This window comes from Leucobacter sp. PH1c, assembly GCF_000633415.1.
Lineage (GTDB): Bacteria > Actinomycetota > Actinomycetes > Actinomycetales > Microbacteriaceae > Leucobacter.
Genome location: NZ_AYMV01000026.1, coordinates 1 through 49,583, shown reverse-complemented (window position 1 = coordinate 49,583; position 49,583 = coordinate 1). Strand labels below are relative to the sequence as shown.

General features: G+C 72.4%; 42 protein-coding genes. 22 read left to right on the top strand and 20 right to left on the bottom strand.

All coding sequences use genetic code 11. From position 1 onward, the window contains the following. Positions 1-28: 28 nt before the first annotated feature. Positions 29-865, bottom strand: a complete 837-nt coding sequence (locus U874_RS0109340) for an SDR family NAD(P)-dependent oxidoreductase (protein WP_115651512.1) — start codon at positions 863-865, stop codon at positions 29-31. A gap of 230 nt (positions 866-1,095) precedes the next feature. On the opposite strand from U874_RS0109340, the gene U874_RS0109335 reads away from it, so the two are divergent. Beyond that, the gene (locus U874_RS0109335; RefSeq protein ID WP_025134280.1) at positions 1,096-2,757 is read left to right on the top strand and encodes an amidohydrolase; all 1,662 of its coding nucleotides are present in this window, start codon (positions 1,096-1,098) and stop codon (positions 2,755-2,757) included. A gap of 2 nt (positions 2,758-2,759) precedes the next feature. After that, positions 2,760-3,092 (top strand): EthD family reductase, encoded by a 333-nt coding sequence (locus U874_RS0109330; protein ID WP_025134279.1) that lies wholly within the window; start codon positions 2,760-2,762, stop codon positions 3,090-3,092. Here U874_RS0109330 and U874_RS0109325 read toward each other — a convergent pair. The 6 genes from U874_RS0109325 to U874_RS0109300 are packed head-to-tail and all read right to left on the bottom strand — an operon-like array spanning position 3,011 to position 9,552. Next, on the bottom strand, positions 3,011-3,757 hold the full coding sequence (locus tag U874_RS0109325) for a hypothetical protein (protein WP_025134278.1): 747 nt from the start codon (positions 3,755-3,757) through the stop codon (positions 3,011-3,013). The two genes, U874_RS0109330 and U874_RS0109325, sit on opposite strands and share 82 nt — an antisense overlap. Positions 3,758-3,780: 23 nt before the next feature. Next, positions 3,781-6,102 (bottom strand): arylsulfatase, encoded by a 2,322-nt coding sequence (locus tag U874_RS0109320; protein WP_025134277.1) that lies wholly within the window; start codon positions 6,100-6,102, stop codon positions 3,781-3,783. Between the two features lie 2 nt (positions 6,103-6,104). Continuing rightward, positions 6,105-6,899 carry an ABC transporter ATP-binding protein gene (locus U874_RS0109315; protein WP_025134276.1) on the bottom strand — a complete coding sequence of 265 codons (795 nt, stop codon included), beginning with the start codon at positions 6,897-6,899 and terminating at the stop codon, positions 6,105-6,107. Then, positions 6,896-7,732 carry an ABC transporter permease gene (locus tag U874_RS0109310; RefSeq protein WP_025134275.1) on the bottom strand — a complete coding sequence of 279 codons (837 nt, stop codon included), beginning with the start codon at positions 7,730-7,732 and terminating at the stop codon, positions 6,896-6,898. The genes U874_RS0109315 and U874_RS0109310 overlap by 4 nt, the downstream gene beginning before the upstream one ends. Then, positions 7,732-8,511: an ABC transporter permease gene (locus U874_RS0109305; RefSeq protein ID WP_025134274.1), complete on the bottom strand. Its 780-nt coding sequence runs from the start codon at positions 8,509-8,511 to the stop codon at positions 7,732-7,734. Before U874_RS0109305 ends, U874_RS0109310 begins: the two co-directional genes overlap by 1 nt. A gap of 21 nt (positions 8,512-8,532) precedes the next feature. Beyond that, entirely contained in the window at positions 8,533-9,552 is a 1,020-nt protein-coding gene (locus U874_RS0109300; protein ID WP_025134273.1) for an ABC transporter substrate-binding protein, read from the bottom strand. 206 nt (positions 9,553-9,758) lie between these two features. Between U874_RS0109300 and U874_RS0109295 the strand changes: the two genes are divergently transcribed. After that, positions 9,759-10,364 (top strand): TetR/AcrR family transcriptional regulator, encoded by a 606-nt coding sequence (locus U874_RS0109295; RefSeq protein ID WP_025134272.1) that lies wholly within the window; start codon positions 9,759-9,761, stop codon positions 10,362-10,364. 224 nt (positions 10,365-10,588) lie between these two features. Then, positions 10,589-11,476 (top strand): formylglycine-generating enzyme family protein, encoded by an 888-nt coding sequence (locus tag U874_RS0109290; protein ID WP_025134271.1) that lies wholly within the window; start codon positions 10,589-10,591, stop codon positions 11,474-11,476. A gap of 21 nt (positions 11,477-11,497) precedes the next feature. On the opposite strand, the gene U874_RS0109285 is transcribed toward U874_RS0109290, so the two are convergent. Beyond that, complete coding sequence (locus tag U874_RS0109285) at positions 11,498-13,075, bottom strand: GMC family oxidoreductase (protein ID WP_025134270.1); 1,578 nt, start codon at positions 13,073-13,075, stop codon at positions 11,498-11,500. A 202-nt stretch (positions 13,076-13,277) separates the two neighbouring features. Between U874_RS0109285 and U874_RS0109280 the strand changes: the two genes are divergently transcribed. Beyond that, positions 13,278-13,874: a TetR/AcrR family transcriptional regulator gene (locus tag U874_RS0109280; RefSeq protein WP_025134269.1), complete on the top strand. Its 597-nt coding sequence runs from the start codon at positions 13,278-13,280 to the stop codon at positions 13,872-13,874. A 34-nt stretch (positions 13,875-13,908) separates the two neighbouring features. Here the strand turns inward: U874_RS0109280 and U874_RS0109275 are convergent, their stop codons facing one another. Genes U874_RS0109275 through U874_RS0109265 form a run of 3 tightly spaced genes read right to left on the bottom strand, consistent with a single transcriptional unit; the run spans position 13,909 to position 17,037 of the window. Continuing rightward, on the bottom strand, positions 13,909-15,015 hold the full coding sequence (locus U874_RS0109275; RefSeq protein ID WP_025134268.1) for a phosphotriesterase: 1,107 nt from the start codon (positions 15,013-15,015) through the stop codon (positions 13,909-13,911). Next, complete coding sequence (locus U874_RS0109270; protein WP_025134267.1) at positions 15,012-16,058, bottom strand: hypothetical protein; 1,047 nt, start codon at positions 16,056-16,058, stop codon at positions 15,012-15,014. Before U874_RS0109270 ends, U874_RS0109275 begins: the two co-directional genes overlap by 4 nt. A 4-nt stretch (positions 16,059-16,062) precedes the next feature. Further along, the gene (locus U874_RS0109265; protein ID WP_025134266.1) at positions 16,063-17,037 is read right to left on the bottom strand and encodes a methyltransferase dimerization domain-containing protein; all 975 of its coding nucleotides are present in this window, start codon (positions 17,035-17,037) and stop codon (positions 16,063-16,065) included. A 173-nt stretch (positions 17,038-17,210) separates the two neighbouring features. On the opposite strand from U874_RS0109265, the gene U874_RS0109260 reads away from it, so the two are divergent. Further along, positions 17,211-17,954 carry an alpha/beta fold hydrolase gene (locus tag U874_RS0109260; protein WP_025134265.1) on the top strand — a complete coding sequence of 248 codons (744 nt, stop codon included), beginning with the start codon at positions 17,211-17,213 and terminating at the stop codon, positions 17,952-17,954. Between the two features lie 79 nt (positions 17,955-18,033). Here U874_RS0109260 and U874_RS0109255 read toward each other — a convergent pair whose 3' ends face one another. Then, positions 18,034-19,065, bottom strand: coding sequence for an aldo/keto reductase (locus tag U874_RS0109255; protein WP_232755903.1), 1,032 nt, complete (start codon positions 19,063-19,065; stop codon positions 18,034-18,036). A 131-nt stretch (positions 19,066-19,196) separates the two neighbouring features. Here U874_RS0109255 and U874_RS0109250 point away from each other — a divergent pair, with 131 nt between their 5' ends. Then, a complete protein-coding gene (locus U874_RS0109250) occupies positions 19,197-19,955 on the top strand; it encodes an SDR family NAD(P)-dependent oxidoreductase (RefSeq protein WP_025134263.1) in 759 nt (252 codons plus the stop codon). On the opposite strand, the gene U874_RS0109245 is transcribed toward U874_RS0109250, so the two are convergent. Next, positions 19,948-21,444, bottom strand: coding sequence for an amidohydrolase (locus tag U874_RS0109245; RefSeq protein WP_025134262.1), 1,497 nt, complete (start codon positions 21,442-21,444; stop codon positions 19,948-19,950). The genes U874_RS0109250 and U874_RS0109245 overlap by 8 nt on opposite strands. A 137-nt stretch (positions 21,445-21,581) precedes the next feature. Between U874_RS0109245 and U874_RS0109240 the strand changes: the two genes are divergently transcribed. The 7 genes from U874_RS0109240 to U874_RS15135 all read left to right on the top strand — a co-directional run bounded on the left by U874_RS0109240 (position 21,582) and on the right by U874_RS15135 (position 28,998). Then, on the top strand, positions 21,582-22,700 hold the full coding sequence (locus U874_RS0109240; protein ID WP_025134261.1) for a zinc-binding dehydrogenase: 1,119 nt from the start codon (positions 21,582-21,584) through the stop codon (positions 22,698-22,700). A gap of 73 nt (positions 22,701-22,773) precedes the next feature. After that, positions 22,774-23,739: an aldo/keto reductase gene (locus U874_RS0109235; RefSeq protein ID WP_025134260.1), complete on the top strand. Its 966-nt coding sequence runs from the start codon at positions 22,774-22,776 to the stop codon at positions 23,737-23,739. Between the two features lie 2 nt (positions 23,740-23,741). After that, a complete protein-coding gene (locus U874_RS0109230; protein ID WP_025134259.1) occupies positions 23,742-24,773 on the top strand; it encodes an alpha/beta hydrolase in 1,032 nt (343 codons plus the stop codon). Continuing rightward, a complete protein-coding gene (locus U874_RS0109225) occupies positions 24,766-25,770 on the top strand; it encodes an alpha/beta hydrolase (RefSeq protein WP_025134258.1) in 1,005 nt (334 codons plus the stop codon). The genes U874_RS0109230 and U874_RS0109225 overlap by 8 nt, the downstream gene beginning before the upstream one ends. After that, positions 25,767-26,987, top strand: coding sequence for a multidrug effflux MFS transporter (locus U874_RS0109220; RefSeq protein ID WP_232755902.1), 1,221 nt, complete (start codon positions 25,767-25,769; stop codon positions 26,985-26,987). The genes U874_RS0109225 and U874_RS0109220 overlap by 4 nt, the downstream gene beginning before the upstream one ends. A gap of 87 nt (positions 26,988-27,074) precedes the next feature. Further along, positions 27,075-28,487, top strand: coding sequence for an aldehyde dehydrogenase family protein (locus tag U874_RS0109215; protein ID WP_025134256.1), 1,413 nt, complete (start codon positions 27,075-27,077; stop codon positions 28,485-28,487). 118 nt (positions 28,488-28,605) lie between these two features. Continuing rightward, positions 28,606-28,998 (top strand): nuclear transport factor 2 family protein, encoded by a 393-nt coding sequence (locus tag U874_RS15135; RefSeq protein ID WP_081809956.1) that lies wholly within the window; start codon positions 28,606-28,608, stop codon positions 28,996-28,998. Positions 28,999-29,824: 826 nt separating this feature from the next. On the opposite strand, the gene U874_RS0109205 is transcribed toward U874_RS15135, so the two are convergent. From U874_RS0109205 to U874_RS0109185, 5 genes are all read right to left on the bottom strand, one after another. Further along, positions 29,825-32,026, bottom strand: coding sequence for a DEAD/DEAH box helicase (locus tag U874_RS0109205; RefSeq protein ID WP_025134253.1), 2,202 nt, complete (start codon positions 32,024-32,026; stop codon positions 29,825-29,827). A gap of 78 nt (positions 32,027-32,104) precedes the next feature. Then, the gene (locus U874_RS0109200; RefSeq protein WP_025134252.1) at positions 32,105-32,929 is read right to left on the bottom strand and encodes an ABC transporter ATP-binding protein; all 825 of its coding nucleotides are present in this window, start codon (positions 32,927-32,929) and stop codon (positions 32,105-32,107) included. Beyond that, positions 32,926-34,800 carry a dipeptide/oligopeptide/nickel ABC transporter permease/ATP-binding protein gene (locus tag U874_RS0109195; protein WP_025134251.1) on the bottom strand — a complete coding sequence of 625 codons (1,875 nt, stop codon included), beginning with the start codon at positions 34,798-34,800 and terminating at the stop codon, positions 32,926-32,928. Before U874_RS0109195 ends, U874_RS0109200 begins: the two co-directional genes overlap by 4 nt. Then, positions 34,797-35,738 (bottom strand): ABC transporter permease, encoded by a 942-nt coding sequence (locus U874_RS0109190; RefSeq protein ID WP_025134250.1) that lies wholly within the window; start codon positions 35,736-35,738, stop codon positions 34,797-34,799. Before U874_RS0109190 ends, U874_RS0109195 begins: the two co-directional genes overlap by 4 nt. 73 nt (positions 35,739-35,811) lie before the next feature. Further along, positions 35,812-37,350, bottom strand: coding sequence for an ABC transporter substrate-binding protein (locus U874_RS0109185; RefSeq protein WP_025134249.1), 1,539 nt, complete (start codon positions 37,348-37,350; stop codon positions 35,812-35,814). Positions 37,351-37,646: 296 nt separating this feature from the next. Between U874_RS0109185 and U874_RS0109180 the strand changes: the two genes are divergently transcribed. From U874_RS0109180 to hpaD, 6 genes are all read left to right on the top strand, one after another. Beyond that, complete coding sequence (locus tag U874_RS0109180; protein ID WP_025134248.1) at positions 37,647-38,432, top strand: fumarylacetoacetate hydrolase family protein; 786 nt, start codon at positions 37,647-37,649, stop codon at positions 38,430-38,432. Beyond that, complete coding sequence (locus U874_RS0109175) at positions 38,417-39,241, top strand: HpcH/HpaI aldolase/citrate lyase family protein (RefSeq protein WP_025134247.1); 825 nt, start codon at positions 38,417-38,419, stop codon at positions 39,239-39,241. Before U874_RS0109180 ends, U874_RS0109175 begins: the two co-directional genes overlap by 16 nt. Before the next feature lie 146 nt (positions 39,242-39,387). Continuing rightward, the gene (locus tag U874_RS0109170) at positions 39,388-40,872 is read left to right on the top strand and encodes a fumarylacetoacetate hydrolase family protein (RefSeq protein WP_025134246.1); all 1,485 of its coding nucleotides are present in this window, start codon (positions 39,388-39,390) and stop codon (positions 40,870-40,872) included. Positions 40,873-40,875: 3 nt separating this feature from the next. Beyond that, complete coding sequence (locus U874_RS0109165; RefSeq protein WP_025134245.1) at positions 40,876-41,610, top strand: GntR family transcriptional regulator; 735 nt, start codon at positions 40,876-40,878, stop codon at positions 41,608-41,610. Further along, positions 41,607-43,103, top strand: a complete 1,497-nt coding sequence (hpaE, locus tag U874_RS0109160) for a 5-carboxymethyl-2-hydroxymuconate semialdehyde dehydrogenase (protein ID WP_025134244.1) — start codon at positions 41,607-41,609, stop codon at positions 43,101-43,103. Before U874_RS0109165 ends, hpaE begins: the two co-directional genes overlap by 4 nt. Before the next feature lie 87 nt (positions 43,104-43,190). Next, on the top strand, positions 43,191-44,333 hold the full coding sequence (hpaD, locus tag U874_RS0109155) for a 3,4-dihydroxyphenylacetate 2,3-dioxygenase (protein WP_025134243.1): 1,143 nt from the start codon (positions 43,191-43,193) through the stop codon (positions 44,331-44,333). Positions 44,334-44,416: 83 nt separating this feature from the next. On the opposite strand, the gene U874_RS0109150 is transcribed toward hpaD, so the two are convergent. Both U874_RS0109150 and U874_RS0109145 read right to left on the bottom strand, forming a co-directional pair. Further along, positions 44,417-45,052: a hypothetical protein gene (locus U874_RS0109150; RefSeq protein ID WP_025134242.1), complete on the bottom strand. Its 636-nt coding sequence runs from the start codon at positions 45,050-45,052 to the stop codon at positions 44,417-44,419. Between the two features lie 4 nt (positions 45,053-45,056). After that, positions 45,057-46,574 carry an APC family permease gene (locus tag U874_RS0109145; protein ID WP_025134241.1) on the bottom strand — a complete coding sequence of 506 codons (1,518 nt, stop codon included), beginning with the start codon at positions 46,572-46,574 and terminating at the stop codon, positions 45,057-45,059. 112 nt (positions 46,575-46,686) lie between these two features. Here U874_RS0109145 and U874_RS0109140 point away from each other — a divergent pair, with 112 nt between their 5' ends. After that, entirely contained in the window at positions 46,687-47,847 is a 1,161-nt protein-coding gene (locus U874_RS0109140) for a P1 family peptidase (RefSeq protein WP_025134240.1), read from the top strand. Between the two features lie 170 nt (positions 47,848-48,017). Next, a complete protein-coding gene (locus U874_RS0109135; protein ID WP_025134239.1) occupies positions 48,018-49,556 on the top strand; it encodes an APC family permease in 1,539 nt (512 codons plus the stop codon). Positions 49,557-49,583 lie beyond the last annotated feature (27 nt).

Here is a 49,583-nt window from a genome sequence, read left to right as displayed (position 1 = left end):
CGCCGGCGTGGGCCGGCGCACCGCCGTCTCACATGCCCGCGTGCTCGAACGCGACGGTCGGGAGGTCGACGATGTGCGCGCCGCCGTCGGCGACGAGCACCGAGCCGGTCATGTACGACGACTCGGCGGAGCCGAGGAAGCGCACGATCGACGCGATCTCCGCGGCTTCGGCGGCGCGGCCGAGCGGCACGTCGCGGGTGACCGCCGCGTAGCCCGCCGCGCGATCCGCGATCTCGGGGGCGTGCGCCGCGAACTCGTCCATCTCGGCGTCGGCCATCGGCGTGCGCACCCAGCCCGGGCACACGGCGTTCACGCGGACGCCGCGCCGACTGTAGTCGCGCGCGAGGCTGCGGGTGAGGCCGATCAGAGCGTGCTTCCCCACCGTGTATCCCGCGACAGACGGGCCGGCGAAGAGACCGGCGAGCGAGGAGACCACGACGATCTCGCTCCCCCGGCTCCCGTCCTCGGCCGCCCCGGCGAGGAGCGCGGGAAGCGCTTCCCGCGCCATGACGAACGCGGTCGAGAGGTTCGCGCTGATCGCCGCCGCCCAGTCCGCGTCGCTCGTCTCGCCCACGGGGGCGAAGCCGTGCCCGCCCGCGTTCGCGACGAGCACGTCGATGCGCCCGAAGCGGGCGACGATCTCGGCGACCGCGGCGCGCGCCGAGGCGCCATCGGCCGCGTCCGCGACGACCGCGAGCGCGCCGGTGGCCTCGGCGACGGCGTCGAGCGGTTCACGCCGCCGCCCCACGACCGCGACGCGGGCGCCCTCGGCCGCGTACCGCTCGGCAATCGCTGCTCCGATCCCCGTCCCGCCTCCCGTGATGACGACGACGCGCCCCTCAACCGATCCGTGTTCCGCCACGATGATTCCTTTCGTCCACGCTGACGTGTTGCTCTGCTCGCGCGCGTGCGCACGGGCGTGCGCGGGTGCGTGCGTGGCACCATCCTCGCGCCGATTCCGCGTTCGCCGGGCGATCGCTCCCGCTCCGACAAGCACGCAGCGCGCTGAGTCAACGAGCGTGGAGCTTCCACCGCGATACTGGGACCGGAGTGTCCTCGCGCACCGCGCACCGCACGAACCGAATGGAGTCACCGATGACCCACGCCGCACCCGAGCTCGTCCTCACGGGAGGCCGCATCTACACCGTCGACCCCGCGCGGCCCTGGGCCGAGGCGCTCGCGGTCACCGCCGGGAGGATCTCGGCGATCGGCGCGAACGCCGAGATCGCCGCGCTCGCCGGGCCGAGCACCGAGGTGCGGGAGCTCGGCGGAGCGTTCGTCATGCCGGGACTCGTCGACGTGCACAACCATCACTTCCTCGCGGGGAAGGAGGAGCTCTTCGAGCTCCGCGTGCCGATCGGAGCCTCCCTCGACGGCATCATCGACGCCGTCGCCGAGTACGCCGCAGGGCTCCCCGCCGACGCCTGGATCGTCGGCGGCCCCTGGGCGAGCGACCGGCTCACCGAGGTCAACACGGCGGCGGCCCTCGACCGCCTCGACGCTGCCGCGGGCGGGCGACCCGTGATGCTCTCCGATGACTCGCATCACAACCGCTGGGCGAACTCGCGCGCCATGGAGATCGCGGGCGTCTCCGCCGGACAGCACGGCGTGCTCACCGATGCGAGCGCGAGCGGGCGAGCGACGGGCGTCCTGCTCGAGGCCGCCGGGCTGCCCGTGGCCCGCGCGCAGCAGGCAGCGGGCGGGCTCACCCCGGAGCAGGAGCGCGCCGCGGCGAAGCGCGGCGTCGAGATCCTGAGTTCCTTCGGGGTGACCGCGTTCCAGGACGCCGGCGTCTCCACGCACATCCTCGAGGCGCTCCGCGCCCTCGATACCGCGGGCGAGCTCGACGCCTGGGTCGTCACCTCGCTGCTCATCAACGACGAGATCTTCGGGTTCTCCGCGATCGGCGACGCGCTCGTGTTCGACGGCGAGCGCTTCCGCACGCCCCACCACCGGCCCGATTTCGTGAAGATCTTCCTCGACGGCGTTCCCCCGACCCGCACGGGGGCGTTCCTCGAACCGTACCTCCCCGACGACGCGCACGGCGCGCACTTCCACGGCGAGACGCTGCTCGACCCCGCGGAGCTCGAGGGCTGGCTGCGCCGCGTCGCCGACGCCGGCCTGTCGGCCAAGATCCACTGCACGGGCGACGCCTCCGTCCACGCCGTGCTGAACGCGGTCGAGGCGGTGCGCGCCGCGGGCTACCGCGACACCCGGTACCAGGTGGCGCACGGCCAGTTCGTGCACCCCGACGACGTGCCGCGCTTCGCCGCCCTCGGCGTCGCGGCCGACATCTCGCCGTTCATCTGGGTGCCCGGGCCGATCGTCGAGGCGATCCGCGACGTGCTCCCCCGCGAGCGCGCCGACCGGATCCAGCCGAACCGCTCGCTGCTCGATGCGGGCGCGGTCGTGGCGGGCGGCTCGGACTGGCCGGTCTCCCCCTCCCCGAACGCGTGGGAGGGGATCCACGGCCTCGTCACCCGGCAGGATCCGAGCGGCGCGTACCCCGGCGTGCTCTGGCCCGAGCAGGCGATCACGCTCGCCGAGGCGATCGCCGCATTCACGATCAACGGCGCCGAGGCGATGGGCCTCGCGGAGGAGACCGGCTCGCTCGTCGTCGGGAAGTCTGCCGACTTCGTCCTGCTCGACCGTGACCCGTTCGCGCACCCCGAGACCGAGCTCGTGCAGACCGCGGTCGCGGAGACCTGGTTCGCCGGCCGCCGCGTGTACGCCGCGGCCGAGCGCGCGGAGGGGTGATCATGCACAAGCTCGTCGTCCTCTACCCGGAACCCGCCGACCGCGCCGCGTTCGAGGCGTACTACCGGAGCACGCATCTCCCGCTGTGCGCGAGACTCCCCGGCGTGCGCGGCATCACCTTCTCGCTCGGGATCTCGGAGCCCGGCGCCGGACCGTTCTTCGGGCTCTTCGAGGCGGTATTCGATTCGGCCGATGACCTCGCGGCCGCGCTCGCCTCCCCGGAGGGCCGAGCCGTCGAGGCCGATGTGCCGAACTACGCGACGGGCGGGGCGACGGTCTTCGACTGCGCCGTGGAGTCGCTCACGAGCGGCGAGACGAGCTTCGCGGAGCGGTAGCCCGAGCCGGTGCGCGTGAGCGTCCACCGCCGCCAGTGCTTCGCGGACAGCTGGACGGGTGCGTGCTCCTGCACGTGCCGCGCCGCGCCGCGCAGGCGCTCGTCCGCGGGGAACACGAGCCACATCGAGAGCTTCGACGAGCCCGCGGCGAAGGTGCCGCGGATCCCCGAGACGCCGAGCTTTCTGCCGTACCCGTCGACGGCGAAGCCGCCGCAGTGCTCGGCGCTCAGATCCGGGTACCGGGCCCCCGTGCCGGGATCGATCAGCCCGCCGCTCGCGCGCACCGTAATCGCGAGCTGCCCCCGCGAGGCCGGCGCCGCGGAGCCCGCCGCTGGGCTCGCCGCGGCGAGGAGCTGGAGCGCGTCGCCGAGCCGCTCCGCGGGCAGCCGCCACTCGACGAGCGCGCGCTGCCGCGCGCTCGGCCCGCCGAGTGTGGCGCTCACCGTCTCCTCAGCGGCGCGCGCGGCAGAGACGGCGTCGGCGTCCTGGCCGGTCCGGAGGAGCCGCATTCCCCACTCGGGAGGCGCCTCGGGGAGGAGGCAAGCGGCGAGGAACCGGTCCCACGCGGCGAGCGCCCGCTCGGGCTGGCGGATCCGCAGGGCGTGCGCTCCGCCGGCAGCCGCCGGGAGCCCGTCGTACGTGACCAACTCCTGCGTGCGCTCCATGGCACCAGCCTACGCGGGCCGCGCTACTCGGCAAGGGAGGCGACCGCCGCGTCGATGCCCGCGATCACCGTGCGGTCGTGCGCGGAGCGCGCGCCAGGCACGTAGCACAGCGCCTCGATCTCCCCGCCCGTGAAGCGGAACGCGCCGTGCCGCTCGTGCAGCTCCCAGTCGACGGGCCCGCCGTAGTCGTAGCCCACGCTGATCCCCGTGAACGGGGCCATGCCGAGCAGCATGGGAACGGCGGGGATCGCCGCGACCTCGGCCCCGTCGACGTGGACGCTCACCCGCCAGCGGAGCCCTGCGATCTCGTCGGCACGCAGCACGATCTCGCACGCCCCCGCCGCGAGCACCGGCCCGCGCGCCCGGTGCATCTCGCCGTAGGCGTTGTACGAGAGGAGCGGCGCCCCGTGCTCGAGCGCGAGGAGGTAGCCCCCGCCCTGGTCGCCGTGCGCGACGAGCACGCCGTGGCCCGAGCCGCTCGCGGGCAGCTCGAGCGAGATCTCCACCGCGAAGGAGCGGAGCACCGTGAGCTTCGACGCGCGGAAGCGCTCGAGCGGGGGGCGGAACGGCACCAGGCTCACGGGTTCGCCGAGCCGCGCCTCGCTCGCGGGGCGCCGCTCGTGCATCGTGCCGAGATCGTCGAGCGGGAAGACGGTGTTCGCCCACGCCTCGTCGCGCCACTGTTCCGCGAGCGCCGCGACGTGCTCGGGCCGCTCGGCCGCGAGATCGCGGGTCTCCGTGGGATCCGCGTCGAGGTCGTAGAGCTCCCAGTGCCCGCCCGCGCTCCCCTCCGCGCGTGTGGGCGGCTCGGGCGAGACGGCCTTCCAGCGGCCGTCGACGAGCGCGCGGCGGCCCACGCACTCGAAGTACTGCTGCTCGCGCCCGGCCGCGCCCGGATCACCGAGGATCGCCGCGGCGCTCCGCCCATCGGCGTCGAGCGCGGTGCGCCCCGCGCGCTCGGAGAGCCGGGGCACTCCGGCGAGGTCGAGCAGCGTCGGCGCGAGGTCGGAGACGAACACGAATTGCTCGCGCAGCCCCCGCGCGGTCTCGGGGGCGCCCGGCCAGGAGATGACGAGCGGCGCGTGGACCCCGCCCTCGTAGGTGGTCGACTTGTAGGACCGGAACGGCGTGTTCGAGGCGCGCGCCCACCCGCTCGGATACTGGCTGAACACGCGCGGCCCGCCGATCTCGGCGAGCGGACGCGGCACGTCGCGCACCCAGTCCTCGGGCAGACCGGGCACCGTGCCGAACTGCGCGAAGTAGCTCCGGGTGCCGCTCGGTCCGCCCTCGGCCGTTCCGCCGTTGTCGCTCGTGACGACGATGATCGTGCGCTCCAGCTCCCCGAGCTCGGTGAGCCGCGAGACGATGCGCGCGACGCTCGCGTCGACGTCCGCGACCGCCGCCGCGTACACCTCCATGTGCCGGGCGAACAGCGCGCGCTCGGCGTCATCGAGCGCGGCCCACTCGGGAATCCGGTCGGCGTCGGCCGCCGCGCCGCTCGGTAGCTCAGCGTGGGCGGGGACGACGCCGAGCTCGCGCTGCCGTGCGAAGCGGTGCTCCCGGAGCCGGTCCCAGCCCGCGGCGTACCGCCCCTCCTGCCGCGCGATGTCGGCGGGCTTCGCCTGGATGGGCCCGTGCACCGAGGTGTGCGCGAAGTAGAGGAAGAAGGGCCGCTCGGCGTCATTCGCTCGGAGATCGTCGATCATCCCGAGCGCTTCGTCAACCAGCTCGTCGGTGAGGAAGTAGCCGGGCGGGAACTCGGTGCGCGGGTCGACGGAGTTGTCGCGGACGAGGCGGTGCGGGTGGTGGAGCGAGGTGAAGCCGTCCATGCTGCCGAAGTAGCGGTCGAAGCCGCGCTGCAGCGGCCAGGACGAACGGTCCGCCCCGTCGTGGAGCCGGGACTCGAGCGTGAGGTGCCACTTCCCCACCGCGAAGGTCGCGTAGCCTCCGGCTCGGAGCGACTCCGCAAGGGTCGGCGCCGCCGCGGGGAGCTCGCACGTGAAGCCCGGGTAGCCGGGATCGGTGTGCGCCACGAAGCCGAAACCCGCGCGATGCGGGTTCAGCCCGGTGAGGAGCGCGGCCCGCGCGGGCGAGCACATCGGCGCCGTGCGGTAGTTCGTGAACGTCCAGCCCTCGGCGGCGAGCGCGTCGATCGCGGGGGTGGCGATCTCGCTGCCGAACGGCCCGAGGTCGCTGAAGCCGAGGTCGTCGACGAGGATCACCACGACGTTCGGCGCGTCCGCGGCGGCCCGGGCTTCCTCGGGCCACCACGGCGTGGACTCGGAGGCGAACTCCGCGGCGTGCCCCCCGAACTCCTCGTAGCCGCGCGCCCCCGTCCCGCCCACGCTCAGCCGGCCTTCCGGATGAGCGCGAGGATCTCGCTCCGCAGCTCGGCGAACTGCGGGAGCGCGCGGGAGGCGATCTGGTCGCGCTCCTCCCCCAGATCGATGTCGATGATCCGGGTCACGCGCGCGGGGCGCTCGCCGAGCACGATGACGCGGTCGGAGAGGTACACGGCCTCGTCGATGTCGTGCGTGACGACGACGATCGTCATGCCGAATTGCTCGCGCACGCGCAGGCAGAGGTCTTCGAGTTCGAAGCGGGTCTGCGCGTCGACGGAAGCGAACGGCTCATCCATCACGAGCACCTCGGGGCGGTAGGCGATCGCACGTGCGATGGCGACGCGCTGCTGCATGCCGCCGGAGAGCTGCCAGGGGTACTTCGCACAGGCGCCCGCGAGGCCGACGGCGGCGAGCGCCTGTGCGATGCGCTCCTCCCGCTCGGCTGCGGGGAGACGGAGGTGGCGGAGCGGGAGGCGCACGTTCTTCTCGACCGTGAGCCACGGCATGAGGGAGCGCGTGTACTCCTGGAAGACGAGCGCCATCTCCTCGGGCGGGCCGTCGATCAGCTCGCCGTCGATCCGCGCGGCGCCCGAGGAGATCGACTGCAGCCCGGTGAGGCACTTCAGGAGCGTCGTCTTGCCGATCCCGGAGGGGCCGACGATGCAGGCGATCTCGCCCGCACGGACGTCGAAGGTGAGATCGGCGATCACGGGGACACCGCCGCGCTTCGTCTCGTAGGTCTTGGCGAGGCCCTGGACGCTGAGCCTCACGGGCGCGTCGCTGAGCGCGATCCTGGTCATAGATTCTTCTCCTGCTGTTGCGATGCGATGTACCAGCGCAGCACGCTGCGCCGGAGGAGGGTGAAGAGGGCCGTCGTCGCGTAGCCGATGACCCCGAGCGTGAGGATGCCGGCCCACATGTCCGCGATGGCGAAGGACTGCTGGGCGAGGAGCGTCCACGCGCCGAGCCCCGTCGACGATCCGAGCATCTCGCTCGCGATCATCACGACGAACGCGGTGATGAGGCCCACCTGCATCCCCGAGAGGATGCGCGGGCTCGCGGCGGGAAGGGTGACCGCGAAGACGCGGTCGACCCAGCCGATCCGGTAGACGCGGGTCACCATGCCGAGCGTCTCGTCGGCGCCGCGGATTCCGTCGATCGTCGAGATGAGCACGGGGAACAGCGCGGCGAGCGTGATCGAGATGATGCGCGTCTCGTTCCCGAAGCCGATGAGCGACACGAAGATCGGCACGAGTGCGACGGGCGGGATCGCCCGGAAGAAGTGGACCGTCGGTTCGACGAACCAGGCGAGCGGGCGCACGAGGCCGAGCGCCGCGCCGAGCAGCACGCCGATGGCGCTCGCGAGTGCGAAGGACAGCAGCAGGTTGCCGAGCGAGGAGCCCACGTCGAGCCAGAACTTCGGCGTCTGCGCGACGGCGAGGAGCCGCTCGAGAATCGTCTGCAGCGGCGGGAAGAATGCGTTGCTGGAACCGGCCGAGGCGAACCACCAGGTCGCGAGCAGCGCGATCGGCACGAGGATCTCCGCGGCGATGAGCACCCCGCGCGGGACGCCGAGCCCAGGCTGGCGCCGCGCCGCGCGGGTGCGCGTGGGGATGGAAGAGGTGAAGACCATCAGGGGCGCTCCGTTCGGTACTGGGGGTGCCAGTGCAGCAGGCGGCGCTCGCCCCACTGGCTCAGCCCCTGGAAGACGAGCCCGAGGGTGCCGAGCAGCAGTACGTAGGCGAACAGCTGCTCCTGGTTGCCCGTGAGCTGGGACAGCAACAGGCTCTGGCCGAGCCCGGGGCCGCCGCCGAGCAGCCCGGCGACGACGGCGACGATGAGCGCGGTGGGCGCGGCGACGCGCACGGCCGTGCCGATGTAGGGCAGCGCGCTCGGGAGCACGATGCGGGCGAGGATCTCGGCCCGGCCCATGCCGTAGGAGCGGCCCGTCGCCCGCGCGACGGGGTCGGTGTCGAATACCCCGGCGGCCGTCTGCACGGCGATCGCCACGAAGCAGCCGAACGCGACGAGGAAGATCCCCATCCCCGCCGTCGGGCCGAGCACGAGGGCGACGACGGGGAGGATCACGATCGGCGGGATCGGTTTCAGGAACTCGAGGGGCACGCGCGTGGCGTGCATCGCGAGCGGGGAGACGCCGATGCCGACGCCGAGGAGGACGCCTGCGGCGACGGCGATCGCGAGCCCGCTGAGCGCCATGAGCAGGGTGTCCCCGATCGCGGTCCACACCTCGGCGGTGCCGAGGAGGCGGAGGAGCGCCGAGAGCGCCTCCCCCGCCGTCGGCAGCGGCGAGCCCGCGAGCGGACCGGCGGTCGCGGCGAGCTGCCAGGCGGCGAGCGCGACGAGGACGCCGAGCGCGCCGGTCCCGGCGCGGAGCAGTGATGCGCGGTGCATGGGTGGGTCTCGTCTGCTCCGCTACTCGGAGACGATGACGCCGTCGAGATCGAGCGGCGCGGGCAGGAAGCCGAGCGCGGCCATCTTCTCGTTCGGGCGGGCGAGGTCCTCGGGCAGCACGGCCCCGGGCCAGACAGGCACCTTCACATCGGCGATCGCGAGCGGCGAGTCCGTCGCGTCGAGCCCGGCCTGGATCGCCTCGTCCGGGTGGGCAGTCGCGTACGCGTTCGACTTCACGATGGCGCGCTGGAACGCCGCGACGGCATCGGCCTTGCGCTCGAGCGTCTGCGCGCCGGTCACCCAGAGGCCCGTCGCACCGGTCTCGAAGAAGCCGATCGAGGGGGCGGCGAGCTGGCGTGCCCCGGCCGTCTCCGCCTCGCTCGTGAACGGGCTCACGAGACCGGCGGCGTCCACCTTGCCGCTCTCGAGCGCCGAGACAGCCGAGGTGAAGTCGAGCACCACCCAGTTCACGCCCGTGGCGGGGTCGATGCCCGCGTCCTCGAGCTCGCCGGCGATCACCACCTCCAACTGCGCGTTGCGGGCGGGCACGGCGATCGTCTTCCCGGCGAGATCCGCGACCCGCTCGATGCCGCTGCCCACGGCGGCGAAGAGCCCCGTGTCGTCGAACGCCGCGGACTCCGCGTCGGCGACGGGCTCGGCCGGGTAGCCGTCGGCAGCGCCGACGACGCGGAGCTCGACGCCCTGGCTGAGCGCGTTCAGGAGCGGGATGCTCGGCGAGTAGGCGATGTCGACCTGGCCGCCCTGCGCGGCAGCGAGGCCGGCGGGCGGATTGGCCACGATCGAGGTCTCGATATCGAGCCCCTCCTCCGCGAAGAAGCCCTGCGCGATCCCCGTGAGGAGGCTGCCATCGGAGGTCAGCCCGATCGTCGCGACGCGCAGCGTCTGCGTGCCACCCCCGGCGCCAGCGCCCGCACCGGAGCCCTCGCCCGAGCCCGAGGAGGCGGCCGAGCAGCCGGCGAGGGCGAGGGCCGCTGCGGCGACGAGCGCCGCGGCCCGCAGCGTCCGAGTACGTGTGTTCATGGGTCGACTCCTTCGTCGCTCCGGGGTCGGCTCGGACGAGCCGCCACGATTTAAAATCACCAAACGGTGACTAAAGAATATGCCCCGCACCCGCGCCCGAAGATCACAGGGTGATAACGTTTAATCACCAGTTGGAGATTTTCGGGGCGCTCCCCGCCCGCAGCGCCCCGGCTCTCCTAGGATCGAGTCACCAGGGAGGTGCGGAGATGCCCAAGATTGTCGATCACGACGAGCGGCGCGCGGAGATCGTGCAGGCGGTGACGCGGATCATCATCCGGGACGGCTTCGACCGGGTCACCATGCGCGGGATCGCCGCGGAGATCGGGTACGCCCACGGCGCGCTCGCGCGCTACTTCCCCGACAAGAAGAGCCTCCTCACCGCGGCGTACCTGCAGGTGTTCAACACCTCCCACGCGGAGACGCTCCGCCGCGTGGGCGGCATCCGCGGCCTCGATGCACTCCGGGAGATGTCGCACGTGCTCCTCCCCTTCGCGGGGATCGGCGCCGAGAAGTCGCGCGTCGTGCTCTCGTTCTGGGACCGCGCGGCGCAGGACGAGGCCCTCCGCGAGATCCACACCGAGGCGATCGTGCGCCGCCGCGGGCTCATCCGGCGCTTCCTCACCGAGGCCGCGGAGGACGGCGAACTCCGCGCCGACCTCGACCTCGAGATCGCGATCGAGGAGGTCTCCGCGCGGAACGCCGGGTGGCAGATGCTCGCCGTCCTCGTGCCGGACGCGGCGAGCGACGAGAAGCTCAGCGCGAGCCTCGAAGCCCTGCTCGACAGCTTCCGCCCCTGCGAGGCCCGCGCATGACGGGCGACGCGCCACAGCACCGCCACGCCTGCTGCGCGCCAGCGCGCGATGCGCTCGGGCAGGACGACCCGCCGCCCCGCGACGCCACCGCTGCCACAGCTTTCCCGCCGGCACCCCCGCGGCCGGCCGGCCATGCAGGCCCCCCGGCGGGCCACGCAGGCGCCCCGGCGGGCCACGCAGGCGCCCCGGCCGGCCGCGCGCGGCACGAGATCGCGCAGTGCCGAGTGCCGGCCCTCAGCTTCACCATGGGGGACGCGCAGGGCGACGGGCTCGCCGCGGACGGCGAGCGCCCGCTCCACGAGGTCACGCTCGACGCCTTCGAGATCGACGCGACCGCCGTGACCACCGCGCAGTTCGCCCGCTTCGCCGCCGAGACCGGCTACGTGAGTGACGCTGAGCGCTTCGGCGTCTCCGCCGTGTTCCACCTCCTCGTCGACGCCCCGAGCGAAGCGATCGTCGGCCCCGTCCCCGGGGTGCCGTGGTGGATCTCGGTGCGCGGCGCCGACTTTCGCACCCCCGCGGGCCCGGCCTCGCACGCGGCCCAGGCTGACCCCTCCCACCCGGCCGTCCACATCAGCTGGCACGACGCCCAGGCCTACTGCGCCTGGGCGGGACGCAGGCTCCCCACCGAGGCGGAGTGGGAGGCCGCGTCCCGGGGCGGCATCGACGGCGCGCGATTCCCCTGGGGCGATGCCCCGATCGACGGCAGCGACGGGGTGTGGCGGGCGAACGTGTGGCAGGGTACCTTCCCCGCGCACAATTCCGCGGCGGACGGCTGGATCGGCACCGCGCCCGCCGCGCACTACGCACCGAACGGCTATGGACTCTTCCAGACCGTGGGGAACGTGTGGGAGTGGTGCGCCGACGGCTTCGCCGCCGACGCGTACGAGCGCCACGTGGCGCACGACCCGCGCGGCCCCGCGACGGCGCGCGAGCGCGTGCTGCGCGGCGGCAGCTACCTCTGCCATCCGTCGTACTGCAACCGCTTCCGCAACGCCGGGCGCTCGCGGAACACGCCGGACTCGACGATGGGCAACGCGGGGTTCCGCACGGTCTCGCTCCGCGAGGACCCCCGCCGCCCCCTGCTCCCGCTCCGGGCGCTCGGCGACTAGCCGGGCCCGGAGCAGGAACGGCTAGCGCTCGCCCGCGAGGATGAAGCGCGCGCCCTGCTCGCCGATCAGCACGGCGGGGGCGTTCGTGTTGCCCGTGGTGACGCGCGGCATGATCGACGCATCGACCACCCGGAGTCCCGCGACGCCGTGCACCGCAAGCCTGGGCGAGACGACGGCGAGCTCGTCGACGCCCATCTTGCAGGTGCCGACCTGGTGGTGGTACGTCGCGACGGTGCGACGCACGTACTCGACGAGGTCGTCGCCGTCGCCCACCTCGGGGCCCGGGTACACCTCGGTCGCGCCCCAACCGCCGTCGGCCGCGGAAGCGGCGAGCGCGGGCTGCCGCCCGATGGACCGGCACTGGCGCACGGACGCGACGAGGGAGGCCACGTCGTCGTCGTGGCCGAGCGCGTCGAGGTCGATCTCGATCGGGTCGTCGGCCCCCGGCCCGGAGAGCGTGATCGCGCCGCGCGCCTGCGGCGTGACGAGCCCCGCCATGAGCGAGAAGCCGTCGCCGCTTCGCGGCTCCAGGCTCTCCCCGTACATGGGCACCGAGAAGTTGATGGGCTGCGTGTCGGGCCGGTCGAGCTCGGGCCGGCTCTTCCAGAACAGGTGGGTCTGCGTCACCGAGACGCCGGACTGCGGCGGGCCGACCGGGGTCTCCGTCTCGAAGATGACCGGCGAGAGCAAGTGGTCGTGGAGGTTCTTCCCCACCCCGGGGAGGTCGACGCGGGGCTCGATGCCGACGCCGCGCAGCTCCTCGGCGGGCCCGATCCCCGAGCGGAGCAGCACGCGCGGGGAGTCGATCGCCCCGGCGGCGAGCACGACCTCATCGGCGAACAGCTCGCGCGTCTCGCCCGCCTGGGTCACGCGGACCCCGATCACCCGCGGCTCCGCGCCGGGCTCCTGATCCGCGGCGAACAGAAGCTCGTCCACGCGCACGCCCACCTCGACGGTCACGCGATCCCGCACCGGCTTGAGATAGGCCATGTAGGTGTTCAGCCGTTCCCCGTCGCGCACGGTGATCTGCTGCTGGGAGATGCCCTCGAGCGAGGCCCCGTTGTAGTCGGGATTGTGCGCGAGGCCCTCCTGCACGCCGGCGTCGATGATGGACTGCTGGATCGGCGAGAGCGCGTAGTCGTCGGTGACGTCGAGCAGGCCGTCCCCGCCGCGCAGCTCTGAGGCACCGCCCGAGAAGCGCTCGATGTCGCGGTACACGGGCAGCACGTCGTTCCAGGCCCACCCCGGGTTGCCGAGTGCGGCCCAGTGGTCGAAGTCCTGGGGAGCGCAGCGCACCCAGATCATCGCGTTCAGCGCGTGCGAGCCGCCGAGCACCTTGCCGCGCGGCAGGTGCATGCGCCGCCCCGCGGCGCCCGGCTGCGGCGTCGTGAAGTAGTCCCAGTCGTCGGCGCTGTGCCACAGCTCCCCCATGCGGCTGAGGTCATGGATCGCGGGGTTCGTGTCCTCGCCGCCCGCCTCGAGCACGGTGACCTCGACACCGGCATCTGCGAGCCGCCGAGCGATGACGGAGCCGGCAGAACCGGCGCCGACCACGATGACGCTCCGCGGGCGGGGATGAGCAGGGGACTGAGCCGACATGGGGATCCTCTCCAACGCGGCGCCGTCGCACGCGTTTCCACTCTGAGGCTCGCACGCTCCGCGAGCGGCGCACGAGCGGCGGCGGCGAGGCCTGCCCGGAGAGTCAAGCGGCGTGCAGCCCGCGACAAGCCGCGCACCCGGCCGCCGCGCAGGTTTTTTCGTCTACAATGGAGGATATCCGACGCCGGCGAGAGGACAGGGCATGCCCAAAATCATCGATCACGATCAGCGTCGCGCCGAAATCGTAGACGTGACCTGGCAGTTGATCGTCGAGGGCGGGATCGAGGCGGCGACCATGCGCGAGATCGCGAGCCGCGCCGGCTTCGCGAACGGCGCGCTGAAGCACTACTTCAGCGGGAAGGATCAGATCATCCAGGGCGCGTACGAGCGCTCGCTCACGAGCCTCGGCGAGCGGCTCCTCGCGCACGTCGGCGATGCGCGCGGGATCGCGGCGCTCGAGATGTTCATGCGCTTCACCCTGCCCATCGAGCAGGGTGACGCGACCGCGGCCCGAGTGCTCCTCTCGTTCTGGGAGCGCTGCGCATTCAGCTCCGAGCTCGCGGGCGGCTACGACGCGCACCTCGACAGCTGGAAGGCGGGCTGCCTCCGTTACCTCGCGGAGGGCCGCGCCGACGGCGAGATCCGTTCCCCCCGCTCCGACGAGCAGCTCGCCGATGAGATCATCATGATGAACATCGGCGCGACCGTGATCCGCGTGGTGAGCCCGGATCGCTTGAACGCGGAGACGCTCAACGGCCAGGTCACCGACTTCATCGCGCGCCTGCGCCGCGCGGAGTAGGGTCCGCGACGCCGCTCACGCCGCTCCCGCGGCCTCAGCCGCTCCCCTGCGGCGCCCGGAACGCGAGCAGACGCGCGGGGGTGTCGACCATGATCCGCTCGATCGCTCGCTCGGAGACGCCGAACTCCGCGAGGGTCGGCACGAAGTGCTCCAGGATGTAGCCGTAGCCGTGCCCGCCCGCACTGCGCAGCTGCACCCGCTGGCACACGTCCCCGCCGAGCACGAGCTGATCGCCCCAGCCGTCGGCGACGAGCTCGGCGAAGCCGCGGGCCACCCCGCGGTCCGTGAACGGGAAGAGCGTGCCCCACGGGCTCCCCGTGGTGCCGAGGAAGTCCGCTTCGACGCTCGCGCCCCGCGCGAGCAATCGACGCGCGAGGTCCATGTCGTCGGCGATCGTGCCCGCGTGCCCGAAGATCACGCCCCGGGGATCCGCGCCGGCCTCCTCGAGCACGTCGAGCACCCGGAGCTTCTCCTCACCGAAACCCCCCATGTGCAGCGTGATCGGCGCGCCCGTGAGCGCGGCGGCACGGCCGGCGGCCCGCACGCTGCGCAGCTCAGCCGGGTGCACCGGCGCCCCCTCAGCCCCGACCTCGCCGATGATCCCCGCGCGGATGCCCGTGCCGTCGGCGCCGAGCACGAGGTCGGCGACGATTTCCGCGACGAGCTCGTCGTCCGAGCGCTCCGCGAAGTCGCGCGGGTGGAGATCCCGCTGATACCAGCCGCACCCCATCACGACGGCGAGCCCGGTCGCAGCGCTGAGCCGCGTGAGCGCGCCCGGATCGCGCCCCACCCCGGCGGATGTCACCTCCACGATCGCGCCACCGCCCTGCGCCACGAAGTCCGCGAGCTCGGCGTGCATCTCCGCGGGGTCGCCGAGCACATCGTTCGCGGTGTTCACCCGCCCCTGCCGCACGGCCGCGAGGTTCGCGAGCGTGAGGGGCTCCTCGGCCGTAGGCCCCCATTCGCCGGGCCGCGGATTCGGCGAGTGCGCCGGGCGCCGAATATCGAGGAACACGTGCTCGTGCATGAGGGTGACCCCGAGCGCTTCGGGCGGCACCGGGCCGCGCACGGTCTGCACGAGGCCCGAGCGGTCCGGGATCGCGATCTCCTCGAGCGGGATCGTCCGCCGCGCCCCGCTCACGCGGCGACGCCGTTCGCGGGAGACTGCACGGAGAGGAAACGGGCGAGCGTGGACCCGCCGACCGCCGTGAGCAGCCCGGGCGGGGCGCCGAGCCGCGCGAGATAGGGCAGGAACTGCTGGTGCACGAACTCGAGCCCCGCACCGCCCCACGCCCCGAGACGGTGCTTGTGCCGGATCCGCGCGCTCAGCACCACCGCGCCGCCGAGCCCCCGGGCCTCCGCGCGCAGCACTGCGAGCGCGACGTCGTGGTCCGAGACCACCGTGCGCACGCTCGGGATCCGGCCCAGCTCGTCGAAGCAGAGCACCGCTCCGCGCTCCTCGGCGAGATCGAGGAGCGCGTCGAAGCGCGCCGGGTCGACACCCACTCCGGGGACGCCGGGCGCGTGCTCGGCGGCGACCAGGCCGCCCGCACCCGTGACGAGGACCCGAGTTCCGGGCAGGCCCGCCGCGGCGATCCGGTCGAGCGCGACGCGGAGCTCGCCGAGGCTCGCCGCTGGCGCGAGGCCGAGCGGGATCCCGGCCGCAGCCGCCGCGTGGGCGGCGCGAGCGCAGCCCGCGGGGTCGCCGGGCGGAACCGCACCGACGACGCCCGTTCCGTCGGGCGCCGCGCCGCCCAGCGGCAGCTCGCCGCGCACGATGGCCACGCCGCTCTCCTCGCTCAGCCGGGTGAGCGAGGAGGCGCGGTCGGAATCCGCATCCTCCGGATCACCGGGCTCCGACTCGGCGAGCGCCACCAGGAGCGGCCGCCCGGAGCCGTTGGCCGACGCTGCGAAGCTCCGGAGCGCCCCGTCCGCCTCCCCCGGCCCGAGCGTCTCGTCGTCATGATTCGCCGCCCCGAGCTGCAGCGCGCCGAGCCGCTCGATCGACACGGGGGCGCGCGCGAACGCGACCGCGCTCGCGGGGAGCCCCGCGTTCCCCCGCTCCGGGCGAGCGGCGCGCAGGAGCGGCTCGTTCGCGAGCGCCGCCCCCACCGAGGCGGGGTCGAGCGGCCCGGAGACCGTGCGGATGGCCGCGCTGGCGGGCGGCGGAACGCGGGGCGACACGGCGCTAGACCGCCGTCGCGACGAGCACGCGCGGGCTGCCCGGGAGCGCGACCAGGCGGTCGACCGCCCACCCGGTCTCCGCGAGCCAGGCCTCGACCTCGGCGATCGGGTACACGACCGTGCCGTCAATGTTGAAGTACTCGCCGGCGTGGAGCGCGTCGATCGCGCGCTGGCTCGGCTCGGCGTCGAGGAAGAAGTCGAGCAGCATCAGGGTGGCGCCCGCCTCCGCGGCCCCGCGCGCCGCAGCGAGGATCGCGCGGTTCTGCGCCGCGTCGAAGCGGTGGAGCACGTGCGTGAGCAGCACGAGATCGTGCGCGCCGCCGGGCTCAGTGCTCTCCGTGGCCCCCTCCTCGACGCTCACGCGGGCGGAGAAGCCCGCGCGCTCCGCCTCGGCGGCGATCGATTCGGTGAAGCCCGGGGCGTAGACGAAGCGTGTGGTGAGCTCGGGGTTCTGCGCCATCGCCGCGAAGGAGAAGCCCGCGGCGAGACCGCCGAAGTCGAGCGCGCTGCGGAAGCCCGAGAAATCGAACGCCGCGCCGAACTGCTCGGCGTGGAGCGCGTTGTAGGTCATCACACCGGCCATGAAGTCGGCCCATCCCGCCTCGTCGAGCTCGAGCGTGCCCGCCTCGTCGGTGTCGACCGTGCGCCCGTAGCCGAGCCACTGCCGGTAGCTGATGTCGTCGAGGAACGCGATGAACGGGGAGAGGTCGACGGAGCCGCCGCCCGCGAGGTACTGCTCGGCGTCGGGCGCGAGGCGGTACTCCCCCGCACGGCGCTCGAGCAGCCCGAGCCCGTTCATCGCGTCGGCGAGCGTGCGCACCTGGCGTTCCGAGTGCTGCGTCGCCTCCGCGAGTGCGGGAAGGTCGCGGGGGCCGTCCGCGAGGGCCCGGAACAGGCCGATCCGCGCAGCGGCGGCGAGCTGCTTGGCGCCCATGAAGCCGATCGCGATGTCGACAATGCGTGAGGGGGTAGCGGTCATGACGGAGTCCTTCGCTGTCGTGGCCGCCCGCGATGCACGGGACGGCAGTGTCCGAGTAGTGCCACCCGAGATTCTACGAACGTAGACAGACAAAGTCCAGCGCCTGCGTCGTTTATTTTCTACTAACATAGAAAAACAATCGGCGCTTCGCCGCTCCATCGAAAGGTCACGCAATGACGCTCGCCGCACACCACTTCCCCGCTCCCCACGATGCCCCCGACGCCCCGCCGGTGGTACTCCTCCACGGCTTCGCCTCCTCCGCGGAGGCCGACTTCCTCACCCCGGGCTGGGCGGACGCCCTCGGCGCCGCGGGGCGCGCCGTCATCGCGATCGACCTCCCGGGCCACGGCGCGAGCCCCGCGCTCACGGGAGCGACCGATGCGCGCACGGGTGCCGTGCTCGACGCGATCAGCGACGCGATCGGCGCGGCGCTCGGCGCCGCAGGCGAGCCGAAGGGGGCCGTCGACGTAATCGGCTACTCGCTCGGGGGGCGGCTCGCGTGGGACCTCCCGGCGCGGGGTCCGCGGATCCGCCGGATGGTGCTCGGCGGCGTGAGCCCGGCCGAGCCCTTCGCGGCGATCGATCCGGCCGAACTCGCCGCGGCGCTCGGCGGCGCAGCCGCGAGCCACCCGCTCATCGGCATGATGGCGGGCATGATCTCCGCGCCCGGCCAGGACACGGCATCGCTCGCGCGGTTGATCGCGGGCCTCGGCGCCGAACCCTTCGCTCCGACGCAGCACGCGCCCGCTATCCCCACGCTCCTCGTGGCCGGCGGCGCCGATCCGATGGCGGCGGGCGCCGAGGCCCTGCTCGACGCACTCCCGCAGGGCGCGATGACGACCGTTCCCGGCGACCACCGCGGCGCGCTCGACAGCCCGGAGTTCCGCTCCGCCGCGATCGAGTTCCTCGCGGGCTGAGCCGCGGGCGCCCCGGCGCGCGGCGCACCGCGAGCCGGGGCGCCCGGACTCCGGGCGCCCGAACTCAGGGCGCCCGGACTCAGGGCGCCCAGATCCCGTCGGCCCGCACCTCGCGGTCGAGCCAGAGCTCGGCGGTGAGCTCGCGGATCCGACCTGCTCCCTCCCGCTCGAGCAGCGCGATGGCGCCGAGATTGTCGTCGAGCTGCGCCACGCGCGACGCCCCGAAGAGCACGTTCGCGGTCGCGGGATTCGCGAGGCAGAACGCGAGCCCGAGCTGGGCCGGCGTCGCGCCGAGCTCCTGGGCGATGCGCGCCACCTCGGGGAAGGCGGCGACGATCCGCTCGCGGATCCCGCCGACGTCGGCCCCGATCTTCCGCGCGGGCGCGAGCTTCCCCACGAGGATCCCGCCCTCGAACGCGTCCGAGGCTTGGAGCGCGAGCACCCCGTCCGCAAACCAGCGCCCGTAGAACTCCCCCTCGGCCATGCTGCGCCGCACGAGCCCGTACTTCAACTGCGCGAAGCTCGGCGGCGTGAGCCCCTCGCGCGCCGCCGTGTCGAGCGCCGTGCGGAGGGCCTCGGCCGGCCAGTTGTTGACCCCCCAGCTCGCGAAGCTGCCGCGGTCGATCTCCGCCTGCACGTCGCGCACGACCTGAGCGATATTCACCTCGCCCATGAAGTCGCCGATGACGACGGTCTCGAACGATTCCGGGCCGCCGCGCCCCGCGCCGATGCGGTCGAGGGAGACGCGCATCTGCTCGGCGAAGCCGGTCTGCGGATACTCCCAGAGCCACAGCTTGCCGCACAGCTGGTAGTCACCGCGCGCGAGACCGAGGTCGCGGAGCGCCTCCCCGAAGAGGAGGTCCGTGCGCGACGCCTCGGCGTGCGGGCCCATGTTGTAGTACGCCACGTCGAAGAACGCCGCGCCCGCGTTGAGCGCGCGCTCGATGAGCGCGCGGCGATCCGGCGCGTCCATCCGATCCCAGATGTTCCAGGAGCCGAGCGCGAACACGGGCACCTCCGGCCCGCCCGGCCCGAGCCGTCGCCGCGGCACGACCCCGCCCCGCATCGTTTCCTCAGCCCCGCCGCGCGGGCCACCCCTCTGCTCAGTCATCGCCGCCTCCTTGCTGGCGCCGGCCGGCGGGAGTCTCCCCGCCCGGCCCGCTTCTTTATTTTCTACGATCGTATAATATAAGTCGCGCGCCCTCCAGACCCGCGGGCGCGGAACCCGACGAAGGAGTCACCGTGACCACACCGCGCACCATCCTCATCACCGGCGGCGCCGGCGGCATCGGCCAGGGCATCGCCCGCGCCTTCCGCGCCGCGGGCGACCGCGTCATCCTCGCCGATCGCGACGGATCGGCGGTCGCCGCAGCGGCGGAGCGCCTCTCCGCCGACGCCGCGGGCCCCGCGGCCACCTCCCGCGCGCTCGACATCACGGATCCCGGCACAGTCGACGCGGTGTTCGCAGAGCTCGCCTCGACGGGCGGCGTCGACGTGCTCGTGAACAACGCGGGCATCCTGTCCGTGCACGGCACCGTGACGGAGCTCGACCCCGAGGCGTACCGCGCGATCCTCGACGTCAATGTGCTCGGCACCTTCGCGATGACCCAGGCCTTCGCCCGGCACCGGATCGCCCGAGGCGGGGGCGGAGCGATCGTGAACATCTCCTCGATCGGCGGGCGCCAGCCCACGCCGGGCATGGGCGCCTACGAATCGAGCAAGGCCGCGGTCGACTCGCTCACGCGCTGGGCCGCGATCGAGCTCGCCGAGCACCACATCCGCGTGAACGCGGTCGCGCCCGGCCCCGTGCTCACGCCGATGCTCGAGGAGGCGATGCCCGCAGGCTCCCCGGCGCGCGCCGCGTGGGCGACGCGGATCCCGCTCGGCGACCTCGCGCGCGTGGACGACATCGCCCCGGCCGTACTGTATCTCGCGGGAGCGGGCGCCGCGCACATCACGGGCGTGAGCCTTCCGGTCGACGGAGGCCAGCTCCTCACCTAGCCCCGGCGCCCCGGCGGAGCGCAGCCGCGCGCACGCTCCGCTCCGCCGGGGCCGGAACCCGCGAGCGATCGAAGACCACCCGCCCGTCGAGGAGCGTGAGGTCGACCGCCACCTCGGGCAGGCCCGCCGCCCCCACGGCGAAGGGATCCCGCTCGAGCACCACGAGGTCGGCGACCTTGCCCGCCTCGACCGTGCCCTTCCACGCGGCCGCGCGATCCTGCTCCGCCGCGCGCGCGGTGTAGCAGCGCAGCAGCTCCTGCAGCCGCGCGGCGCGCGCAGCGGGATCGGCCGCACCGCCCGTCGCCAGGATGCGCGCCTCGGCGTCGGCGATGCCGCGCCGCCAATCAAAATCGAGCACGGGTGCGTCCGAGGAGAGCACGAGCACCCCCGCGGCGAGCGCACGGTCGAGCGGCCAGGCCGCGCCCGCCGCCTCTGCGCCGAGCACTCCCGCGAGCCACTCCCCCGTGCGCGCCGCGATTCCGGCCTGGGTGTTGAGCCACACCCCGAGCTTGGCCATGCGCGCGACCTGCTCGGGCGTCGCCAGATCACCGTGGATGATCACGTGGCCGAGTTCGCGGACGCTCGGCGCGCCCGGCTCGGCGGCCGCCTCGGCGAACGCATCGAGGGCGAGTCCGATCGTGCGGTCGCCGGTCGCGTGCAGCCCGACCTGGAGCCCCGCACGGTGCGCCGCTCGCAGCATCTCGGCGAGCCCGGCGGCCCGCCCCTCGAGCGTCTCGCCGACCACGAGGAGGTCCCCGTGCGTGCCGTCGTCGTAGGCCCGCTCGGTCCACGCCTGGCGGGTGAGCGGGATGAGATCCCCGAAGATCTTCACACCGGGGATCGCGAGCCAGGCGGGATCGCTCGTCCCGGCGAGCGCGGCGTGGGCGCGGACCCCGTCGACCACCGCTTCGGTGCGGCTCGGACCGTCGAGGACGCCGTGGAGGGCGAGCAGCGTGACGCGCTGGCGCAGCTCGCCCGCGGCGGCGAGTTCGCGGTAGACCTCGATCACTTCACTGTGGAAGCTCCCGGTCTCGCCGTCGTCCTCGCCCGGGCCGAGCCCGGGTTCGGTGTAGCTCGTGATGCCGAGCTCCGAGAGCAGCACGCCCGCGCGCTGCACGGCGGCGCGGCGTTCTGCTCGGTCGGAGACGAGGCGCCCATCGACCGCCCCCTCCGGCGCGGGCTCCCCGAAGAGGGTGTGCGGCCAGCGCGCGCCGAGCCATGAGCCGTGCAGGTGGGAGTCGTTGATGCCGGGCAGCACGGCGCGGCCGCCGAGGTCGATCTGGCGCGTGCCCGGCCCCGCCCAGCGCGCGATCTCGGCGTCGGTGCCCACCGCGAGGATGCGCCCGCCCCCGACGGCGAGCGCGGTGGCGCGGCGGTTCGCCGCATCCATGACGTGGACGATGCCGCCCGTCAGCACGATCTCGGCGCGGGCCGATGCGCTCGCGGCCCCCCGGGGACCCGCCTCCGTGTGCGCAGGATGATTCGACATCTGTTCCCCTCCCTGGGACGGACCGGCGGGGAACGGATCGCCCCATCGCACTTATGGTCAACGTGTGTAGAATAAAACCTACACGATCGGCGTACCGGGCAACGAGGCCGCGCCGAATCCCCGGAATGGAGACCTCGATGACGATTCCCACATCCACTCGCGCCGCCGTGCTCACCGCGCACGGCCAGCCCCTCGAGCTGCAGGAGCTCCCCCTCCCCGCCGAGATCGAGCCCGGCGCGGCGCTCGTGCGGATCACCTGCACCACGCTCTGCGGCACCGACATCGAGATCTGGGCCGGAAAGATGAGCTTCCCCGGCATGCTGCCCATGATGCTCGGGCACGAGATGGTCGGCGAGGTGATCGCGGTCGGGGCGGGCACGGTCGACGCGCTCGGCGAGCCCCTGCGCCCGGGCGATCGGATCGGCTGGTCCGAATCGGTCTGCGGCGAGTGCTTCGGGTGCACCGTGCTGCGCCAGCCCGTCGCGTGCACCGCGCGCGGCTACGGCTTCCTCCAGCGCACGGACGCGCCGCCCTACGCGACCGCCGGGCTCGCCGAGTTCGCCTACGTGACGCCCGGCGCGCAGAAACTGCGTCTGCCCGCGGAGGTGAAGGACACCTGGGCCTCGGCCGCGGGGTGCGCGGCGAAGACGGTGCTCCGCGCGTTCGACCGCGCGGGCGGGGTACGCCCCGGCTCCCGCGTCGTCGTGCAGGGCTCGGGAGCGCTCGGCCTCTTCGCGACCGCGGTGGCGAGCATCTCGGGCGCCGCTCAGGTGATCACCGTCGGTGCGCCCCCGGCCCGTCTCGACCTCGCGCGGCGCTTCGGAGCAACGCACACCGTGGACATCTCGGGCGGCTCGGAGGCGACGATCGCGCGCGTGCAGGACCTCACGAGCGGAATGGGCGCGGACCTCGTGCTCGACTTCGCGGGGGCGCCGGGCATCGGTCCCGAGGCCGTCGGCATGGCCGCGCAGCGCGGCACGATCGCGATCGTCGGCTCAACCGGCCCCGCGGGAGACCCCTTCCCGCTCTCGGCGATCATGGGCAAGGAGCTCACGGTCGTCGGCTCGCTGAACGGCGACATCGCCGACTACTTCCGCTCGATCGAGTTCTTCCGCGCATTCGCGGATCGCTTCCCCTGGGACGAGCTGTTCTCGGCGCCCTGCAGTCTCGCCGAGGCCTCGGACCGGATCGCGAACATGCACGAGCTGCGCGAGGTGAAGGCCGTCATCGATCCCCGGTTGCCCTTCGCGGCGTAGCCCGCGCTCCCTCCCATTCCTCCCCCGGCGCCGCTCCGCGCCGCCCCGCAGACCCCGCAGTGAAAGGCACGCAATGACGCACTCCCCCGTCCCCCGCCGACGCATCGGCACGAGCGCTCTCGACACCTCCGTGTTCGCCCTCGGTTCCTGGCACATCTACGATCGGATGCACTTCGAGGACGCCGTCCGGCTCGTGCGCACCGCGCTCGATCGCGGGATCACGCTCTTCGACGTCGGCGTCTACGCCGCCCCGGGCGGACCGCCCGCCTTCACCGACGTGCTCTTCTCGGCGATCGTGCGCGCTGCCGGCGTGCGGCGGGAGGAGTACCAGCTCTCCGAGAAGCTGTGGGTCGAGGGCTGGGATCCGAGCACGGGCTTCCGCACGCAGCTCGACGGTGCGCTCTTCCGAGTCGGTGCGGAGTACGCCGATCTCGTGATCCTCGGCGACCTCCGCCGCGATGACCTCGAGCTGCGGGACATCGTGCGGAACCTCGCGGAGCTCCACGCGGACGGACTCATCCGCGCGTGGGGCGTGAACAACTGGTCGGCGTCGCACATCGCGGCGCTCCGCGACATCGCCGCGGCCGAGGGGGTGCCCGGCCCCGAGATCGCCCAGCTCAAGTACAGCGTCTCCCGCCGCGCGATCCCCGACGGCGAGCCCTTCGCCGAGCTCTTCGCGGCGGGGCTCTCGATGCAGGCCTCGGACGTCATGGAGGGCGGATACCTCGCGGGGAAGACCGCAACGGAGCGGGAGGTGGGCCGCGATCCGGGCGGCATTCGCCAGCGGATCATCGACGACGTGCCGGCGTTCCGTGCACTCGCCGACGAGCTCGGGGCGACGCCCGCGCAGCTCGCGATCGCGTTCACGCTGACGCACCCGGCGACGGCCACGACGCTGTTCGGCGCGTCGAGCGTCGCGCAGCTCGAGGGCAATCTCGGCAGCCTGGAGGTGCTCGAGCGCGTGGGCGCGGAGGAGCTCCGAGCGCGCGTCTTGCCATTCTGGGCTGACCGCGGCCTCGTCGATCCGGAAGGCCCCTGAGCATGACGACGCACGAGCCCACCCCCGGCGCCGCGCTCGCCCCGGTGCCCTTCGATCCCGAGATCGCCCCCGTGCTCGCAGCGCTCGCGGCCGCGGATGCCCCGCCGCTGTCCGCGGAGACTCTCCCGGGGATGCGCGACGGCGGGCCTGCGTTCCCCGACGGCGCCGCCGTCGCCGCGGCGCACGGCATCACCGCGCGCGAGCTCCGCATCCCGGGCCCGCCCGGCACCCCCGCGCTCGAGATCACGGTGTTCGCGCCCGCAGGCCCGCAGCCGCCCCAGGGGCGGGCGATCCTCGTGAACTTCCACGGCGGCGGGATGATCGTGGGGCACCGCTCCTGGGAGCACGGACGCCTCGCCGACCTCGTCGCGCGGCACGACGCCGTGGGCGTCAACGTCGAGTACCGGCTCGCGCCCGAGCATCCGTTCCCCGCGGGCGCCGAGGACACGTACGCCGCGACCTGCTGGGTCGCGGCGAACGCGGCAGAGCTGGGCGGCGACGCCTCGCGGCTCATCGTCATGGGCGGGAGCGCGGGCGGCGGCTTCGCCGCGGCGGTGTCGCTCATGGCGCGCGACCGCCGCGGGCCGGCCATCGCGGGCCAGCTCCTCCTGTGCCCCATGCTCGACAACACGAACACGACGGTGTCGAGCCGGCAATACGACGGCATCGGCACCTGGCCCCGCGAGGCCAACCTGTTCGCGTGGCGCTGCGTGCTCGGCGCGGAGCTCGCGGACTCCCCCGATGCTCCCGCATACGCCGCGCCGAGCCGCGCGGACGACCTGGGCGGCCTGCCGCCCGCGTTCATCGAGGTGGGTGCGGCTGAGATGTTCCGCGACGAGGACACCGCCTATGCGAGCGGGATCTGGGCGAGCGGCGGCGACGCCGAGCTCCACGTCTGGGCGGGCGGGTGCCACGGCTTCGACATGTACGCGCCCGACGCGGAGATCACGCGGGCGGCGCTCGCGAGCCGCGACTCGTGGCTGCGCCGCGTGCTCGCGCGGGGCGCGAAGGCCTCCGGGAGCGACGATGTGTGACCCGCGCGCGGATTCGGGCGGAGCACCGCTCCCCGTTCCCTACGACCCCGAGCTCACCGCGGGCCTCGCGTTCTTCCTCGACCTCGTGGAGCGGATCCCGCTCCGCGCGGACACGATCGAGGCGAACCGCGCCCACTTCGCGACGATCATCCAGCCGATGACGGAGCAGATCGCCGGCCGCGCCGTCGCAGCGGAGGACCGGGTGATTCCGGGACCGGACGGCGCACCGGATGTCGCGGTGACGATCGTCCGGCCCACGGGCGCGGAGCACACCGGGCCGCGGCCCGCCGTGCTCGGCATCCACGGCGGCGGCTACGTGCTCGGCACGCGCTTCTTCGGCACGGGCGAGCTCATCGATCTCGCGGAGCGGTACGGCACCGTCGGGGTGGCGGTCGAGTACCGGCTGGCGCCCGAGCACCCCGCGCCCGCCGCCGCGGAGGACTGCTACGCGGCGCTCCGATGGCTCGCGGAGCACGCGACGGCGCTCGGCGTCGATCCTGCGCGCATCGTCGTCTCCGGCGCCTCGGCGGGCGGGGGCCTTGCGGCCGCAGTGGCGCTGCTCGCCCGGGACCGCGGCGGGCCCGCGCTCGCGGGCCAGCTGCTCAACACGCCCATGCTGGACGACCGGAACGACTCGGTATCGGCGCGCCAGTTCGACGGCTTCGGCGCGTGGGATCGGAACAACAACCACACCGGGTGGACCGCCGCGCTCGGCGCCGATCGCGGCACCGCGCGCGTCGGCGGCGAGCGCGCGCCCGCGCGGTCCGCGCAGCTGGGCGGTCTCCCTCCCGCGTTCATCGAGGTCGGTTCCGCCGAGGTGTTCCGGGACGAGGCCGTGGCGTACGCGGGCCGGATCTGGGCGGCCGGCGGCGACGCGGAGCTCCATGTATGGGCGGGCGCCTATCACGGCTTCACGGGCTTCTCCCCCGAGGCCGAGGTCTCCCGGGCGGCGAACGCCGCGCGGGAGAGCTGGTGGCGCCGGATCCTCGCCCGATGAGCACCGCACGCCCGGCGGGCCGCCCGATGGGGCTCCTGCGCATCACCCTCGTGCTCGGCGCGCTCGAGGCGTTCGGCCCCCTGTCGATGGACCTCTACCTCCCGCAGCTCCCACAGCTCGCCCGGAGCCTCGGCACGAGCGACGCCCTCGCGCAGGCGACCATGTCGGTCTGCATGATCGGCCTCGGCCTCGGGCAGCTCCTCGCCGGCCCGCTGTCCGACCGCTTCGGGCGGAAGCGCCCGCTCGTGATCGGGGTGGTGCTGTTCGCCGTGCTCTCGGCCGTCTGCGCGTGGGCCCCCACGATCGAGGTACTCCTCGCCGCGCGATTCCTGCAGGGGGTGGCGGGCTCCGCCGGCGTGGTGATCTCGCTCGCCGTCGCGCGGGATCTGTTCCACGGCGTCGAGCTCTCGCGCATGCTCTCCCTCCTCGCGCTCGTCACCTCGCTCACCCCGATCATCGCGCCCGTGATCGGCGGCCAGCTCGCGCGGGTGATGGACTGGCGCGGCATCTTCCTCGTGCTCGCGGGGATCGGTGCGGCGCTCGTCGTGGTCGCGCAGTTCGGCCTCCGCGAGACGCGAGCCGCGGCCCCGCAGGAGGGCGGAGCGCTGCGCACCACGCTCGGCCACGCGGGCGCGGTGCTCCGCGATCCCCTCTTCGTCGCGCTCATGGCGGCCGCCTGCCTCGGCGGCGCAGCGTTCTTCTCCTACCTGTCGATGTCGAGCTTCGTGCTCCAGGAGCAGTATGGGCTCACCCCGCAGCTCTTCAGCCTGGTGTTCGCGGTGAACGCGCTCGCGCAGCTCGGCGGCGCCCAGCTGAGCCGCGTGCTCGTGCGCCGGGTGGGCACGACGCGGATGTACCTGATCGGGCAGACCGCGGGGGCGCTCACCGCGCTCGCGCTGTGCGGCGCGACGTTCGCCGGTGCGCCCTCCCCGCTCGTGATCGCGCTGCTCGCCGTCTTCCTCGGGGCGGCCGGGCTTGGCGGCCCGAACGGCACCGCGCTCGCGCTCGGCGGGCACGGTGCACGGGCGGGCACCGCCTCCGCGCTGCTCGGCATGGCGACCTTCACCGCCGGCGCGATCACGGCACCTGCGATTTCGGCGCTCGTCGGCACTTCGGCGCTCACGATGGTCGCGAGCATCGCCGCCGGAGCGCTCGGGGCCGCGCTCGTCGCACTCCTCGTGGTGCGCCGCCGGGCGCCCCGCGAGTGGTCACGCTGAGACAACCGGAGTACCGTCCGAGACAAGCGCGCACGCGGGGCCGCCCCGTAGCCTGAGACCACCTACCGGACTCGAAGTGGAGGATCCATGGAAACCTACGACAGCCTGCTTGCGGCCATCACGCCGAAGGACGGCGAGACCCGCGAGGTCTTCGATCCCGCGACCGGCGAGCTGATCGGCACCGCACCGGTGCAGGACGTGGCGGCGCTCGAGGCGGCGATCGATCGGGCCGAGGCGGCGCAGCCCGCATGGGCCGCGCTCCCCGATGCCGAGCGCAGCGCGATCCTCCACCGCGTCGCCGACGCGATCGAGGCTTCCGCGGAGCCGCTCGCCGAGCTGCTCTCGCGCGAGCAGGGCAAGCCGCTCAACGGCCCGAATGCGCGCTTCGAGGTGGGCGGCTGCGTCGCGTGGACCCGCACGCCCGCCGACACCCCGCTGCCCGTCGAGGTGCTCGTGGACGACGAGTCCGGCTACGCCGAGATGCACTACCGCCCGCTCGGCGTCGTGGGTGCGATCTCGCCTTGGAACTGGCCCATGATGATCTCGATCTGGCAGATCGTGCCCGCGCTCCGCATGGGGAACACCGTCGTGATCAAGCCCGCTGAGACGACCACGCTCTCCGTCGTCGCGCTCGTCGCCGTGATGAACCAGGTGCTGCCCGAGGGCGTGCTGAACATCGTCCCCGGCCCGGGTCGCACGGTCGGCGACGCGCTGACCCGCAGCCCGAAGATCGGCAAGATCATGTTCACGGGCTCCACCCCGGTGGGCAAGCGCATCATCGAGGCCTCGGCCGCGAACGTCACGCGCCTCACGCTCGAGCTCGGCGGCAACGACGCCGGTATCGTGCTCCCGGACGCGGATCCGCAGGCGATCGCGGAGGACCTCTTCTGGGGCGCGTTCATCAACACCGGGCAGACCTGCGCCGCGCTCAAGCGCCTCTACGTGCACGACTCGATCTACGACGCCGTCGTCGAGGAGCTCGCGAAGGTCGCCGCGGCCGTGCCGATGGGCGTCGGTCTCGAGGAGCAGAACGTGCTCGGGCCGCTGCAGAATCGCGCGCAGTTCGACGTCGTCGACCGGCTCGTCGAGTCGGCGAAGGCGTCCGGCGCGCGCGTCGTGCTCGGCGGCGACCCGGATCGCGAGGCCGTCGGCAACTTCTACCCGACGACGCTGATCGCCGACATCGACCCGCACCAGGAGCTCGTGCTCGAGGAGCAGTTCGGCCCGGCGCTGCCGATCATCCGCTACACGGACATCGACGAGGCCGTCGCGCTCGCGAACGAGCTCGAGGTCGGCCTGGGCTCCTCCGTGTGGTCGAGCGACCGCCAGCAGGCCCTCGCCGTCGCCGCGCGCCTGCAGGCCGGCACCACGTGGATCAACTCGCACGGCGGCCTGCACCCGATGATCCCCTTCGGCGGTGCGAAGCAGTCCGGCTACGGCCGCGAGTTCGGCGTCGAGGGCCTGAAGGCCGTCGCCGAGCCGCACGTCATCAGCGGCTAGCTGCCTGACGCTGCCGGGAGATCCCGGCGGAGGGCGCGGCCTGCGGGCCGCGCCCTCGCTCGTTCACCCGTTCTTCCCCGCCACCCGAGCCCCACCCCAGCCCACCCGAGGAGCAGAGATGTCAGCAGCACCGTCCGCAGCGCAGCCCGCGCCGCAGTCAGCAGAGGACGCGGTCCGCGCGGCCGTCCAGCGATACGTCGACGGCTGCGTCGCCGCGGACCCCGCGGCCGTGCGCGACGCCTTCACGGAGGACGCGATGATGTGGGGCACCCTCGGCCCCGAGGCCGTCACGATGAGCGGCGCCGATTTCGCCGCGAACGTGATCGCGACGGCCGTCCCCGCGGGTCCGGAGTACGGCGCGGAGATCCACGGCATCGTCGTGACGGGCGAGATCGCCCACGCGGTGCTCGACGAACGACAGTTCCTGGGCGCGGACTTCCGCAACCACTTCGGACTGGTCCGGCGCGAAGGCGTGTGGCGCATTGCGAGCAAGGTGTTCACGACGCGCTAGGCCCGCGCTCCGGCGCCGCTCGGCACCGGAGCGGTCGCCCGAGCGGAGCGCCCCGCGGCCGCGAGCCGAGTACTCGAGCGCGTAGACCTCGGCGGGGGCGCCGCTCAGCACGCGCTCGCGCATCTCGGCCTCGAGCTCGGCGAGCTGCGCCAGCTCCTCGACGCTCTTGCCCGCGCGCTCGCTGAGCGCGAGGTACTCCGTCGTGACCACCCCGTCCTCCCGGAGCACGCAGGTCACCTGCGCCTCCCCCGCGCTCACCTCGAACAGGTACCGCGAGAGCGCCGCGCCGCGCTCGGGGCGCGCGAGCTCCGGAAGCACTTCGTAGCGCCCGCCCGACACCGCGCGGGTGACGAGCTCGAACGTGTCGCGCGCCCCCGGGCCCGCGAACGGGGTGCGCACGCGCACGCTGCGGCGATCGACCTTCCCTCCCGCGGTGCGCGCGGCGAGCTCCGGAAGCGCCCGGGCGAGGGCGGCGAAGGCGTGCGCGACGCCGCCCGGGAACTCGGGGCCGTGATAGCGCATGCAGTCAGCGAAGGTGTAGCGGAGCTGCTCGCCGCCGTCCCACACGGTGAGACTGCGGTCGGGCTTCGGGCTGAGGGTCATGGTGGGCTCGCTTTCGGCGGGAGGCTGACGCGTCCGTACCGCGGGATGCGGAGGGTCTTCCGCCACTGTACCCGATTTTCTTAGGATACCCTCACCTTCATCGGATCTATTGCTTCCGAACAGCCAGGTTCCTGCCGCGAGTCCGCCCACAACGACGAACGCGCCCCGGCAGGAATCCCTGCCGGGGCGCGTTCGTCATGCGGCGCGGGGTGCGCCGCGCCCGCTACCAGCGGGGCTTGCGCTTGCCGTCGGCACGGTTGCCGCCCTGGTCGCGACGATCGGAGCCGTAGCCCCCGCGATCGCCACGGTCGCCACGGTCGTAGCCGCCGCGCCCGCCGCGATCGCCGCCGTAGCCACCGCGATCGCCGCCGTAGCCACCGCGATCCCCGCGGTCGCCACGGTCGTAGCCGCCGCGCCCGCCGCGATCGCCGCCGTAACCGCCGCGATCCCCGCGATCACCGCGGTCCGAGCCGTAGCCGCCGCGATCGCCGCGATCCGAACGGCCGTAGCCGCCACGGTCGCCACCGCGATCGCCGCGGTCCGAACGGCCGTAGCCGCCGCGGTCCCCGCCGCGATCGCCACGATCCGAGCGGCCGTAGCCGCCGCGGTCGCCGCCACGATCGGAGCGGCCGTAGCCGCCGCGATCCCCGCGGTCGCCGCCGTAGCCCCCGCGATCGCCGCCGCCGCGCGGTCCGCGATCCTCCTTGAGCTCGATCAGCTTGCCGCTGATCCGGGTCTCCGAGAGCTTGCCGAGCGCCTCGCCCGACAGGTCCGCGGGCAGCTCGACGAGCGAGAAGTCGTCGCGCACCTGGATGCGTCCGAAGTCATCGCGGGTGAGGCCGCCCTCGTTCGCGATCGCGCCGATGATCTGGCCGGGGTTGATCTTCTGCCGGTGACCCACCTCGATGCGGTACATCTTCAGGTCGGTGCGGCGCTCGCGCGGACCGCGATCCTCGCGCGCGGGGCGGTCGCCACGGCCACCGCTCACGCCCTCCTCGAGGAAGCGCGCGGCCTGCTTGCGGTCGCGCTCGAACTTGCGGTCGTCCTCCTCCGTGAGGAGCAGCGGCGTATCGCCCTGGGCGACGACCGCGAGCGCCGCGGCCACGTCGGGCTCGGGGACGTCGTGGTTGCGCACGTAGTGGGCGATGATGTCGCGAAAGCGATCGATGCGCGCGGTCTCGCCGAGCGCGGTCGTGATCGCGTCGTCGAAGCGCGAGAGACGGGTCGCGTTGACCTCGTCGACCCCGGGCAGCGGCATCTGCGTGAGCGGCTGCTTGGTGGCCTTCTCGATCGCGCCGAGCAGGCGGCGCTCGCGCGGGGTGACGAAGCTGATCGCGTCGCCCGTGCGGCCCGCGCGGCCGGTGCGGCCGATGCGGTGCACGTACGACTCGGTGTCGATCGGCAGGTCGTAGTTGATGACGTGGCTGATGCGCTCGACGTCGAGGCCGCGCGCGGCGACGTCGGTCGCGACGAGGATGTCGAGGCGGCCGTCCTTCAGCGACTGCACCGTGCGCTCGCGCACGTTCTGCGGGATGTCGCCGTTGATCGCGGCGGCCGAGTAGCCGCGGGCGCGGAGCTTCTCGGCGACCTGCTCGGAGTCGCCGCGGGTGCGCGTGAAGACGATGAGGCCGTCGAACTCTTCGACCTCCAGGATGCGGGTGAGCGCATCGAGCTTCTGCGTGTAGGAGACGACGTTGTAGCGCTGCGTGATGTTCGAGCTCGTCTGCGTCTTCCCGGCGATCTTGATCTCCTGCGGGTCGCGCAGGTGCTGCTGGGAGATGCGGCGGATCTGCGCCGGCATGGTCGCGGAGAAGAGGGCGACCTGCTTCTCCTCGGGCGTCTCGGCGAGGATCGTCTCGACGTCCTCGGCGAAGCCCATCTTGAGCATCTCGTCGGCCTCGTCGAGCACGAGGTACTTGATCTCGCTCAGGTCGAGCGATCCGCGCTTCAGGTGGTCCATGATGCGGCCGGGGGTGCCGACCACGATGTCCACGCCGCGGCGCAGCGCGGAGAGCTGCTGGCCGTAGGCCTGGCCGCCGTAGACGGGGAGGAGGTGCACCTCGGGGAGGTGGGTGGCGTAGCTCTCGAACGCCTCGCACACCTGGAGCGCGAGCTCACGGGTGGGGGCGAGCACGATGGCCTGGGGCACGCCCTGGCCGGGCTGGATGCGGGAAAGGACGGGAAGCGCGAAGGCTGCGGTCTTGCCGGTGCCGGTCTGCGCGAGGCCGACGACGTCGCGCCCCTCGAGCAGAACCGGAATGGTCGCGGCCTGAATGGCCGACGGCGTCTCGTAGCCAACCTCGGTCACGGCGCGGAGCACCTCGGGTGCGAGGCCTAGCTCGGCGAAGGTGATGCGCTCGCCCTCAGTGGTGTCGGGGGTTGCGGTCGCGCCAGCTTCGGGCGCGGCATTCTCAGAAGAGGTCATCATACTAGTCTACCCCGGGAAAACCTGGTAGCGTACCGCCCCGCCGCACATGAGCACAACGGGGCGGTCTCGCGAGCCTCAGCCGGCGCGCAGCGCCAGCCAGGCGGCCCGGCGCTCCGCCTGACGCGCGGGATCGGCGACGGGCGAGGCCGCGAGTAGCCGCCGGCTATAGGGATGCTCGGGGTCGCGCGTCACCTGCTCGCCGTCGCCGATCTCGACGAGCTCGCCGCGGGTCATCACCGCGACGCGGTGACAGATCCGGCGCACCACGCCGAGGTCGTGCGACACGAAGAGGTACGCGACGCCGGTCTCGCGCTGCAGCTCGATGAGCAGCTCGAGCACCGCGGCCTGCGTGGTCAGATCGAGGGCGCTCACCGGCTCGTCGCAGATGATCAGACGGGGTTCGCGCACGAGGGCGCGCGCGATCGCGATGCGCTGCCGCTGCCCGCCCGAGAACTCGCGCGGCAGCCGGTCGATGACCCCGGCCGGGAGGCGCACCCGATCGAGCATCTCCGCGACGGCGCGCCGCGCGGCGGCGCGGTCCACCCCCGCCGCAGTGAGGGGCTCCGCGAGGATCTCCCCGATCGTGAGCTGCGGGTTGAGCGAGCCGTAGGGATCCTGGAACACGACCTGGATCTCGGCGGCGAGCCCGCGGCGCTCCGCTCGGCTCAGGTGGGTGATGTCCCGCCCGGCGAAGGTGATCGACCCGCTCGCGACCGGCACGAGGCCGAGGATCGCCTTGCCCAGGGTCGACTTCCCCGAGCCGGACTCGCCGACGAGGCCGACGCACTCCCCCGCGCCGACGTCGAGCGAGACCTCGTGGAGCACGCGGTTGGGGTGCCGCCGGGAGCCGTACTCGACGACCACATCTCGCGCGGACAGGAGCGGGGCGAACTCGGTCATCGGGAGACCTCCTCGTGCGGCGCGGCCTCTGCGGTCGCGGGGGCTGGACGTGCAGGGGCGCGGCCGGCGCCGGCCGCCCCGGTCTCGAACTCGGCGTCGAGCTCGGCGCGGCTCGCGGCCGTGTCGAGCGACGCGGCGATGAGCTCGCGCGTGTACGGGTGCTCGGCGTGCGCGAAGATCGGCTCCACATCGTCGATCTCGACGATGCTCCCGCCCCGCATCACCACGACGCGGTCGCAGATGTCCGCGACGACGCCGAAGTTGTGCGTGACGATGACGAGCGCCATGTCTCCCTCGCGCTGCAGCTCGCGGAGGAGCTCGAGCACCTCGGCCTGGACGGTCACGTCGAGCGCCGTCGTCGGCTCGTCGGCGACGAGCACCGAGGGCCGGCCGGCGATCGCGCCCGCGATGAGCACGCGCTGCGCCATACCGCCGGACAGCTCGTGCGGGTAGCTCCTGAGCACACGCTCGGGGTCCACGATGCCGACGCGGCCGAGCACCTCGAGCGCTCGCGCCCGCGCCTCGGCCCGACTCATCCCGTGCACGGCGCGGAGCGGCTCGGTGAGCTGGAAGCCGATCGTGTACGAGGGGTCGAGGTTCGTCATCGGCTCCTGGGGGATGTACCCGATCTCGTGGCCGAGCAGCTGCGCGCGGTCACGGCGCGAGAGCGTCGTCACGTCCTCGCCGCCGATCCAGATCGCGTCGGCGGTGTAGTAGCCGGACTTCGGGAGCAGGTCGAGCATCGAGAACACCGTCTGCGACTTGCCGGATCCCGACTCCCCCACGATGCCGACGACCTCGCCGGGCGCGACGTCGAGGGTGATGCCGTGCACCACCTCGACCTCTCCGGCGGCCGTCTCGTAGGTCACCCGAAGATTCTCGAGCCGGACCGCGGAATCCACGGCGGCGACCGAGATGGATCCCGTCGTGGTCGTCGTCGCGCCGTGCGGCAGCCGTTCCGCGTTCGCGCGCGCGATCCTTCGCCGTTCCCGGCGGGAGAGCGTCGGCGTCTTCACGCTGATGACGTCGGCGAGTGTCGAGCCGAGCACCGCGAGCGCGGCAATCGTGATGCCGAGCGCGAGGGACGGCCAGAGGAGGAGGAGCGGATCGGTGCGCATCACCTTGAAGCCCTCGTTCATCGCGGCGCCCCAGCCGGGGGTCGTGCCGCCGCCGATGCCCAGGAACTGCAGGCCGGCCTGCATGCCCATCGCCATGCCGGCGGTGAGCGCGGACTGGATGACGATCGGAGCCGTGACCTGGGTGATGATGTGGCGGCCCATGATCCGGAGGTCGGAGAGGCCCGCCACGCGCGCGGCGTCGACGTAGGCCTCGCCGCGCACGGCGAGGACGGTCGAGCGGGTCAACCGGAAGTAGCCCGGGGCCATGAAGACGCCGACGGTCACCATGAGCAGATTGAAGTTGTTGCCCGTGTTCGCGCCGACGATGAGCAGGATCACCATGCCGGGGATCGACTGGAGTCCGTCGCTGATCCACGTGCCGATGCGATCCATCCGGCCGCCGTAGTAGCCCGCCGCGAGGCCGGAGGGGACGCCGATCACGAGGGCGGTGCAGATCGCGACGAGCGCACCCCACAGCGTGATCTGGGTGCCCCAGATCAGGCGGCTCGCGACGTCGCGACCGGTCGTATCGCCGCCGAGCCAGTGCTCGGCGCTCGGCAGCGCGCGCGTGATCGAGAGATCGACCAGGTTCGGGTCGGAGGGCGCGAGCCAGGGCGCGAGCACCCCGACGAGCACGACGACGGCGAGCACCGCGATCGACACGGCCCCGGCGGGGCGCCTGAGCAGACGCCGGAGCAGCGCCTCGCGCCCGCCCCCGCGGGTGTCGATGGGGTCGGAGAGCGGAGTGGTCATTTCGCACGCGCCTTCGGGTTGATCCAGCCGAGCAGGATGTCGAGCAGGAAGTTGATGATGACGACGAACACGACGGTGATCACCGTGATCCCGAGCAGCATCGGGATGTCGCCGTTCTGCGAGGAGGCCTGCGTGAGCGGCCCGATGCCGGGCAGCGCGAAGATCTGCTCGACGATGATGGCACCGGAGAGCAGGCCGACGAACATGAGCGCGAGGACGGTGAGGGAGGCCGGGGCCGCGTTGCGGAGCAGGTGCATCACGACCCGCCACTGCGGCAGGCCGCGGCTGCGGAGCGTCCGCACGTAGTCCTGCGCATCGGCCTGGATGATCGCGTTGCGGAGCTGCTCGGCGATCATCACGATCGCGCCGAGCGCGAGCGCGATCGCCGGGAGCGTGATCGACTGCGCCCAGCCGCCGAGGGACTGCGTGGGCGCGACGTAGCCGACCGCGGGGAACCAGCGGAGGTTCACCGCGAAGGTCATGACGAGCACGAGCGCGACCCAGAAGCCGGGCAGCGCGAAGAGGATCACGGCCGCGGCCTTCACGAGCTTGTCGATCCAGGTGTTCGGGCGGAGGCCGGCGGCCACCCCGAGCAGCGCGCCGAGGAGCGCCGAGAGCAGGATTGCGACCGAGACGACCGAGAGGGTCACGGGGAGCTTGAGCGCCAACTGCGAGCCGACGGACTGGAAGTTCTTCCAGGAGACGCCGAAATCGCCGCGGAGCAGGCCGCCGAACCACTCGCCGAACTGGACGAGCAGGGGCCGGTCGGTGCCGATCCGCTCGGCGAGGACGGCCTGGGCCTCCGGGGTCGCCGCGCTGCCGAGCAGGCCGAGCGTGGGGTCGGGAATCGCGGCGTGCGCGAGGAAGAAGGTGCCGGTCGCGACGACGACGAGGAGGATCACTCCGGACAGCAGCCGCTTGAGCGTGAAGGTGAGCATCGGGTCTCCGAGGACTGGGATGACGGGTCGATGGACGGTGGGCGGGGCCGCGCTGCGGCCCCGCCCTGCCGCGTTACTTCGAGAGGGCGATCTGTCGGAGGGTGGGGAACATCATCCCCGTCACGGGGGTCACCGTGAACTCGGCCGCCGAGATGTAGGTGTTCGTCGACTGCGCCCACACCGAGAAGAACGCGTTCTCCGTGACGAGCTCGTTGAGCTTCTCGACCGCGGCGATCTGCTCGTCGCCCGGGGCCGCGGCGAACACCGCGTCCACCTGCGCCTGCACCTCGGGGAAGGCATCGAGGCCGGGGGTCGGGTTGTACCACTGCGGCTTCGCGATCTGGCGCTCGACCGTGGCGATCGGGTTCGAGTCCATCGCGATCACGCCGACGAACATCGGGTACTCCGGGGCGACCGACATGTACTGCATGAAGTCGGTCTCCTTCCACGTCACGCCGATGCCGAGCTCACCGAAGGTCTGCTCGACGATCGCCTGCCACGGCTGGAACGGCGGGGCCATGGGCATGGTCACGTCGAAGCCGTCGGCGTAGCCGGCCTCGGCGAGGAGCTGCTTCGCGGTCTCGATGCTCGGCTTCGTCTTGCCGGCGAGCGCGGGCACGTAGCCCGGCGTGCCAACGGGGAACACCTGGTTCGTCGCCTCGCCGACGCCCTGCGCGATGGTCTCCACCATTTCGGGGCCGTTGAACGCGACGTTCAGCGCCTGGCGCACCTTGAGCTCGCCGAGGGGCTTCCCCATCTCGGTCGCGCCCGCGCGGTCGCTGAACTGGAGACCCACCCACATCGAGAGCCCGGTCGCCACGTTCCAGCCGCGATCCGGGGCCATGTCCATGGCGGTCTTGTCGCCGTAGATCACGTTGAACTGGCCGCTCTCCATACCGTTGAGCATGGCCGTCGCATCGGAGAGCGGGCTCACTGACAGCGGGTCGAACGGGAACTCGTCGGCCGCCCAGTGATCGGCGACCTTGTCGAAGCGGTACTCCGCGCCGGGAACCGAGTCCGCCGAGAGCGTGTAGGGCCCGGAGCCGACGGGAGCCTCGGCGAGCGTGCCCGCGTCGATCGCGTCGGGCGCCATCATGTAGCTGCGGCCGAGCCCCATGAAGTAGAGGATCGTGTCGTCGCGTTGCGTGAGGTGGATCGCGATCGTGTCCTCGTCGACCGCCTCGAAGCTCTCGACCTTCTGGTACGCCTCCTGCGAGCGCGCGCCCTGCTGCAGGTACTCGAGGCTCTTCACCGCGGCCTCTGCCGTGAACGCCTCGCCATCCGAGAACTTCGCGTCGGTGCGGAGATTCATCGTGATGGTGGTGAAGTCGTCGGAGATCTCCCAGTCGGTCGCGAGCGCAGGCTGGGGCTCCCCCGATCCGTCGATCGCGACGAGCGGGTCGTAGACGGCCGAGAGGTACGGGCCGTCGAAGCCGACGTCGGCGAGCGAGGGATCCCAGGAGGTGAGATCCAGGAAGTTGCCAATGCTGAGCGGCTGGGCTGCGGCTCCGTCGCCGTCATCGCCCGTCGCGGTGCCGCCCCCGCTTGAGCAGGCCGTGAGCGCGAGTGCCGCGGCGGCGAGCGCCGCGATTCCCGTGAGTGTTCTCTTCATCGTGTCTACTTCTCTCGGTATTCGGACATGTGCTGATGGGGTGAGGCTCCGTTGCATGGCCATCGCATTTCCGCCGTGAACTCGCGTCCCCCGCGTTGTGATGGACGTCACTTCGGCGTGCCGTCGGTTTCATTCTACGAACGTTGAATAAAAAAGCAAACTATCGTCTACGGGCCGAGAATAACGATTCGGCGACGCCGGATTCGCGCGCCACCCCGGTGCGCGGGGCGCGGATTCCGGGGTGGCCCGCGCGGCGGGGATCGTATACGATTCGAAGCACGACCAAAGGAGGCCCCGTGCTCGACCAGACACAGATTGACGCCATTGCCGACGAGCTCGTCCAGGCGGACCGCGACCGCGCCGTCCTGCCGAAGCTCACGAGCCGCTACCCCGGCATGGTGATCGAAGACTCCTACGCAATCCAGAAGGTGTGGTCCGATCGCCGGATCGCGCAGGGCGCGAAGCTCGTCGGGCACAAGATCGGCCTCACCTCGAAGGTGATGCAGGTGGCCACCGGGATCAGCGAGCCCGACTACGGCGTGATCCACGACGACATGGTGTTCGAGTCGGGCTCGGTGCTCGAGTTCGACCGCTATTCGAACGTGCGCATCGAGGTGGAGCTCGCCTTCGTGCTCGACAAGCCCCTCTCCGGCCCCGGCACCACCATCTTCGATGTGCTCGACGCGACGGCGTACGTCGTACCCGCGCTCGAGGTGCTGAACTCCCACCTCGAGCTGGAGGGTCGCACGATCGTCGACACGATCAGCGACAACGCGGCAATGGGCGCGATGGTGCTGGGCGGCCGCCCCGTGAAGGTCGACGAGGTGGACCTGAGCTGGGTGCCCGCGCTCCTCTACCGCAACGAGACGATCGAGGACTCGGGCGTCGCAGGCGCGGTGCTCGGCCACCCCGCCCTCGGCGTCGCCTGGCTCGCGAACAAGCTCGCGCAGCACGGCCAGAGCCTCGAAGCCGGGGAGATCATCCTCGCCGGGTCCTTCACCAAGCCCATGTGGGTGGAGCGCGGCGACACCGTGCACGCCGACTACAACGAGCTGGGGTCCGTGACGTGCCGATTCGTGTAGCCCTCCCCGCAACGCTGCGCGCACGGCTCGACGCGGCGGAGCGCCCGCTGATCGGCCTCTGGGCCTGCGCGGGCAGCCCCGTGACGGCCGAGATCGTCGCCGGGAGCGGCTGCGACTGGGTGCTCCTCGACGCGGAGCACTCCCCCAACGGCCTCGAGTCGGTGCTCGCGCAGCTCTACGCGATGTCCGCGTACCCGGTCGCCCCGCTCGTGCGCCCGCCCTCGGGCGACACCGTCACGATCAAGCAGTTCCTCGATCTCGGCGCGCAGAACCTGCTCATCCCGATGGTCGACTCGGCGGAGCAGGCCAAACAGATCGTGCGCGCCGTGCGCTACCCCGACGGCTCGGCGGCCGGCGGCGTGCGCGGCGTCGGCTCGGCGCTCGCGCGCTCCGCCCGCTGGAACCGCGTCGAGGGGTACCTCGGCCGCGCGAGCGCGACGATCAGCCTGACCGTGCAGATCGAATCGGCCGCGGCGGTCGCGGACGTCGAGCGGATCGTCGCGGTCGAGGGCGTCGACGCGATCTTTGTCGGGCCCTCGGACCTCGCCGCCTCGATGGGGCTGCTCGGCGAGCAGGGGCACCCGGACGTCGTCGACAACGTGCTCCGCGCCATCCGCGCGGGCGTCGCGGCGGGCAAGCCGGTCGGCGTGAACGCGTTCGTCCCCGCGGACGCGGAGCGCTACATCGCGGCCGGTGCGAGCTTCGTCGCGGTCGGGGCCGACGTGGCGATCCTCGCCCGCCAGACCGAGGCGCTCGTGGAGCGTTTCACGGGCGGCGCCGATCCTGGGCCCACCCGCGCGAGCTACTAGCGCACACTGCGGCGGCGCCCCGGAGCCGCTCCGGAACCGACTTGGGGTCGGCACGCAGCGGCTCCGCGGCCGCCGGCCGCACGGTTCTTCCCAAATCCCACCAAATCGTATACGATAAGAAATACAACGAGATGAGCGAGGTCGCCATGACGTACGGAATCGAGTCCCCCGGCAAGATCATTGCCGTGCACCTCAACTACCCGTCGAGGATCGCCCAGCGCGGCCGCACGCCCGCGTTCCCGTCCTACTTCTTCAAGCCCGCCTCGTCGCTCGCGTCGACCGGCGGCACCATCGAGCGCCCCGCGGGCACCGAGCTGCTCGCCTTCGAGGGCGAGATCGCCCTCGTCATCGGCACCGAGGCCCGCTGGGTCTCCCCCGAGGACGGCTGGGCCCACGTGTCGCACGTCACCGCCGCGAACGACTTCGGGCTCTACGATCTCCGCGCGGCCGACAAGGGCTCGAACGTGCGCAACAAGGGCGGTGACGGCTTCACGCCGCTCGGCCCCGTCGCGATCCCCACCGAGGGCATCGACCAGGACTCCTGGCGCGTGCGCACCTGGGTGAACGGCGCGCTCGTGCAGGACGACACGAGCGACACCCTGGCGTTCCCGTTCGGCCAGCTCGTGGCCGACCTCTCGCAGCACATGACCCTCGAGCCGGGCGATGTGATCCTCACGGGCACCCCCGCGGGATCCTCCGTCGTGCTCCCCGGCGACGTGGTCGAGGTCGAGGTCGACGCACCGAACGTGCCCGGCGCACCCACGACCGGCCGCCTCGTGACGACCGTGACCCAGGGCACCACCGCGTTCGGCGACTTCGGCAACACGCCGCGGGCCGACGACCTGCAGCGCATCGAGGCGTGGGGCAGCCCCGAGGAGCACGCCGCGGCGGTCGCCGCCGGGCGCGCGACCCCGCTCGACGGCCCGGCCGCCGGCCCCCTCACGGACGAGATCCGAGCGCTCCTCGACGGCGTCGCGGTCGCGACGGTCTCGGCGGCGCTCCGCAAGCGCGGCTACGTCGACATCTTCATCGACGGCGTACACCCGAACCACGAGGGCGACACCATCCTCGGCACCGCGAAGACGCTCCGCTTCATCCCGTTCCGCCCGGACCTCTTCGCGGCGCACGGCGGCGGCTTCAACGCGCAGAAGCGCGCGTTCGACACCGTGAACGCCGGCGAGGTGCTCGTCGTCGAGGCGCGCGGGATCCCGAGCACCGGCACCGTGGGCGACGTGCTCGCGCTCCGCGCCCAGGTGCGCGGGGCGGCCGGCATCGTCACGGACGGCGGGGTGCGCGACTTCGCGGCCGTGCAGCAGTTCGACATCCCCGTCTTCTCGCAGGGCGCGCACGCGAGCGTGCTCGGCCGGCGCCACGTCCCGTGGGAGACCGACGTGACGATCGCCTGCGGCGGCGCCGCGGTGCAGCCGGGCGACATCATCATGGGCGACCGCGACGGCGTGATCGTGATCCCGCCGGCGCTGCTCGCGGAGGTGGCCGCGGAGGCCGCCGCGCAGGAGCGGGCCGACGCGTGGGTCGCCGACCGCGTCGCCGAGGGCCACGCGGTCGACGGGCTCTTTCCGATGAACGCCGAGTGGCGCGCGCGCTACGCGGCCGAGACGGGTGCGGCGTAAGCCATGTCGGCCGAGTCGAAGTCCGAGCGCGCGTACCGCCTGATCCGGGAACGGATCGATAGCGGCACGTACGTGCCGGGCTACCGCCTGGTCCTCGCACCGATCGCGGCCGAGCTCGACATGTCCGTCGTGCCCGTGCGCGAAGCGATCCGTCGGCTCGAGGCCGAGCAGCTCGTCACGTTCGAGCGGAACGTGGGCGCCCAGGTCTCCCTCGTCAAGGAGACCGAGTACCTGCACACGATGCAGACGCTCGCGCTCGTCGAGGGCTCCGCGACCGGACTCGCGGCGCCGTTCATCACGCCGGACCAGATCGCCCGCGCCCGCGCCGTCAACGAGACGATGCGCGAGTCGCTGAGCGCCTTCGATCCGCAGCGCTTCACGGAGCTCAACCTCGAGTTCCACAGCGTGCTCTTCGAGACGTGCCCGAACCCGCACATCCTTGACCTCGTGCACCGCGGCTGGAACCGGATGAAGGTGCTCCGCAACTCGTCCTTCAGCTTCGTGCCGGGCCGCGCGAGCGAGTCCGTCGACGAGCACGAGCGCCTGCTCGAGCTCATCGAGCGCGGGGCCACCCCCCTCGAGATCGAGCTGGCGGCGCGCGAGCACCGCACGGCCACCCTCGACGCCGTGCTCTCCCACACCGAGGAGCAGCACCGGCCCCCCGCGACCGCCGCACCGGCGGGCGCGACCGCAGACCACCACACACCGCAGCAATCACCACCGGAGGCGACAGCATGACACCGCAGAAGCCCGCAGGGCTCCCCGACAAGATCCGCCACTTCATCGACGGCAAGTTCGTCGACTCGGTCGGCGGCGAAGAGTTCGACGTGCTGGATCCCGTCTCGAACGAGACGTACATCCAGGCATCCGCCGGCCAGAAGGCCGACATCGACCTCGCGGTCGCCGCAGCGCGCCGCGCGTTCACCGAGGGCCCCTGGCCGAAGATGCTCCCCCGCGAGCGCTCGCGCATCCTGCACAAGGTCGCCGACATCGTCGAGTCGCGCGACGCGCAGCTCGCCGAGCTCGAGAGCTTCGACTCGGGCCTCCCCATCACCCAGGCGAAGGGCCAGGCGCGCCGCGCGGCCGAGAACTTCCGCTTCTTCGCCGACCTGATCGTGGCGCAGCACGACGACACCTTCAAGGTGCCCGGCCGCCAGGTCAACTACGTGAACCGCAAGCCCATCGGCGTGGCCGGCCTGATCACGCCCTGGAACACGCCCTTCATGCTCGAGTCGTGGAAGCTCGGCCCCGCGCTCGCGACCGGCAACACCGTCGTGCTGAAGCCCGCCGAGTTCACCCCGCTCTCGGCGTCGCTGTGGGGCGAGATCTTCCGCGAGGCCGGCGTCCCCGACGGGGTCTTCAACCTCGTGAACGGCATGGGCGAGGACGCGGGCGACGCGCTCGTGAAGCACCCGGACGTCCCCCTCATCTCCTTCACGGGCGAGTCGAGCACGGGCTCGCTCATCTTCGGCAACGCGGCGCCGTTCCTGAAGGGCCTCTCGATGGAGCTCGGCGGCAAGAGCCCGGCGGTCGTGTTCGCTGACGCGGACCTCGAGGCCGCGCTCGACGCGACCGTGTTCGGCGTCTTCAGCCTGAACGGCGAGCGCTGCACCGCTGGCAGCCGCATCCTCGTGCAGCGCGACATCTACGACGAGTTCGTGGAGCGCTACGCCGAGCGGGCGAAGAACGTCGTCGTCGGCCTGCCGAGCGATCCCGCGACCGAGGTGGGCGCGCTCGTGCACCCCGAGCACTACGCGAAGGTGATGAGCTACGTCGAGATCGGCAAGAGCGAGGGCCGCCTCGTCGCCGGAGGCGGGCGCCCCGAGGGCTTCCCCGTCGGCAACTTCGTGGCCCCCACGGTATTCGCCGATGTGCGCCCCGACGCGCGGATCTTCCAGGAGGAGATCTTCGGACCCGTCGTCGCGATCACCCCGTTCGACACGGACGAGGAGGCGCTCGAGCTCGCCAACAACACGAAGTACGGCCTCGCGGCCTACATCTGGACCTCGAACCTGAAGCGCGCGCACAACTTCGCGCAGTCCGTCGAGGCCGGCATGGTGTGGCTCAACTCGAACAACGTCCGCGACCTCCGCACGCCCTTCGGCGGCGTCAAGGCCTCCGGCCTCGGCCACGAGGGCGGCTACCGCTCGATCGATTTCTACACCGATCAGCAGGCCGTGCACATCACGCTCAACGAGGCGCACTCGCCGAAGTTCGGCGCGGGCAAGTGATTCCCGGGCCCGCCACGGGCCCGATCGACCACCCCGCGCAGCCGTCGCGCGGGGGTTCACCACAGATTGAAGATTAAGGACAACGACATGTCTGAACTCGCAGGTCGCGAAAAGACCTCCTCCGGCTTCTACGTCACGAAGGAAGCCCCCATCAAGACCGACAACCCGATCACGACGCCGACGGCGCCCGCGCCGGACATCCTGCGCTGCGCCTACATGGAGCTCGTCGTCACCGACCTCGCCGCCTCGCGCGCGTTCTACGTCGACGTGCTCGGCCTCACGGTGACCGAGGAGGACGAGAACACCGTCTACCTCCGCTCGCTCGAGGAGTTCATCCACCACAACCTCGTGCTCCGCAAGGGCCCGATCGCCGCGGTCGCCGCGTTCTCGTACCGGGTGCGCACGCCCGAGGACCTCGACAAGGCCGTCGCGTTCTACACGGAACTGGGCTGCCGCGTCGAGCGTCGCGCCGAGGGCTTCACGAAGGGCATCGGCGACTCCGTGCGCGTCGAGGACCCCCTGGGCTTCCCCTACGAGTTCTTCCACGACGTCGAGCACGTCGAGCGGCTCGCGTGGCGCTACGACCTCTACACGCCGGGCGCGCTCGTGCGCCTCGACCACTTCAACCAGGTCACCCCGGACGTGCCCCGCGCCGTGCGCCACTACCAGGACCTCGGCTTCCGGGTGACGGAGGACATCCAGGACGAGGACGGCACCGTCTACGCCGCGTGGCTGCGCCGCAAGCCCACCGTGCACGACACGGCCGCGACGGGCGGCGACGGCCCCCGCATGCACCACGTCGCATTCTCGACCCACGAGAAGCACAACATCCTCGCGATCTGCGACAAGATGGGCGCGCTGCGCATGTCGGATCGCATCGAGCGCGGCCCCGGCCGCCACGGCGTCTCGAACGCGTTCTACCTGTACATCCTGGATCCGGACGGCCACCGCGTCGAGATCTACACCCAGGACTACTACACGGGCGATCCGGACAACCCGGTCGTCACGTGGGACGTGCACGACAACCAGCGCCGCGACTGGTGGGGCAACCCCGTGGTCCCGTCCTGGTACACGGAGGCCTCGCTCGTGCTCGACCTCGACGGCAACCCGCAGCCCGTCGTCGCCCGCACCGACGCCTCGGAGATGGCCGTGACGATCGGCGCCGACGGCTTCTCGTACACGCGCGACGCCGAGGGTGAGAAGGGCTTCAAGCTCGGCAACACCCTGTAGGAACCGTGCGCGACAGCGGGGGCGGGGCGATGATCGCCCCGCCCCCGCTGTGGTTTCGTGCGCCGGCGCCGGGCGGCCGAGTTTCAGGCGCCTGCGTCGTCTCGGAGCGCGGCGACGAGCGCGCCGTCGCCCAGGCCGAGCGCGAGCTCGGCGTACGAGCGCACCGCGGCGCGGCACTCCTCTCGCGGCGTGCGATCGCCGACGAGCGGGTAGAGATCGTACGCGTCTTCGAGCGCCACGAGGTTGCGGGCGATGATGCCCGGCGGGCTCGCGAGGCGGAACTCGCCCGTGCCCGCGCCGATCTCGACGAGCGTGCGGTACAGCATGATCTGGCGCTCTACGAGCGCGCGGTGCGCGGGGAGGAACTCGGGGTGCTCCGCGAGCACGGGAACGCTCTCGTAGACCTGGCGCAGCTCGTCGCTGATCGTGTCCGGAACGCCCGCCTCGATCATGCTGGCGATGCGCGATGCGGCGGAGGCCGGCCGGTCGAGGATCCCCTGGCGGCGCTCCGCGAACTCCTCCATCGCGCCCGCGAGCGCGGTGATCTGCAGCTCGTTCAGGCTCGTGAAGTAGTGGAGCACGTTCGCCGGGCTCATGGCGGCCTCGGCCGCGACGGCGCGCACGTTCACGCCGCCGCGGGGCCGGGTCCGAGCGACGCGCCAGAATGCACGGATGATCTCATCGCGCCGCTCTCCGCGGCGCCGCTCGGTCGCGTTCATGCGCTCAGCCTAGGGCATCGGGCACGCGCACCGACTCGGTGAGGCCCGCGTAGTGCCGCGGGCGGCGCGCACGGAGCACGAGCCCCACGATCACTCCCCCGATGAGCAGGATCGGCGTCGGCAGGAGCAGGATCTGGTTGATCGGCCCCTCGAGCCCGGTCACCACCTCGAAGTTCGTGATGATCAGCACGTAGCCGGAGATCAGGCCGATCGCGCCGATGATCGGCGCGATCACGACGCGGAAGACGCCGTGCCCGCGGCGATCCCGCGCGAAGTACCAGACCACCGCGACGGCGGTGAGCGCCTGGGCGAACACGAGCCCCTGCACGCCCGTCGCGTAGGTCCACAGCGCGAGGCCGAGGAAGGGGTCGGCGCCGACGAGGATCGCGACGAGCACCCCGAGGGCCGAGAACGCCGACAGCGTGAGGCTCGCCACGGCGGGGGCCTGGCTGCGGCGGCTCGTGCGTGCGAGTGCCGCGGGCAGCAGCCCCTCGCGGCCGAGCGAGAACAGGTAGCGCGTGCACGCGTTGTGGAACGACAGCACGCACGCAAAGAAGCTCGTCACGATGAGGATCTTCATGACGAACCCTGCCCAGGCGCCCGCGAGCCGGCCGGTGCCCTCGATCACGGCGGTCTCGAACGCGTCGGATCGCGCGAGCTCGACCACGCCGTCGGCGCCGAACGCGACCGTGAGGATCCAGAAAGTGAAGGCGTAGAAGACCCCGAGGAAGATCACCGCAATGATCGTCGCGCGCGGGATCGTGCGCTCGGGGCGCTTCGCCTCCTCCGCGTAGATCGCGGTGCTCTCGAAACCGAGGTAGGCGCCGAAGCCGATCACGAACAGGGCGCCCGCCGCGGGGGCGAAGAACACGTTCTGGGGGTCGAAGCCCGCGAGGCTCCACGGCTCGGGGCCGCCGTCCGCGATCGCGGCGATCGCGAGCACGAGGAGGATCCCGACCTCGAGGGTGAGGAGCACGGCGAGCACGCGCGCGCCGACGTCGATCGAGCGGTACCCGAGGAAGGCGACGATGCCGACCGCGATGAGCGACCACACGCCCCACGGGAGGTCGATCCCGAGCAGCTCGGCGAAGGTGAACTGCGCGAAGAACCCGATGAAGCCGTAGAACGAGATCACGAGGGAGATGTAGGCAAAGACGGTCACCGAGGAGACGCCGATGCCGAGCGGCTTGCCGAGCCCGCGCGAGACGTACGCGTAGAAGGCGCCAGCGTTGCGGACGCTCTTCGACATCGCGGTGAAGCCGAGCGCGAAGAAGATGAGCACGACGGCGCAGAAGAGGATCGCGCCGGGCGCCCCCACGCCGCCCATGCGGAACGAGGTCATCGCGCCGCTCACGACGACCGTGAGCGGGGCCGCTGCCGAGACCACGAAGAAGATGATGTCCCAGGTGCCGAGGCGGCCCGTGGCGAGCGCGCCCGCCGGGGCCGGGTCAGTGCCCGTCGGGGCCGCGGCGGCGGGGGTCGCCGTCGCGGCGGGTGTCGGCGAATCGGATGAGGCGGTCATGATGGAGACTCCTTTGTCTGGGCGCGAAGTGGGGCTAGGATTCGAACAACGATCAATACCCTGATGCCACTGCCGTGATGTGCAGTCTAGACACAATCGATGGGATTAAACAATGTTCAATGTTGAACTGGGCGACGCGCTGGCCGCCTCCGCGAGCCCGCGCGCTCGGGACCTCGGAATCCCGCTGCGCGGCGAGCCGGGGCCCTGGAACGCGATCACCGACGTGCCGGGCCTCACGGTCGGGCAGGTCACGCTCGTGACCGACGCCCCCGTCGTCACCCGCACCGGCGTCACCGCGATCCTCCCCCGCGGACGCGATGCGGCCGGCCGGCCCTGCGCCGCGGGAATCGCGGTACTGAACGGCAACGGCGAGCTCACGGGCCGGAGCTGGATCGAGGAGTCCGGACAGCTCCAGGCCCCGATCGCCCTGACGAACTCGCACGCGGTGGGGGCCGTCCACCTCGGCATCGATGCCTGGATGGCCGAGCATCACCCCGCGAGCGCCGCCGCCTGGATGCTGCCCGTGGTGGGCGAGACCTGGGACGGCTATCTCAACTCGATCAACGCCGACACCGTGCGCCCGGAGCACGCGCGCGAGGCCCTCGACCGCGCCACGTCCGGCCCCGTCGCCGAGGGGAACTCGGGCGGCGGCACGGGGATGAACTGCTACGGCTTCAAGGGCGGCACGGGGACTTCGTCCCGCGTGGTGCGCTCCGGCGACCGCGCCTGGACCGTCGGCGTGCTGCTCCAGGCGAACTTCGGAAGCCGGAAGGAGCTCCTCGTGCAGGGGCGCCCGCTCGGGCGCGACTCGGCAGCGCCGAATCCCATGGAGACCGAGCCCTGGTTCGCGGCGGATCTCGAGGCCGCCGGAAGCGACGCGCGCCGCGCCGTACCGGGCGCGGGCAGCGTGATCGTGATCGTCGCGACGGACGCGCCGCTCCTCCCCGACCAGTGCCGCGCGCTCGCGCGGCGCGTGCCGCTCGGCCTCGCGCGCACGGGCACGACCGGCAGCCACTTCTCGGGCGACATCTTCCTCGCCTTCTCCACGGCCAACGGCGGCGGGCTGAGCTCGGCCATGTCGGACGACGCCGTGCGCACCGAGTCGCTCGAGCACGTCGCCTGGGGCAGCATCGACCCGTTTTTCGAGGCGGTCGTCGAGGCCACGGAGGAGGCCGTGCTCAACGCCCTCGTGGCCGCGCGGGACACCGTGGGTCGCGCGGGCCACACGAGCCAGGCACTCCCCCACGACGAGGTGCGGGCGGCGTTCGGGTAGCCGCGGCACTATCCACTTGGAAAGCCGTGCGCGCGCCGTCATGCCCCGTGCGCGCACGGCACAGCTTTCGGCTTCTGATCACGAATTCTCGAACCTAGACTCACTGACATGCGCCGCCAGCACCGAGGCTGGCTTGGTCGGCAAAGACGCGAGACCGGGAGGGACCCCACATGACCAGCACCGCAGCCACACCCCACACCGCGCACGATCCGGGGCTGAGCCGGCGCACGCTCGGCGTCCCGGCGATCACGCTCATGATCATTGCGGCCTCGGCGCCGCTCACCGTCGTCGCGGGCGGCGTGACCACCTCCTTCGCCGTGACCGAGTCGCTCGGCGTGCCGCTCGGCTTCCTCCTGATCGCGGTCATCCTCACGGTCTTCGCCGTGGGCTACACCGCGATGGGCCGCAACATCACGAACGCGGGCGCCTTCTACGCCTACATCGCCCAGGGGCTCGGCCGCCCCCTCGGTGTCGGCGCCTCACTCATCGCGCTCGTCTCCTACAACGCCATGCAGATCGGCATCTACGGCCTCTTCGGCTTCCAGCTCTCGATGTTCCTCGAGGCCAAGTTCGGCTTCGCCTCACCCTGGTGGCTCTGGATCCTCCTCTGCATCGCGCTCGTCGGGATCCTGGGCGTGAACCGCGTCGACCTCTCGGCGAAGGTGCTCGGCGTGCTCGTGGGCCTCGAGTTCCTCGTCGTCATCGTCTTCGACATCGTCGCGATCGGCGCGGCGCCCGAGGGCGTCTCGACCGCGACGCTCAACCCCGGCGCACTCTTCGGCCCCGCGCTCGGCATCATTCTCGTGTTCGGCGTCGCCGCGTTCATGGGCTTCGAGGGCGCCGCGATCTACGGCGAAGAGGCGAAGGATCCGAAGCGCACCGTGCCGCGGGCGACCTACGCCGCCGTCGCCATCATCGGCGTCTTCTACGCCTTCAGCGCCTGGGCGTTCTCCGTGGGCATCGGCCCCGCCCAGATCGTTCCCGCCTCGCAGGAGTTCGGCCCCGACCTCATGTTCGTCTTCATGACGGATCAGGTGGGCGTGCTCTTCGCCGACGTGATGACGCTGCTCTTCCTCACGAGCCTCTTCGCCGCGCAGCAGTCGTTCCACAACGCGGTCGCCCGCTACTTCTTCTCGCTCGGCCGCGAGGGCGTGCTGCCCGCGTGGTTCGCCCGCACCAGCCGGGCCGGCGCCCCCTGGGCGGGGTCCGTCGCGCAGACCGTGATCGCGCTCGTCGTGGTGATCGGCTTCGCTCTCGCGGGCGAGGCGTTCGGCGGCGCGGCCGCGCTCGGCGACTCCGCGTTCCTCTACCCCGTGCTCACGATGTTCACCTGGCTCACGAACACGGGCGCCATGGGCCTCGTGCTCCTCATGGCCGTGATCGCCGCGGCGGTGATCGGATTCTTCCGCCGCAACCGGCGCGGGCTGAGCGTCTGGACCACGCTCATCGCGCCCATCATCTCGGGCGTCGCGCTGCTCTGGGTGTTCGTCATGATCCTGCAGAACTTCCAGCTCATGCTCGGCCAGGCGGAGCCCGACGCCTCGACCTTCGTGCTCCCCGGGATGATCTTCGCCGCGGGCATCATCGGCATCGTGTGGGCGCTCGTGCTCCGCGCGCGAAAGCCCGAGGTGTACCGCCAGATCGGCCACGGCACCGAGCCCGGGGCCTACGGCACCGAGCTCGTCGACGTGGTCGGCGACGAGAACTAAGCGCCCAACTGAGAAGACCCCCGCTCC

What these genes read in the sequence shown, in the direction of transcription:
- U874_RS0109325 (WP_025134278.1), bottom strand. Translation starts at nt 3,757, where the DNA reads ATGGAGCGCACGCAGGAGTTGGTCACGTACGACGGGCTCCCGGCGGCT.
- U874_RS0109135 (WP_025134239.1), top strand. Translation starts at nt 48,018, where the DNA reads ATGACCAGCACCGCAGCCACACCCCACACCGCGCACGATCCGGGGCTG.
- hpaE (WP_025134244.1), top strand. Translation starts at nt 41,607, where the DNA reads ATGACACCGCAGAAGCCCGCAGGGCTCCCCGACAAGATCCGCCACTTC.
- U874_RS15135 (WP_081809956.1), top strand. Translation starts at nt 28,606, where the DNA reads ATGTCAGCAGCACCGTCCGCAGCGCAGCCCGCGCCGCAGTCAGCAGAG.
- U874_RS0109140 (WP_025134240.1), top strand. Translation starts at nt 46,687, where the DNA reads ATGTTCAATGTTGAACTGGGCGACGCGCTGGCCGCCTCCGCGAGCCCG.
- U874_RS0109310 (WP_025134275.1), bottom strand. Translation starts at nt 7,732, where the DNA reads ATGGTCTTCACCTCTTCCATCCCCACGCGCACCCGCGCGGCGCGGCGC.
- U874_RS0109245 (WP_025134262.1), bottom strand. Translation starts at nt 21,444, where the DNA reads ATGTCGAATCATCCTGCGCACACGGAGGCGGGTCCCCGGGGGGCCGCG.
- U874_RS0109225 (WP_025134258.1), top strand. Translation starts at nt 24,766, where the DNA reads ATGTGTGACCCGCGCGCGGATTCGGGCGGAGCACCGCTCCCCGTTCCC.
- U874_RS0109145 (WP_025134241.1), bottom strand. Translation starts at nt 46,574, where the DNA reads ATGACCGCCTCATCCGATTCGCCGACACCCGCCGCGACGGCGACCCCC.
- U874_RS0109265 (WP_025134266.1), bottom strand. Translation starts at nt 17,037, where the DNA reads ATGACCGCTACCCCCTCACGCATTGTCGACATCGCGATCGGCTTCATG.
- hpaD (WP_025134243.1), top strand. Translation starts at nt 43,191, where the DNA reads ATGTCTGAACTCGCAGGTCGCGAAAAGACCTCCTCCGGCTTCTACGTC.
- U874_RS0109230 (WP_025134259.1), top strand. Translation starts at nt 23,742, where the DNA reads ATGACGACGCACGAGCCCACCCCCGGCGCCGCGCTCGCCCCGGTGCCC.
- U874_RS0109170 (WP_025134246.1), top strand. Translation starts at nt 39,388, where the DNA reads ATGACGTACGGAATCGAGTCCCCCGGCAAGATCATTGCCGTGCACCTC.
- U874_RS0109185 (WP_025134249.1), bottom strand. Translation starts at nt 37,350, where the DNA reads ATGAAGAGAACACTCACGGGAATCGCGGCGCTCGCCGCCGCGGCACTC.
- U874_RS0109150 (WP_025134242.1), bottom strand. Translation starts at nt 45,052, where the DNA reads ATGAACGCGACCGAGCGGCGCCGCGGAGAGCGGCGCGATGAGATCATC.
- U874_RS0109295 (WP_025134272.1), top strand. Translation starts at nt 9,759, where the DNA reads ATGCCCAAGATTGTCGATCACGACGAGCGGCGCGCGGAGATCGTGCAG.
- U874_RS0109200 (WP_025134252.1), bottom strand. Translation starts at nt 32,929, where the DNA reads ATGACCGAGTTCGCCCCGCTCCTGTCCGCGCGAGATGTGGTCGTCGAG.
- U874_RS0109260 (WP_025134265.1), top strand. Translation starts at nt 17,211, where the DNA reads ATGACGCTCGCCGCACACCACTTCCCCGCTCCCCACGATGCCCCCGAC.
- U874_RS0109205 (WP_025134253.1), bottom strand. Translation starts at nt 32,026, where the DNA reads ATGACCTCTTCTGAGAATGCCGCGCCCGAAGCTGGCGCGACCGCAACC.
- U874_RS0109300 (WP_025134273.1), bottom strand. Translation starts at nt 9,552, where the DNA reads ATGAACACACGTACTCGGACGCTGCGGGCCGCGGCGCTCGTCGCCGCA.
- U874_RS0109165 (WP_025134245.1), top strand. Translation starts at nt 40,876, where the DNA reads ATGTCGGCCGAGTCGAAGTCCGAGCGCGCGTACCGCCTGATCCGGGAA.
- U874_RS0109285 (WP_025134270.1), bottom strand. Translation starts at nt 13,075, where the DNA reads ATGTCGGCTCAGTCCCCTGCTCATCCCCGCCCGCGGAGCGTCATCGTG.
- U874_RS0109335 (WP_025134280.1), top strand. Translation starts at nt 1,096, where the DNA reads ATGACCCACGCCGCACCCGAGCTCGTCCTCACGGGAGGCCGCATCTAC.
- U874_RS0109305 (WP_025134274.1), bottom strand. Translation starts at nt 8,511, where the DNA reads ATGCACCGCGCATCACTGCTCCGCGCCGGGACCGGCGCGCTCGGCGTC.
- U874_RS0109220 (WP_232755902.1), top strand. Translation starts at nt 25,767, where the DNA reads ATGAGCACCGCACGCCCGGCGGGCCGCCCGATGGGGCTCCTGCGCATC.
- U874_RS0109235 (WP_025134260.1), top strand. Translation starts at nt 22,774, where the DNA reads ATGACGCACTCCCCCGTCCCCCGCCGACGCATCGGCACGAGCGCTCTC.
- U874_RS0109195 (WP_025134251.1), bottom strand. Translation starts at nt 34,800, where the DNA reads ATGACCACTCCGCTCTCCGACCCCATCGACACCCGCGGGGGCGGGCGC.
- U874_RS0109330 (WP_025134279.1), top strand. Translation starts at nt 2,760, where the DNA reads ATGCACAAGCTCGTCGTCCTCTACCCGGAACCCGCCGACCGCGCCGCG.
- U874_RS0109215 (WP_025134256.1), top strand. Translation starts at nt 27,075, where the DNA reads ATGGAAACCTACGACAGCCTGCTTGCGGCCATCACGCCGAAGGACGGC.
- U874_RS0109240 (WP_025134261.1), top strand. Translation starts at nt 21,582, where the DNA reads ATGACGATTCCCACATCCACTCGCGCCGCCGTGCTCACCGCGCACGGC.
- U874_RS0109280 (WP_025134269.1), top strand. Translation starts at nt 13,278, where the DNA reads ATGCCCAAAATCATCGATCACGATCAGCGTCGCGCCGAAATCGTAGAC.
- U874_RS0109255 (WP_232755903.1), bottom strand. Translation starts at nt 19,065, where the DNA reads ATGACTGAGCAGAGGGGTGGCCCGCGCGGCGGGGCTGAGGAAACGATG.
- U874_RS0109190 (WP_025134250.1), bottom strand. Translation starts at nt 35,738, where the DNA reads ATGCTCACCTTCACGCTCAAGCGGCTGCTGTCCGGAGTGATCCTCCTC.
- U874_RS0109315 (WP_025134276.1), bottom strand. Translation starts at nt 6,899, where the DNA reads ATGACCAGGATCGCGCTCAGCGACGCGCCCGTGAGGCTCAGCGTCCAG.